Consider the following 57,671-nt stretch of genomic DNA (forward strand, 5'->3'; position numbering starts at 1 on the left):
CCGCAGGCGGTCGGGCGAGGCCGGTTTGTTCATCTTGTCTCCAGTTGGTCTGATGTGTTGTACGGATGTTCGCGGTGGCGACGCTTCGGCACGGAACGACTTGCATTGAATTGTATTTGAATATATAAAAAACACAAAGTAATTCGTTTACCAAAAACACCGCCGCCGGCATCCGTCGCCGGCATGTCGATCGTCGGGAGTGCCATGGCGACAGGGATCTGTCACGGATGGAGGTCATGCTTGCCACCCGTATCAGCCAGGTAAGCCCTTCATCGCCTGACAATTGGACTGACCAGTTCGTGATCAGAGATGGTCGCGCTACCACAGCGTAAGGCCCGCCAACGACGTATCAAACAGCCGACACCATAAAAACTGTTTGCGTAAACATGATTTATAAGCCACTCTAAAAAAGAAAATTGGTCAGGCCAAACAATCATCGGCCTGACCAATGTGATCAGCGTTCTATTGTCGCGCGCTTGAGGGAAATCGTTTACCACAAACACGCACCACGGGTGCCCGCATGCCGGCGCCCGGCCAGGATGAAAGTGCGGCTTCGACCAGCACTCGCCACCACAACCATCACCAATCTGTGAGAGGAGACACCTCATGAACCATTTCCTTGCCCCTTCGCCACGCCGCAAACGGGTCAGTGCCGCCGTGTCGGTGGCGATGGCGTCATTGCTGGCGGCGCACCAGGCCAGCGCCCAGCAAGCTACCCCGGCACCATCGGCCGGCGACATCAGCCGGGTCGTCATCTCCGGCGCGCGTGCTTCGCAGCAGTCGAGTATCGACCGCAAGAAAAACGCCGCCACGGCCATCGACTCGATCGTGGCCGAGGATGTCGGTTCTCTCCCGGACCGCAACATCGGCGAGGCGATTTCGCGGATGGCCGGCATCGCGCTGGACCGGGGCGAGTATGGCGAGGGGGTCAGCGTGGCGGTGCGCGGCAACTCGGCCGACCTGACGCGGGTGGAGCTCGATGGCCAGGGCGTGCAATCAGCCGGCGGGGCGGACATGGGCGCCAGCAGCGGCGCCAGCGGCAGGGCGGTGGAATTCCGGCAGCTGTCGGCGGACCTGATCAAGAGCGTCGACGTGGTCAAGGGTTCCACCGCCGACCAGACCGAGGGCTCGCTGGGCGGCGGCATCATCATCAAGACCCGCTCCGGCCTGGACTTCAAGAAGCCGTATGCGTCCGTGCGCATCGGCGCTTCGCAGGGATCGCTGAACAAGAAGTGGAAGCCGGACACCAACGTGGTGCTGGCCAACAAATTCCTCGATGGCCGCCTGGGGCTGGTGCTGAACGCGTCGAGCACCACGCTGGCCAACGAATCCCATTCGGTGCAGACGGCATTCTCGGCGCTGCAGGGTTATTACCGGACGGCCGATTTCGACGGGTCGCCGGACAAGACCTTCGCCTTCCTGCCCGGCACCCTGAACATGGCCGATTCCAGCGTGCGGACACCGCTGCTTCAATCCCCGCTGATCGGCGGCGGCATGTTCGACGCCGCCACGCCGCTGGAAATGCTGACGCGCGCGGCGGCGGCGCAGACCAAGGCCGACTGCCACAATGCGTTTCCCGCGCTAAGCGCGGCGCAACTGAATGCGCTGGAATCGTCGGCGCGCGGCGCCGCGCAGTCGCAGCGCGGCAATGAACTGATCACCTGCCTGAACCAGTGGAACGACTACACGCCATCGGGCCCGCGCTACTTCGTGCGCCGCGAACTGGACCGGCGCGACAACCTCGACCTGCGGGCCGACTTCAAGGTAAACAACCAGCTTACCGTGTTCGCCAAGGGCAGCTACAACCGCCGCAAGGTCGATACCGAGCAGCTGACTTACGCGCTGGGCAATATCTCGACCAATCCCGGCGCGACGATCAGCCCGAACTTCGTGGGCCGCCCGTATGTCGACGACAACACCGCCGGGGTGCGCAATGCGGTGCCCGGCTCCGGCTACTGGCTGTACGACATGCCGACGCCGCGCGGCAATGCGTATCCGTATCCCGGCATGGTCATCAACATCGATCCGGCCTCGGTCGTCACCGATGCCAACCACCACCTGACGAAATACACGATCAGCGATGGCGCGGCGACCACCGACCAGTTGCGCGACCATGGCACCGTCAACGCCAGGTACCTGCAGCTGGGCGGCACCTACAAGAACGGCGGGCTGAACGCCGACTTCTTCCTGGCCAATGCCGGCTCGGACTTCCGCCGCGCCCAGCAGCGCATCAGCTTCACCACCTTCTACGGTCCGGCCACCATGCAGGTGCTGCCGAATGGGTTGTGGGGCTACTCCTTCCCCGAATCGAGCCGCTTCAACCAGTCCGACCCGTCGCAGTACGCCAGCCTGTATCCGGCAACCGGCAACAGCGGTGCGGTGGCGCTCGGCCCGCTGAACAATGTCGCAACGCCGGCCTACACGATTGCCCAGCAACCCCTGCTGACACCGGGTTCGCCGCGCACCGAGGCATTCTGGAATCCGCAGATCCGCGAAACCTTCGAACACACCGCGAAGCTCGACCTGAGCTACGCGATGCCCGAGTCGGTGCCGTTCCTGAGCCGCCTGAAGGCCGGCTTCAACCTGCGCAAGAACGGGCTGGATAACTGGAACCCCGGCGACGGCAACAGCGGCGGCATCATCCGCCAGGCCGCGGTCGGCACCTATGGCCAGCCGGGCTACCAGGCGCCGATCGTGATCCCCACGCCGATCGCCCGCACCATCATCCAGGGTTGCCAGGACACGCCCGGTTCGCTGGGACCGGGCGGCAAGCCCTGCGCGTACGGCTATACCATCAGCCCCGATCCGCGCCTGGCCAACAACGGCACCCTGCTGCTCGATCCGCGGCAGTGGCAGGACCTGGTGGCGCTGGGCCTGTCCGGCCAGGCCACGTCGACGCGCTTCTTCGACGGCGCCAAGGGCCGCCCGGCGGGCATGCTGGACAACTGGACCCAGCTCGATGTGGAAAGACTGTTCGGCGCGATCGGCGCGCGCAACAACAACTACGATTGCGTGAAGACGTGCACCGCCAGCGATGGCCAGGTGTACGACCAGCCGAAGCAGGAACTGCGCGAACGCACCGACGCGTTCTACCTGATGGGCGACTTCAGCATCGACCGGCTGCCGTTCACCGGCATGGCGCTGCCGTTCGGCCTGACCGTCGACGGCAACCTGGGCGTGCGCTACGTGCGCACCCGCGTCAGCGGCAGCGGCATGATGACGCTGATCTCGATCGCCAAGACGGCGGCGTTCGACCCGCTGAATCCTAACGCGGAAGGCGGCACGGTCACCAACACCTTCGTGCGCAACACCGCGGTCGACGCCAAGGCCGACGACGTGCTGCCCAGCCTGAACGTGGCGGCCTGGCTGGTGCCGGACCAGCTGGTGCTGCGCTACAGCGCGGCGCGCACGGTGGCCCGGCCGCCGGCCGCCAACCTGCTGCCATCGGGCACCTGCACCTATGACGAACGCACCCAGGACGGCGACCAGCCGGGCACGCAGCGCTGCTCGGGCACGCTCGGCAATCCGGAACTGCAGGCGCAGCAGAACTTCAACCAGAACCTCAGCGTGGAGTACTACCCGAACCGCGACACGATGGTGACGGCGGCCGTCTTCAACCAGAAGGGCAAGGTCGGTCCCGGCATCAGCCAGGGCGCCAGCAGCATTCCGCTGTTCGCCGGTTCCAGCCTGGTCGATCCGGCCACCGGCGTGGACCTGGGCAGCCTGCCGTTCGATTACTCGATGTGGGTGAACGGCGCCGCCACCACGCGCAAAGGCATGGAATTCGGTACCAAGACGGCGTTCACGTTCCTGCCCGGCGTACTGCGCAACCTCGGCATGGATGCCAATGCCACGCGGCTGCGCTCGGTGGTGACGACGCAGAACGCGGTGGACCTGCTGACCGGTGCCGCGCTGCCGCCGCAACGCGAGTCGAAGTACTCGTACAACTGGGCGCTGTGGTATGACGACGGGCGCCTGTCGGCGCGGGTGGCGGTGCAGGCCGTGGCGATGAATTTCAGCTGCATCGCCGGCTGCCAGCAGCAGGGCGCCATCCAGAACTACCCGGCGGTGGGCGTGCAGCTGACCAAGTTCCCCTACAACCCGGGTTCGCCGAATTTCAAGGACACCACCCGCTTCGTCGATGCCAAGATCTCGTACAAGGTCTTGCCGAACCTGGAGGTGTTTGTGGAAGGGCGCAACCTGGGCAACGCCACCACGTCGAACAGCCAGGGCAGCTACGCGCCGTTCGCCGATGGCACGCCGAACATCCTGGATTATTCGTATGCGGGGCGGCGCCTGATGGTGGGCCTGAACTTCCGTACCTTGTAAGAGGGCTTTCGCCGGGCCGCGCCGCGCGACTCTAGCGGCCCGGTAGCACGCGGGCTGCTCAACTTGTTGAGCATTTGCATGTTGATGCAATTTCACAACGATGATGCATGTTACCCGTGACTTCGGCCGGGCTGTGAGCGCATACTCGTGACAACTGGTCCGGCCAATCCTGGGACTGGTCTACCAGTACGAGCAAGTGATCTAGCCAATTTAAAATAAGACCGGCGGAGGAGACACATGAAGTACGCACCACACCTGGCCAAGCGCCAACCCGCGCTGCGGCGCGCAACGATGGCGCTGGCCGTCGCTGTCGCCGTCTGCGAGATGAGCGGACTGGCCCATGCCCAGAGCAGTACCCAGGACGCGCCGCAAGCGGAAGCGGTGCAATCGGTCGTGGTGACCGGTTCGCTGATCCGGCGCGTGGCCACCGAGGGGGCCACGCCGGTGACCACCATCAAGGCCACCGAACTGGAATCGCGCGGCCACACCGAACTGAAGGACCTGGTGCTGGAACAGCCGCAATCGCTGTCGCTGGGCACCAACTCGGGCGCCGCCGGCCCGATGACGAACCTGCGCGGCCTCGGCCCGATGCGCACGCTGACGCTGCTGAACGGCCGCCGCCTGGCCAACGAACCGCTGCAGGACCAGTACGTGTCCGTCAACGTGATCCCGCGCATGGCGCTGGACCGTGTCGAGACGCTCTCCGGCGGCGCCGCCTCCACCTATGGCGCGGATGCGATCGGCGGCGTGCAGAACTACTGGACCAAGCGCGGCTACGAAGGCGTGACGCTGAAGGGCGAATACGCGCGGCCGGAAGAAAGCGGCGGCGGCAAGACCACCAGCTTCGGCGCCATCGCCGGTATCGGCAACCTGGCCCGCGATGGCTGGAATGCCTACATCGCCGTCGACCACCAGAAGAAAACCCCGCTGTTCCAGGGCGAACGCGCCGAACAGCACGATCCCGACGTGCTGCGCTCGCTGGGCCTGGGCCTGCTGCCGGACGCCCGCAATCCCAGCCCCACGGCCAACTTCGGCTTTGCCCGCAACGCCAACTCGAACTACAACCCCACGTACGCGAACGGCTGCGTGGACCCGTATTCCCGCCCGACGCTGGGCAACCAGAGCGCCAACACGCCGGCCGTGTACGCGCCGGGCTGCTACCGCAACCCGCTGTTCTACAACGCCGTCACCGACGGAAGCGAGATCCAGACCATCGCGGCGCGCTCCAGCTTCAATATCCCGGGCGGCCACAAGATCGACATCGACGTGCTGCATTCGAAGTTCACCGTGCAGAAATTCCGCGGCATGCAGGTCCCCGGCGGCACCAATCCGTTCACGACCTACTCGCTGCCATCGTCGAGCCGCTTCTACCCGGGCAATGGCATCACCCCGGCGGTGCAGGTGGTCGGCAACAACGACGGCACCAATGCGCCGGCGATGTACATCGACCCCACGCGCACGCCCGGCGCGGTCAGCAACCTGAACATGAATGGCCGCACGCTGTACTTCCAGTGGGGCCCGGCCGAACTGGGCTCGGCTTACCGCAACGACGAGCAGACCAACGACCGCGTGGTGCTGACAGCCGAAGGCGAAGTGCTGGGCTGGGACTACCGCGCCGGCGTGAACTGGGGCATGAGCAAGCGCGACACGAAGGTGGGCGGCGGCTACATCCTGTATTCGAAGGCGCAGGAAGGCTTCAACAACGGCACGTTGAACCCGTTCGGCCTGCAGGACGAGGCGGGCGCGGAATACCTGCGCAGCATCGAGGCGAACAACTACACGTACCGCCTGAACAAGGCCTACAACAAGAGCGTCGACGTGACGCTGTCGAAAGCCCTGATGTCCCTGAAGGGCGGCGACCTGACGCTGGCGCTGGCCGCCGAGCTGCGCCGCGACGCCGCGCGCACCTACGATGCGCCGCTCGATTTCGTCTACAAGAAGGCCGATGGCAGCTATAACCTGGATACCGCCGGCAACGTGCTGCAGCACGACCTGGTCGGCGAAACGCCGCAGGGCGTGGGCAAACGCCTGTCGCGCGACATCTCCTCGCTGCTGGCCGAGGTGGAAGCGCCGATCACCGAGACCATCTCGATCAACGGCGCCGTGCGGGCCGACCATTACGACGACCTGAAACAGACCACCGTCAATCCGCGCCTGGCGGGCAGCTGGCGCCCGACGGAAAGCCTGCTGCTGCGCAGTTCCCTGTCGACCGGCTTCCGCGCGCCGTCGATCATGGACATCCAGAACCCCACGGCCGAAGTGCGCACGATCGACATGGATGACCCGGTGCTGTGCCCGAGCGCGCAGCCGACGGTGGCCGGCAGCGGCACGCCGGTGGCGGGTTACACGGCCGACCAGGTCTGCAACGTGAGCACCGAGTACTGGACCAAGTCGCCCAACAACAGCTTCCTGAAACCGGAAAAGTCGCGCGGCTTCTCGTTCGGCTTCGCCTACGAGCCGATCAGGAACCTGTCCGTCACGGTCGACTACTGGGGCCTGAAGATCAAGGACGTGCTGGGCGCGGTGACGATCGCCGAAGTGCAGCAGGACCCGGCCAAGTACGAGGAATTCATCCTGCGCCGCGCCGATGGCACGATCGACCATATCGTGGCCAGCCAGGCCAACCGGGGCATGAGCCGCATCCGCGGCGCCGACGTCTCGGCCAGCTACCGGTTCCCTGTCACCAGCTACGGCACCTTCGACGCGAAACTGGACGGCACCTGGTACCACAAGTACGAGTTCCAGTCCGAGAAGGATGGCCCGTGGCACACCAACATCGGCATCATCACCAACGATGGCCGCTTCGGCGGCGCGGGCCCGAACGCCGGCCTGGCCGGCATGCCGCAGATCAATCCGCGCTGGAAGCACACGGCGTCGTTCAGCTGGGGGCAGGGCCCGTGGCGCGCCACGCTGTCGCAGCGCTACCAGCGCGGCGTGACGGACCTGACGCCGCGCGTGGGATCGACGCTGACCAAGGTGGACGACTACAGCCAGTTCAACGTGAACCTGCGCTATACGGGCATCAAGAACACCACCGTCAGCCTGGGCGTGAACAACATCACGGAAGAATGGCCACCGCTCACCGCCAACAGCGTCTACAGCGGCGGCTACGTGACGAGCATGGCCGACATGCTGGGCCGCGTGTTCCGCCTCTCGGTGGAGTACAAGTTCTGATGCACCGGGTGTGAGGTAGTTTCATCCGCGACGAAGCCGGCCATGGGCCGGCTTCGTCGCGTTGTTCGACATGCGGAGCGATCTGCGACAACCATGGAATCGCCATGACAGACAAGACCTTCCTGCAGCGCCGCCAGTGGATCAAGGGGACCGCCGCGCTGGGTACCGTGTCCTTCCTGGGCCTGCCCGCGCCGGGCCGCGCCCAGGCCGCGGATCCGTGGGCGCGCGCCCGGCAGATCGCCGGCGTGTTCGCCAGGCCGCTGCCGTTCCCGAAACGCGACTTCGTGGTCACGGCCTACGGCGGCAAGCCGTGCAAGGTGCACAAGGTGACCGGCTATCCGACCATTCGCGCCCGGGGGCAGGTGACGACGCCCGTGCCGGGTTCGCACGACAGCCATCCCGCGCTGCGCGCCGCGATCGCCGCCGCGCACAAGGCGGGCGGCGGCCGCGTGCTGGTGCCGGCCGGCTACTGGTACCTGAAGGGACCGATCGTGCTGCTGTCCAACGTGCACGTGAACCTGGCGAAAGGGGCGCACGTGTACTTCAGCGCCAACCCGGCCGACTACGCGCGCGATTATCCGGAAGCGCGGACGGTCGACTGCGGCGCCAACGGCAGGCTGGTGCTGTCGCGCTGGCAGGGCAACGACTGCTTCAACTTCGCGCCGCTGGTGTATGCGCGCGGCCAGAAGAACATCGCCATCACGGGCGAGGACTGGACCAGCATCCTGGATGGCCAGGCCGGCGTGCCGTACGAGGATGGCAGCGGGCCGGGCTGGTGGAGAATGAACCAGAAGGGCGCCGAGAAGGGCGCGCTGCACCAGGGCGTGGACAACCCCGCCAATCCGCCGCTGGCAACGGTGGCGCCGCACCTGGACGCGGCCACGCTGGCGCGCATCGCCGGCGACCGGCCGCACGGGCGCTCCGATGAAAAATACCTGCCGGCGCTGTCCGAGGCCGGTGTGCCCGTCGACAGGCGCATCTTCGGCCTGGGCCACTACCTGCGGCCCTGCCTCGTCGAGTTCATGGATTGCGAGGACGTACTGATGCAGGGCTACCAGGCGGTCAACGCGCCGTTCTGGATCCACCATCCGGTCAAGTGCCGCAACGTGCACTTTTCAAAGGTGAAGATGGAATCGATCGGGCCGAATTCGGACGGCTTCGATCCGGAATCGTGCGACACCGTGCTGGTCGACGGCTGCTGGTTCAACACGGGCGACGACTGCATCGCCATCAAGGCGGGCAAGAATGCCGACGTGGGCTACGGCCCCACGCGCAACGTAGTGATCCAGAACTCGGTGATGAACAGCGGCCATGGCGGCATCACGCTGGGCAGCGAGATGTCGGCCGGGATCGAGCACGTGTATGCGCAAAACATCGACGTGCGCAACATTCACTACGCCACCGATCCGATCAACACCGTGGTGCGGCTGAAAACCAATATGAACCGGGGCGGCTACCTGCGCCATTTCTACGTGCGCGACCTGACGCTGCCGAACGGCGTGCGGCTCAAGCCCGGCTTCTACACGCCGATCCCGGGCGGGCCGGTGCCGGCGAAAACCGTGCCCACCGGCGGCGGCGCGGTGATCACCTTCGATTGCGACTACACGCCATCGTTCGACCTGGTGCGCAGCCGGCCGCCGGAGGTGTCGGACGTGCATATTTCCGGCATCAGGGTGAGCAACGTGGACACGCCGGAAGGGCGCTTCGGCTGCTACCAGGCGTTCGTCGTGCTCGGCCCGGTGGCGCACAGCTACAACGGCGCGCCGGACAGGCCGGTGCTCCCGGTGCTGCCGGTACAAAGGGTGACGATCAGCGACTGCGACTTCGGCAACGCGGTGCGCGCCGCCGCCCCGTGGTTCCTGCACAATGCGCGCGATGTCACCCTGCGCAACGTGACGATCGGCGGCAAGCGGTACGACGAAAAACTGGCGGGATAAGCCGCCACGCAATACCCATGGAGGAGACATGCAGATGAAGAAAACCGCGCTCGCGCTGGCGCTGGCACTGGCGGCGGGCTGGGGCCTGCCGGCGGCGCAGGCAACGGTGATCGGCACGATGACGCGTGCGCAGCCGGTCACGGAAGCGCGCATCGCCACGCTGGGCGAGACGGAGCGGGCGGCATGGCGCGCCTACCTGGAACGCTCGCGCGCGCTGATGGAACGCGACAAGGCCACGCTGGCGGCGGAACGGGCCAGCGGGACGGCGCCGCCGGAAGCACAGGCGCGGCTGCACGGCGATTCCGGCATGCCGCTGAAGCAGCCGGCCGCATGGTACGCCTCGGCCGAGGCGCGGCACGTGGCCGATAACATCGTCAGCTTCCAGACCCCGGCGGGCGGCTGGGGCAAGAACGTCAACCGCACCGGCCACCTGCGGCAGAAGGGCGAGCACTATGCGCCGATCGACGACGACCCGTCCGGCGGCGTGATCGTCGCGACCAAGGGCTGGAACTACGTGGGCACGATCGACAACGATGCCACCACCACCGAGCTGGCGTTCCTGGCCCGCGTGCAGGCGGCGCTGCCCGGTGCGCCCGGCGCCGTGTATCGGCAGGCCTTCGAGCGGGGCGTGAATTACCTGCTCGACGCCCAGTACCCGAACGGCGGTTTCCCGCAGGTGTATCCGCTGCAGGGCGGCTATCACGACGCGATCACCTTCAACGACAATGCGTTCGCCCAGGTGGCCGACCTGCTGGCCATGGTGGCCGCGCGGGGCGGCGACTATGCCTTCGTGCCGCCCGAGCTGGCGGCCCGGGCCGGGGCCGCGCATGGCCGGGCGATCAAGGTGCTGGTGGCCAGCCAGATCCGTGTCGATGGCCAGCTGACGGGCTGGTGCCAGCAGCACGATGCGCTGACCCTGGCGCCGGTGGGGGCGCGCAATTTCGAGCCGGTGGCACTGTCCAGCTCGGAAACGTCGCGGCTGCTCAGGCTGCTGATGGAGCAGCCGCGGCCGTCGCCGGAAGCCGTCGCGGCCATCGATGCGGCCGCCGCGTGGCTGAAGCGGGTCGCCGTGCGCGACGTGGGCTGGACCACGAAGGGCGAGAACGGCCGCTTCCTCGAAGCCCGGCCCGGCGCCGGCCCGATGTGGGCGCGCATGTACGACATCGCCACGATGAAGCCGATCTTCGGCGACCGCGACGGCACCATCCACACCGACGTCAACGAGCTCAGCAAGGAGCGCCGCGACGGCTATGGCTGGTATGGCAACGGTCCCGCCTCGGCGCTCGCCGCCTACGACAAGTGGTCGAAGAAGCGCTGACCAGCCCAGCCCGGCACTAAGCAGTTGCCGCAAAAACGGTGACAGGCTCCAATTCTTCTGCAACGGGTGTTGCCTGGAAAATGGTGCCTGTCACCGGTTTCGTCGTGCCGCCAGCTTAAGCAAACCCAGAGGCAGAATCCGGGGTCAGACCCGTCGGGTGTTTTGTCGGGACACATGGGTAACATCTGTCGGGAGACATAGGTAACACCTTTTATGATCATTGCACATCCATTAACGGGAGCGTGCAATGCCTTGGAAGGAGTCCACCTCTATGTCATCCCGACTGGAATTCGTGCTGCTCGTACTGAGCGCTTCGGCAAACATCGCTGAGCTTTGCCGCCGATTTGGCATCAGCCGCAAGACTGCTTACAAGTGGTTGGAGCGTTATCATGCTGAAGGCGAAGGGGGCCTGCAGGATCGCTCACGGCAGCCGCATTGTTCGCCCTGCACCGCTGACGGTGAGCTTGAGATGCAAGTTCTGGCGTTGCATTTTGAGTACCCGTACTGGGGAGCTCGCAAGCTTTGCGCGCTACTGCCGGATACGGTCAAGCGGCCCCATCACAGCACCGTTCATGCGATCTTGCAGCGCCATGAGTGCCAGGTTCTTGGCGTGCCGATTAGTCAGAGCGTCGTGTTCAAGCGCTTTGAGCATGAGTTGCCCAATGACCTTTGGCAGATGGACTTCAAAGGACACTTTGCACTGACAGACACAGCTGCGGGTCGGTGTCATCCGCTGACAATTTTAGATGACCACTCGCGATTTAGCCTATGTATCGCTGCTTGCGGTAACGAACGCTACGCCACTGTGCGCACGGCATTGCAGTCGACATTTGAGCGTTACGGAATGCCTGCTCGCTTCACCGCCGACAACGGCCCGCCATGGGGCAGCACAGGTCTCATCGGACTGACAAAGGATTGTGTCCCGCAGCGTGGTGTATGAAGACTTCGCCAGAGTTGGCGTTTAGGAAGGCAGCTTGAGGGCGGCCATTGTGATTCTTGAGGTAATGTTGGGTTTGCGAAGACCTTAACAAAACCACAGTAGGAGCCACAATGACCGACGCCACTATCGCATTATCCGAGCTCGCCGAAAAGGGGGCAGAAGCAGATTTCATCCGTCAAACGCTGCAGCACGCCCTGCAGCGGCTTATGGAGATGGATGTCGAAGCGCTCTGCCAAGCTGCATACGGCCAACGCAGCGATGAGCGCATTAACAGCCGCAACGGCTACCGTGACCGGGCTTACGAAACCCGGGCCGGCAAGGTTGATCTGAAAATCCCGAAGCTGCGCAGTGGCAGCTACTTCCCCGGCTTTCTCGAGCCAAGGCGCACTGCCGAAAAGGCGCTCACTGCAGTCATCCAAGAAGCCTACATCCAGGGGATCTCGACGCGCTCAGTCGATGAGCTGGTCAAGGCAATGGGCATGAGCGGGGTATCGAAAAGTCAGGTTTCCCGGCTGTGCGAAGAGATCGACGAGCGCGTACAAACGTTCTTGAATCGGCCGATCGAAGGCGATTGGCCTTACCTGTGGATCGACGCGACATACGTGAAGTCGCGCCAGGCCGGGCGGGTCGTTTCCGTGGCCGTGATAATCGCCGTGGCCGTCAATACCGATGGTGTGCGTGAGATTCTTGGCGTAGCAACTGGGCCTTCGGAGGCAGAGCCTTTCTGGACCGACTTCCTGCGCGGTCTGACGCGTCGCGGCCTACGTGGCGTGAAGCTGGTCATTTCCGACGCCCACGAAGGCCTCAAAGCCGCTGCCAGCAAAGTACTCAAAACGAGCTGGCAGCGCTGCCGCGTCCACTTCATCCGCAATGCCCTGGCCCATGCTGGAAAGGGCCAGCGACAAGCCGTACTCGCCATGATCAACACGATCTTCGTGCAGGAAACTGCGGAAGCGGCCAGTGCACAGTGGCGCATCGTTGCCGATCAGCTGCGGGCCAAATTTCCGAAACTGGCTGCGATGATGGACGATGCTGAGCACGAGGTACTGACGTTTATGACCTTCCCGAAAGCGCATCGGACCCAAATTCACAGCACCAATCCGCTTGAAAGATTGAACGCCGAGGTGAAGCGTAGAACCAACGTCATCGGTATATTCCCTAACGATGCCGCCATCATCCGCTTGGTCGGGGCCATGATGCTCGAACAGAATGACGAGTGGTCCTTGCAGCGCCGATACATGCAGCTTGAAGGATTATTGTCCTTGAGCGACAATCAGCCCGCACGGCTCTCCGCCGTGATTAACTGATCGGGGACCCAGCCCCTTGAGAATCACTTCTCATACACCACTCCTGGGGACACTATCCTGACAAAGCTTGAGGTATGGCTGGCACGGCTGGGTATTGCTGTGGGCCACAGCAGGCCAAACCATCCGCAGACTCAAGGTAAGGATGAGCGTTTCCATCGAACCTTGAAACTTGAGGTAATAGGGCGAAGAGGCTACGGCTCGCTTGCTCAGTGTCAGAGCGCGTTCGATGCTTGGCGCGAGATCTATAACGCTGTACGACCTCACCAATCGCTCAATCAGCAGCCACCGATTAGCAGGTACCGGTGTAGCGGCAGGTCCTTTCCATCGGTCCTGCCACCTGTCGAATACCTCCCCGATGACCAGATCAGGAAGGTCGACAAGAACGGCTACCTCTCCTACGGCCATCACCGCTACTTCGTCGGCGAAGGCCTGCATGCTGAATCTGTGGCGATCCGTCCAACTTGCACCGACGGTCTACTGGAGGTCTTCTTCTGCAAACATAAAGTTCGGGAGATAGACCTCCAGAATCCGTCGTAACATAGGTCCATGATGTGTAACCCATGTCTCCCGACATGTGTTACCTATGTCCCCCGACCATACACCCGTCGGGTCTGACCCCAGCCCTTCGCCCTTGGGGTGCATGCATGCGCGCTTAAAAACGGTGACAGGCTCCGATTCTGTTGCAACGGGTGTTGCCTGAAAATGGAGCCTGTCACCGGTTTTCGGGAAATGGAGCCTGTCACCGGTTTTTTGCCGAAGGTGTTCAGCTGGTGACGGGTGGGAGGTGCTTGCGGGCCTCGCGCACGGTCAGCGGCGAGAAGCGGGCGCCGTGGGTGGCGAGGAAGGCGGTCACCGCGGGCGGATTCCAGCGCCCGTAGTCGCGCAGCGCCCAGCCGATGGCCTTGCGGATGAAGAAGTCGGGCTCGCCGGCCAGCGCCAGCGCATAGCGGAACAGCCGCGCCTCGTCCGTGTCCAGCCGCCAGCCGCGCTGGTGGATCATGGCGATACGCCGCACCCACGGTGATGGATGCGCCGATGCCGCATCCATCGCTTCGCACACGCCGGGTTCCACGCCGCGCCGGCGGCGCACCACCGTGCCGATGACGGTGGCGAGCGGGTCGACCGTGTCCCACCAGGGTTCGCGCTGCGCCAGGTCGAGCAGCGGGTCCAGCGCTGTGCCATCGAGGCGGCCGGCCGCCTGGAGCAGCACATCGGCCGCCGTGTATTTGTACTCGCGCCCGGGCAAGTCCCACAAGCGGGCCGCCACCTGCAGGGCTTCCTCACCGCTCAGGCCACTCCCGGGCTTGCCCACCGCCGCGCGCCGCGGCACTGCGGGAATGCCGAGGAAGGCGAATTGCCCGCGCTGGTAGGCACTCATCTCGCTAGCTAAGCCTTCGTCGGCCAGCGGCGCCAGCCCGTCGATGACATCCCTGACCGTTGCCCAAACCTTTGCCGTCATGACCGCATTCCTGTGTGGTTGGCCATGCGCGCGGCGCAGGCGGGACGCTGATTTTGCCACCTGCCGGCCTGTCTGGACATGCACCGTCGCGCTGCTTGGCGTCGTTATATGTTTCGTATATAGTTCGTTTACGTTGCGTATATCAAGGAGTGAGCATGGAAATGGCGAGACTGTCGAAAAAGGATGGGCGACCCCACCTGCGCGGAAGCCAGGGACCCGCCGGGAGCGCCGCATGACGAAGACATCTCACGAAGTGGCGCTGCTCGCCGAATCGGGCCGCCTGCTGGTGTCCGTGTTCAGCCTGCTGGACCGCACGCCGCTGGCCGGCAAGTCGACCCTGGAGATCGATGCCATGGTCGAGCGCTTCATCGTCGACGACCTGGCGGCGCGTCCCGCCAGCAAGGGGCAGTACGGCTTTGCCTTCGTGCTGAATTCATCCGTCAACCACGTCGTGTGCCATGGCGTGCCGTCGGCGGCGGACGCGCTGAAGGACGGCGATATCGTCAACTTCGACATCACGCTGGAAAAGAACGGCTACATCGCCGATTCCAGCAAGACCTACCTGGTCGGGGAAGTCGCTCCCGCTGCCAGGCGCCTGGTGCAGGCCACGTACGAAGCGATGTGGAAGGGTATCCGCGCGGTGCGGCCCGGCGCCCGGCTCGGCGATATCGGCTGGGCCATCGAACGCCACGCGAAGCGCAACGGCTGTTCGGTGGTGCGCGAATATTGCGGGCACGGCATCGGCCGGCAGATGCACGAGGCGCCGCAGGTGCGGCACTTCGGCGAGCGCGGCACCGGCATGGAACTGCGCGAAGGCATGGTGTTCACCATCGAACCGATGCTGAACCGGGGCGGGCGCAGCGTGAAGACGCTCGGCGATGGCTGGACGGTGGTGACGCGCGACGGCTCGCTGTCCGCGCAGTTCGAGCACACGGTGGCCGTGACGGCCACCGGCGTGGCGGTGCTGACCCTGCGGCCGGAAGAACGTGGCATGGTCGCCAACCCGGCAGCGGGGGCGGCTGCCGGGCCGGCCATCACGGCAGCTTCTGGAACCCCTCGGCCTTGACGACCCACTTGCCATTGTCCGGGAACCCCGGCGCGGGCCGCTCCGGGCCGCCATCCCAGCCGCCCGCCATCATGCCCACGGCGGCCAGCAGGGCGCCGTTGCCGGGCAGGTAGACGGGCAGGCCGGTGTTGGGGTTATGGCCGGCCGCCGTGTAGGCATTGTTCGGGCCATCCGTTTTCAGCAGCACGTCCACCGCCAGCTCCGGCGCTTCCAGGCGGGCCGCGGTCATCGCCACCATCGGGTAATCCCAGCCCCAGATCTTGGTGGCCCAGTCCCAGCTGGCCAGGGTGGCGTCCAGCGTGCGGCGCATCACGGCGCGGTCGACGCCATCGCCCGGCAACTGGCCCAGCGCCATCAGGAACGAGGGATGGTCATGGCGGCTGGCGATGTTGTCCCAGGTGTCCGGCGTGCTTTCGATGGCGACGTACTTGCCATCCTTCTGCGGCAGCGCCGACAGGTGGGTGCGGCGGTGTTCCCAGTCCGCGTCGCGCGGCAGGCCGAGGCGCTCGCGCCATTGCTGGGCGATCTCCAGGCCGCGTGCCCAGTAGCTCAGTTCATAGGTGGGATTCATGCTGGTGGCCTGGTCGTAGATCTCCTGCGCGATCCACATCGGCGGCCCCAGTACATAGCGCTCTCGCGCCGCCTCCCAGTGCAGCATCGAGGCCATGCCGGCCGCGGTTTCCATCACCAGTTCGCGATAGCGTTCCAGCGTGGCCTTCGACGGATCGGCGCGGTACATCAGTTCCGCCAGGTGGATCGGGTGCGGCTGGTTCCATACGATCAGCGGATTGCCGCCCGGGCTTTCGCGGCCCTCGGGACCGGTCATCTTCATCCAGCGGGCGCCTTTCAGGCCCCGTTCGGCCGCCACGGCGCGTGCCGCGGGAAGGGTGCGCTGGAACCAGGTCAGGGTACGGGCCGTGTATTCCGGCCGTCCCCACAGCGCGAAGTGCGCCGTGTGCCACCACACCATTTCCGTGTGGTGCTTGCCGTACCAGGTGGAGGTCGTGAGGCCGCTTTCCTGCGCGGGCAAGGTGTCGCCCAGCTGGATGCCGGCCAGGTACTGCGACAGCACTACGCGGCGTTCCAGTTCGGCGGCGCGCGGGTCGGTGCTGCCGGCGAAATCGATCGCCGCGCCGCTTTCCCAGTAGCGCTTCCAGTGCGCCGCGCTGGCCGCGAACACGTCGGCACTGCGCGGCGCGGGGGCGCGGCCCTGCTGCGCGAACGACACCGTGATGTCCAGCATATCGCCGCGCGCAGGGGCGATCAAGAAGGCGTGCGCGTCGGCCCGGGTGATCGTCAGCGGCGCCGCGCTGGCCACCGTCATCGCATAGCGCGATGAATTGTCCAATCCTTCGCGCACGTGTTCCACGGCCAGCAGCGTGGACTTCTGTTCGAGCACGCTGGTGCGATGCGCCGCCGGCTGCGTCCAGTCCAGCGGCGGGTTGTGCTTGACCTTCAGGTCATAGCCCAGCGGCAGCGCGATGCGTACCGCCAGCGTGCCGCGCGCCAGCAGCGGGGAGCGGATGCGCAGTGCCACCGTATCGGTCTTCGGATCGGCCGCGCTGGTGACCGACACGGGCTGGCCTACCAGTTTCAGGCGGCTGGCCAGCTCGCCTTTCCACAGGTCGAGCCGCTGGTCGACGTCCGTCGCATCGGCGGGGACCAGCGGCCGCGCGCCGGCACCGGCCAGCACGAAGGCGATGCGCGGCAGCGGCTGCGTATGGGGATTTTCACGCAGCCACTGGCCGGCCGGCGAGCCCTGGTTGGTCGGGTAGCCCAGCGTGCGGCCATGCGCCGTGAACGGACGGTTGGCGTCGGCCAGCTTGTAGTTGTGCGGGTTGGCATTGGTGTGCCAGCTCCAGCGCGCCTGCGTCTCGGTGGCCGTGCCGTGCCGCCAGTAATGGTCGGCGAAGGTCTGCAGGCCCGTCACGTCGGCCGTGAAGGCGAAGCGGCCATTGCCGACCGACAGGGGCGACCAGGCGTCGACCTGTGTCAGGTGCGGGTTGTGGCGCGCGACGACGGCCTGGCGGTCGATCGGCGCGGCATGCGCCGGATTGACCAGTACCACTGTGGCCAGTACGAGATGAGCCAGAACGAAATCGGCCAGCACGGCGGCGCGGAGAGGAAGGGCGGTGCGGTTTGACGGCATGGGTGTCCCCGGTATTGGTATCGGGCCATGGTAAGTCGCAAAACGGAACGCTGCCAACGCCGCCCGCCATTCGCTCAACAGGATGAGCGGTGCTGGCCAGCGGCGCGGCGTTCGGCGTACACTGGCAGCCCGCCGTCATCGTCATCGTTATCGCCATGAAAAAATACCTGCTGCTCGCCTGTGCCCTGCCATTGCCCGCGCTGGCCGCTTCCTGCCTGCCCGCCGAGGCGCTGGTCGAGCGCGACCGCCAGTACGAGGCGGCCCTCGCCACCGGCAACGCGGCGTTCCTGCGCGAGGCGCTGGCCGACGATTACGTGTGGGTGCACACGCTGGGCTCGGAGATCGAGACCAAGCCGGTGCTGCTGGCGCGCATGGACAAGCCGGCGCGGTTCAAGTCGCGCACCACCACCGGCGTGCAGGCCCGGGCGCTGGGCGATACAGCGGTGCTGCACGGCGTGTCGATCGTCGAGCAGTGGAACGCCGATGGCCAGGGCTTCAAGACCAACCGCTACCAGTTCATGCGTACTTATGTGAACGTGGATGGCCAGTGCAAGCTGCTGGCGGTACAGACCATGAACCTGTCGTCGAAGTAGGGAGGGAATCGCGATGCTGAGAGGAAGCTGCCTGTGTGGCGGCGTGGCGTACCGGGCCGACGGGCCGGTCCACCATGCCAGCCATTGTTACTGCACGATGTGCCAGAAGCAGCATGGCGCGGCGGCGGGATCGTATGCGAACGTGCGCGCGGACGGCTTCGTGGTCGAGCGCGGGCAGGAACTGGTGGTGGAATATGCATCGTCCGAGCACGGCCGGCGCGGCTTCTGCCGCGTCTGCGGTTCGACGCTGACCTGGCGCAGCACGCAATCGCCGGACACGATCGCGGTCACGCTGGGCACGCTGGAGCCGCCGTACGACGGCCCTGTCGAGCGTGAGTTGTATAGTGAAACAAAACCGGCGTGGCTGCCGGTGAGGGAAACGTAAGAAGCACGGCTGCCGGTGAATTGCCGGCAGCGGCAAGCCATCAGCAGCAAGCCATCAGCAGCAAGCCATCAGCGATAGAACGCTTCGACCTTGCCCTTCAGCTTGATCAGCATCGGCTGGCCCTTGCGGTCCAGCGACTTGCCGGCCGGGACCTTGATCCAGCCTTCGCTGATGCAGTATTCGGAGACGTCGAAACGTTCCTTGTCGTTGAAACGGATGCCGATGTCGTGTTCGAACACGGCAGGCACGTGGAAGGAGCTGCGCGGGTCCGTGGACAGGTGGTCCGGCAGTTCTGGGCGTTGAGTGGTATCGTTCATGGGCGCCAATTATCCTTCAGATGGCGGCGCACGACAACACCATACCGCTGGAGAACCACCCCTTGGCTCATCAGGCTATCCTGGAATTTACCCTGTCCGGCCGCGGCACGCGCGACATCACGGACGCCGTCGGCAAGGTCGTGCGCGAGTCCGGCATCGCATGCGGCGTGGCGCACGTGTTCGTCCAGCACACCAGCTGCTCGCTGACCATTACCGAGAACGCCGACCCGGACGTGCGGCGCGACCTGGAAACCATCGTGGCGCGGCTGGCGCCGGACGGCGACCCCGCATATCGCCACGACACCGAAGGGCCGGACGACATGGCGGCGCATGCCCGCGCGATGCTGACCGATACGGCGGTGACGGTGCCGGTGGGCGGCGGGCGGCTGCTGCTCGGCACGTGGCAGGGCATCTACCTGTGGGAGCACCGCACGGCGCCGCACCGGCGCAGCGTGGTCGTCACGGTGCTGGGCTGACGCTCGCGCCTCTCCCGAATGGGCCGCTGACCCGGCGCGGGCGCGGGGGTATGCTGGCGCTTCGTTGAACGGAGAATGCGATGAGCGACCAGTGCGAACATTTCAGCCAGATCCATACCCACGCGCCGCGCACGGACGGTTGCGAGGAATGCCTGAAGACGGGCGACACGTGGGTGCACCTTCGCACCTGCCTGGTGTGCGGCCATGTCGGCTGCTGCGACCAGTCGAAGAACCGGCACGCGACGAAGCATTTCCACGCGACCCGGCACGCCATGATGCGCTCGCAGCAGCCGGGCGAAACGTGGGGATGGTGCTACGTGGACCAGCGCATGTTCGACCCGATCTGACGGCCGCGCTCAGGCTGTCCAGCGGCTGAACTGTTCGGCGTCGACGCCGTTCGGCACATACCACTTCTTGCGCGTGGGATCCCACCGCGCGCCCAGGCGTTTGGCTTCGTCCTTTTCCGCGAACGGCACGTTCAGGAAGACCTGCGCCTTGGCCGACGCGCCGCCGCCACCGCCATTGCCGCCGCGTGGTGCGTTGTCCACGCGCGTGCCGGGCGGCGGCAACGTGGTGGCCGGCGGCGTGGTGTCGACCTGGCTGCCGTCGGCCAGCACTTCGACCCAGCGTTTGCCTTGCGGCGTGTCGAGGGCGAGCTTGTACGGTGGATCGAAGGGCAGGTCGGTGGTCATGGCGGCAGGTGCGTTGTCGAGGGCACGCATTATAGCAACGGCGGCATGCCCATCGATCGGATTCGCGTTGTCAAAAAAACATTTCATACTTAGAATGCGCGTACCTTCAATTCGTTCCGGGATCATCATGCGCCTCAACCGACTCTCCGCTCTCTTCCTGTGCGCCGTCGTCGCACCCGCCGTCCACGCCCAGTTGAAGGGCGGCGATGCTGTCAAGAACGGCGCGGACCATCCGCTGCTGTCCAGGTTCGAGGGTTCGAAGATGGTGGCCTACGATGTGCGGCAGTACGAGGAGGCGCTGCTCCCTACCGGCAAGGTGTACTACAAGAACAGCGAGATGGTCATGGACGCTTCGCTGAAGCTGGAAGGAAAGTACACGCGCATCGGCTATGTCTACGAAAAGGACCGGTCGTCGCTGGAAGTTTTCCGGAATTACCAGTCCGCACTGGAAAAGGCCGGCCTGAAAACCCTCTACAGTTGCGCGCTGCAGACCTGCGGCGAGTACCTGGACAGCTTCATGATGCGGAACCATATCGACAAGAGCGGCTTCGTGCAGGGGGGCTACCGCAACTCGCTGTATTACGGTGGCAAAGATGCGCGTTACCTGGTGGCCAAGGGCACTCAGGCGGATGGCACTACCGTCCATGTGGCGATCTACGTCGTGCCACCGGCAGGCAGCTATTTCGGTGGCGTGCTGCTGCACATCGTGGAGGGCAAGCCGATGGAAACCGGCAAGGTGACCACGGCGCTGAGCGCCGGCGACATGGCGAAGAGCCTGGCCGCGGAAGGCAAGGTGGCCGTGTATGGCGTGTACTTCGATACCGACAAGACCGCCGTCAAGCCCGAATCGAAGGAAGCGCTGGCCGAGATGGCCAAGCTGCTGCAGGCGGACCGCGACCTGAAGGTGCACATCGTCGGCCACACCGACAACCAGGGTTCGCCCGCGCACAACATGGACCTGTCGCAGAAGCGCGCCGAATCCGTGGTGAAGACGCTGGCCACGGACTACCGGATCGACGCGAAACGGCTGAGCGCCAAGGGCGTCGGTGCGTATGCGCCGGTGGCGTCGAACGATGCCGAGCCGGGCCGCGAAAAGAACCGGCGCGTGGAGCTGGTGAAGCAATAGGTGAGGGACGGTTCAAACGCCGCGCCTGCAGGGAATCGCCGATAATCGGCCATCGGCGACCCAGGCATTCCATGGAACTGCAATTTCTCGGCACCTCATCGGGCACTCCCACCAGGACGCGCAACGTGGCGGGCGTGGCGCTGCGCACGGCGGGCGGCTGGGTGCTGGTCGATTGCGGGGAGGGCACGCAGCACCGCATCCTGCGCACGCCGCTGTCGCCGCACGACTTGCGAGCGATCTTCATCACGCACCTGCATGGCGACCATTGCTATGGCTTGCCAGGGTTGCTGGCCAGCGCAGGCCTGCTGAACCGCACGGCGCCGCTGGCGATCGTGGGCCCGGCGCCGCTGGAGCGCTACGTGCGCGGCGTGATGGAGACCACCGCCCTGCAGCTGCCGTATCCGGTCGAGTTTATCGACGTGGCCGGCGCGGCCCGCGGCCTGCTGGATGCCGGCCTGCTGTCCGACCTGGCGGTCGATACCGCCGCGCTGTCGCACCGCATCCCGTCGTATGCCTATGGTTTCACCGAAAAAACCGTCGAACGCCGGCTCGATGCGGCAAGGCTGGCGGCGGCCGGCGTGCCGCGCGGGCCGCTGTGGGGCGTGCTGCAGGCCGGGGACGACGTGACGCTCCCGGATGGCCGGCCGGTGCGCTCGGCCGATGTGCTGCAGCCGCCGCGCCGCCCGCGCCGCATCGTGATCGCCGGCGACAACGACACGCCCGGCCTGCTGGCCGATGCCGTGCGCGATGCCGATGTGCTGGTGCATGAAGCCACGTACACCCAGGCCATCCTGGAAAAGGTGGGGCCCGGCCCGCAGCACAGTTCGGCGCGGATGGTGGCGCGGTTTGCCCGCGAGGCGGCCGTTCCGAACCTGGTGCTGACCCATTTCAGCCCCCGCTACCAGGACCCGGAAAGCGTGCGCCCCGGTGCGCTGGCGCTGGCCGACGTGGAGGCCGAAGCCCGCGCCGAGTATGCGGGACACCTGTTCATGGCGCGCGACCTGGCACGCCTTGCGCTGGACAAGCAAGGAATGTTGTCGGATGTGCGTGGCCCTGGTGCATAATGCCGGCTCAACCGCCCACGCCACCATGCCGCCCAACCTCCAGACCCGCTACAGCGTCATCGCTTCCTACCTGCTCATCGCCCTGTTGCTGCTGCTCGTGCTGAAGAACGGCTTGCTGGGCGCACTATTCGCCGGCTTGCTGATGTTTTCGCTGATCCATGCGATCGCGCCCGCGCTGGGCCGGCGCATCAGCGATGTCCGGGCGCGGATGGTGGCCGCGGCCGTCATCGGCGCGCTGATCGTCGGCCTGCTCGGGCTGGCCACCTGGGGGCTGGTGGTGCTGCTGCGCCTCGATTCGCACAGCATCACGCACCTGTTCGTGCGCCTGGCCGACATCATCGATGCATCGCGCGACCAGATCCCGCCGTGGATCAGCGAACACCTGCCGGTCGATGCCTATTCCTGGCGCGAGGCGGTCACCGCGTGGCTGCGCGAGCATGCCGGCGCGGCACAGGCGGCCGGCGCGGAAGTGGGCAAGACGCTGACGCGCATCCTGCTCGGCATGGTGATCGGCCTGATGGCATCGCTGCACGATGCGAACGAGGATGGCGCGCCGCACCGGCCGTTCGCGGAAGCGCTGCTGCAGCGCGCCCGTTTCCTGTCGCACGCCTTCCGCAACATCGTCTTCGCACAGGTGTGGATCTCGGGGATCAACACCATCATCACGGCGATCTTCGTGTTCATCGTGCTGCCGATGGCCGGCGTGCACCTGCCGCTGTCGAAGACGGTGGTGGCGATCACGTTCCTGGCTGGCCTGCTGCCCGTGATCGGCAACCTGATCTCGAACACGGTGCTGGTCGTGGTCAGCCTGTCGCATTCGCTGCACGTGGCCATTGCCGGGCTGGCGTTCATGGTGGTGGTGCACAAGCTCGAATATTTCCTGAACGCGCGCATCATCGGTTCGCACATCAACGCGCGCGCCTGGGAATTGCTGGCCGCGATGCTGTTCGCCGAAGCCGTGTTCGGCGTGCCGGGCGTGATCGCCGCGCCCGTGTTTTACGCGTACGTCAAGGATGAGCTGCGGGCACGCGAGCTGATCTGAACGCTACAATAGCGGGATGACCAAGTTCATCCCCATCGTTCCCCAGGTAAGCAGGCCGGGCGACAGCCAGCCCGGCAATATCGAACCAGGCCAGGACAAGCCATACAGGATCGCGCAAAGGATCACGCAACAGCGCATCGAGCCATACAACAAGCCGGCGGGCGGCTTCGGCTCGCTGCACGGTACGGCCAAGGCGCTGATCGGCAATCCCGGCGCCCAGGCGCTGGCCACGCTGCCCCGGCTGAACCAGCCGCGCGGCGTCGACTGCCCCGGCTGCGCCTATCCCGACTCGCCGGACAGCAAGTCGGTCGACTTCTGCGAACAGGGTGCCTGGGCGATTGCCCATGAATCCGGCAAGGCGCGGGCCACCCCCGCCTTCTTTGCTGCCAATACTGTTACCGCGCTGCGCGCGCTGGAGCACGTCGAGCTGGAAGCGGCGGGACGCCTGACCGCGCCGCTGCTGTACGACGCCGCCAGCGACACCTACCGCGAGATCGGCTGGGATGCCGCGTTCGCGCTGGCCGGCGCGGAACTGCGCGCGCTGGGCGATCCGGACCGGGCAGCGTTCTACACGTCCGGCCGCAGCAGCAACGAGGCGGCCTTCGCATACCAGCTGTTCGCGCGCGCCTTCGGCACCAACAACCTGCCGGATTCGTCGAACCTGTGCCACGAATCGTCCGGCCAGGCGCTGACGGATTCGATCGGCGTGGGCAAGTCCACCGTCACGCGCGCCGATTTCGCGCACACGCAGCTGATCATGAGCTTCGGCCACAACCCGGGATCGAATCACCCGCGCATGCTGGCCGACCTGCGCGAGGCGAAGAAACGCGGTTGCCGCATCATCGTCTTCAACCCGCTGCGCGAGCGCGGGCTGGAAGCGTTCGCCGACCCGCAATCGCCCGGCGAACTGCTGGGCGGCACGGGCACGCAACTGGCCGACGCCTATTACCGCGTGCGTATCGGCGGCGACCTGGCCGCCATCACGGGCATCGCCAAGGCGGTGATGGAAGGCGGCGCCGTCGACGCAGACTTCATCGACACGCATACCGACGGCTTCGCGGCGTTCCGCGACCTGGTCACCGGCCAGGCCTGGCCGGACATCGAGGATGCCAGCGGGCTGACCCGTGCGCAGATGGAGGAGGCGGCCGGGTTCTATATTGCCTCGCCGGCCACCATCGCCGCCTGGTGCATGGGGCTGACGCAGAACGAATTCGCCATCGAAACGATCCAGACCCTGGTCAATCTGATGCTGTTGCGCGGCAATGTCGGCAAACCGGGCGCCGGCCTGATGCCGGTGCGGGGCCATTCCAACGTGCAGGGCGACCGCACGGTAGGCATTACTAGCCGGCCCAAGCCGGCCTGGCTGGCCGGCCTGCAGCGGGTGTTCGGCTTCACGCCGCCGGCGGCGCCCGGGCGCGATGCGGTCGGCACGATCGACGGGCTGCTGGACGGCAGCGTGCTAGCCTTCCTGGCGCTGGGCGGCAACTTCGCCGTCGCCGCGCCGGACACGCCGCGCGTGCTGGACGCGCTGTCGCAAACCCGGCTCACGGTGCACATCGCCACCAAGCTGAACCGCACGCACCTGTATCCGGGCCGCACCGGGCTGCTGTTGCCTTGCCTGGGCCGTACCGAGCTCGACGTTCAACCGTCCGGCCCGCAGTGCGTCAGCGTCGAGGATACCGCGTCGATGGTGCACGCTTCGATGGGCACCAACCGCCCGGCCGGCGAACTGCTGCGCTCCGAGCCCTACATCGTCAGCCAGCTGGCGCGGCATACGCTGGCGGCCTCGCCGATCGACTGGGACACCATCGGCACCGACTACGATGCCACGCGCACGCTGATCGAGCGCGTGGCCGACGGCGCCGTCGACGGCTTCGCGGGCTATAACGAGCGTATCCGCCACGACAAGGGCTTCCACCTGCCCAACAGCGCGGGGCGGCGCGAATGGCACACGGCCGTGCACAAGGCCCGCTTCGTCGCGCATGCGCTGCCACGCGACACGGCCATGGCGCGCGCCCGGGCGCAATACGGCGACCGGGTGCTGTGCCTGGCCACGATCCGCGCGCACCGGCAGTACAACACGACCGTCTACCGCGACCCGAAAGGGGAGGTGGACCGCTATCGAGGCGTGCACGGTACGCGGCACCTGCTGTTCGTCGGGAGCGGCACGCTGGCCAGGCTGGGCTTCGCCGACGGCGACGTGGTGCGGGTCCGCGCCGCGTCGCCGGACGGTATCGAGCGCCACGTGGATGGCATCCGGCTGGTGGCCACCGGCCAGGCGGGCGACGATGTGTTCGGCTATTTCCCGGAACTGACGCCGCTGCTGTCGCCGGCGCTGGTGGCGCGCGGCGCCAACACGCCCGCGTTCAAGCAGATTCCCGTGCTGCTGGAGCGGGCCGGCGTGGCCGTCCAGGCAAGCCAGGGTTAGCCACGAAAGACAGGTAAAGACAGGGCAGGACAGGGCAGGACAGGGCAAGACAGGGCAGGAAAAGACGAGGCAGGGCAGGCCAGGGCGGGCCTGGCCAGGCGGCAGAAGGCCAGGTCAGCTCAGGCGGCGCAGCCGCCGCGCCTCGAAGGCCTTGTCGAAGAACGTGGCCAGCATCTGCTCCAGGCGCTCGGCGGTCAGCTGGGCGCAGGGAATCGTGCCGCCTTCCTTGCCGGAGCCATCGCGGGCGTGCCGGTCGAAGGCGCTTTCCCATTCCAGCAGGCAGGTGCTCTCCAGCGCGGTGAAGGTCAGCGTGCAGGCATCGCGCCCCGCGTGCGCGGCCAGGCGGTTCTTGTCGGGCACGAAGGTGAGGCGCACGAAATCGTTCCAGCCGTCGTTGCCTTCCTCGATCTTGCCATCGTAGTCGTGCTCGTACATCTGCTTGCGCATCGCGGCAAGCTGCGGGCGGATCACGTTCTCGAGCGTGTTGCGGTATTGTTCGCGAAAGTCGAGCCGGGCCTGGCGCGCAGCCTGTTCCTGCTCGGCCTGCTGGGCGGCGGCCACGTCGGCCTCGTGCTTGATCGCGGCTTTGGAAAAGATGGACATCGGTGACATGGTCTGAAAAACATCAGTGTACACGGGCCGCCACGCATGCGATGCACGACCGCGCCCGTACTGGGAAATCAACCGCCCGTGTGCTATAATGTTGACATGGAGCATTAGTTTTGGCAACTGCTTCATGCTTCATGCTTCATGCTTCATGCTTCATGCTTCATGCTTCATGCTTCATGCTTCATGCTTCATGCTTCATGCTTCATGCTTCATGCTTCATGCTTCATGCTTCATGCTTCATGCTTCATGCTTCGTCAAGAATCGTCAAACGTCCGTCAACAGTTCGTCGAAACTTCGTCAACCCCGCCCGTTCTTGAGAATTCTCTTGAGACTGCCTCTTGCGACTTCCCCGGTCGCTCATTCTTCCCTGGCTCCCACACCATGAAATTCGCTGACCTGAAAATAGGCGTTCGCCTGGCCCTGCTTGCCGCCTTCTTCCTGCTGACCTTGCTTGCGGTCGGGCTCACCGGCTGGCGTGCCCTGGGCGACATGAACGCGCGAAATGCCGCCGGTTTCGCCGAGGCCGGCGGCCTGATGCGTGCGGTCGATGGCGCCCGCTCGGCGCAGGTCGACTTCAAGATCCAGGTGCAGGAATGGAAGAACATCCTGTTGCGCGGCCACGATCCGGCACAGCGGGACAAGTACACCCGCGCCTTCACCGACAGTGCCGCAGCCACCGCGGCCAAGTTGACGGAACTGAAAGGCACGCTCGGCACGCTGGGGATGGCGACCACGGCGGTCGATGAAGCCCTGCGCCTGCATGGCGAACTGGGCAAGCGATACCTCGATGCGCTGGGCCGCTTCGACGGTGCCGATCCCACCGGCGCGCAGCAGGTCGATGCGCTGGTGCGCGGCATGGACCGCGGCGCCACCGAACATATCGATGCCATCGTCGACTCGATCCGCAAGGATGCGGCGAGCCGCGTGGCGGCCGTGGCGGCGCGCAACGACGAGGTGTACCGCAATTCCGTGACGACGCTGCTGGTGCTGCTGGTGGCCGCCGTGGCGATCGGCGCGCTGATCGTGCTGATGCTGGTGCGCGGCATTATCAGGCCCTTGTCGCATGCCCTCGGCATCGCCAGGGAAGTGGCGGCCGGAGACCTGCGCAGCGACGTGCAGACTACCCGCGGCGATGAAATCGGCGACCTGCTGCGTGCGCTGGGCACGATGAGCGGCAACCTGTCGCGCATCGTGGCCCAGGTGCGCAGCGGCACCCAGTCCATCGCCGTGGCATCGGCCGAGATCGCCGCCGGCAATGCCGACCTGTCCGCCCGCACCGAGGCGCAGGCCGGCGCGCTGGAGGAAACCGCCGCGTCGATGAGCGAACTGACCGGCACGGTGCGGCAAAACCGCGACAATGCCGATGCGGCCGCCGGCCTGGCCGGCAAGGCCACCGACGTGTCCGCCCGCAGCAGCGCCACGGTGGCCGAAGTGGTGCGCACGATGGGCAGGATCGATGGCACGTCGGCGCAGATCGCCGACATCATCGGCGTCATCGACAGCATTGCCTTCCAGACCAATATCCTGGCGCTCAATGCCGCGGTGGAGGCGGCACGTGCGGGCGAGCAGGGCCGCGGCTTCGCGGTCGTCGCCAGCGAAGTGCGCAGCCTGGCACAGCGCTCGTCGGTGGCCGCCAAGGAGATCCGCGAGCTCATCACCGCCTCCGTGTCGGAAGTGGCGGCGGGCCGGGCGCTGGTCGACCGCGCCGGTTCCACCATGCGCGAAGTGCTGGACAGCGTGCAGCAGGTGGCGGCCGTGGTGCAGCAGATATCGCTGGCAAGCGGCGAGCAGCAGCAGGGCATCGAGCAGGTGGACGAGGCGATCGCCCACATCGACAGCACCACCCAGCAAAACGCGGCACTGGTCGAACAGGCGGCCGCCGCTGCCGCGTCGCTGCGCCAGCAGGCGCGCCAGCTCGACGAATCGGTGGCCGTGTTCAAGTTGCGCGCCGCGTAGCGCCTCCCTGTTCCCTGGCCGGGGTGGCCGTGCGACCCCGGCCTCCCCATCTACGCCTCCCACCCTTTCCGGGTTCCCGACTGGCTCCTCCGGTCTTACAGCATCCGTCATGCTCCCACGCGGCGGCATCCGACGTTCACGGGAACTTTTATGTTGCGCTGCAGCGCGCCGCTGCTGCGACATTTTCCGCATTTGCTTTCATTATTCCGATTAGCTAAAGTATCGGAGTTGACCCATCGATAATAAATAAAAGCCTGCCAGCGTCACCGCGGCGGCACTGCGCTGCGGCGTACTGGAAAACTACACATGAAAGTATCGGGACAAGACGCCGCGGTGACCGGCGCCGCCGGCGCACCTGGCCTGGCCTCGGGCAAGGTGCCGCGCTGATGCCCTCGCTCGCGATGATCGTGGCCGCCGCCGGCCTTGCCGTGCCCGCCCTGGCCGGCGGGCTGGCGCTGTTCACGCGGCAGGTCGAGCGCAAGGTCGAGGCGGCGCTTCCGCCGGAAGGCATCTTCATCGACGTGGCCGGCGCCCGGCTGCACGTGCGCGAGCAGGGGGAGGGGCCGGCACTGCTGATGATCCACGGGCTGGGCGGGCACATGGCGCACTTCACCTACGAAGTAGCCCGGCAACTGTCGCACCATCACCGCGTGATCACGGTCGACCGGCCCGGTTCCGGCTATTCGAACAGCAGGCTGGGCACCGCGGGCGGCCTGCGCGAACAGGCCGCCGCGCTTGCCGAGCTGATCGACCGGATGGAACTGGAGTATCCGCTCGTCGTCGGGCACTCGTTCGGCGGTGCCGTGGCGCTGGCGCTGGCGCTGGATTACCCGGAACGGGTGGCCGGCCTGTCGCTGCTGGCGCCGCTCACGCACCTGCCCGACGACACGCCGCCGGCGTTTCGCGTGCTGGCCATGCGGTCGCCGCTGCTGCGCCGGCTGGCCGCGTGGACGGTGGCCACGCCGGGCGCCATCGCGCGGGGCGGCGCGGTGCTGGAGCAGGTGTTCGGTCCGGATCCGGTGCCGCATGATTTCTCGACACGGGGCGGCGGCCTGCTGGGCCTGCGGCCGGGCCAGTTCCTGGCGGCGGCGGAGGACATGCAGGCGCTGGCCGGGCAATTGCCCGCCTACAGCAGCCGCTACGGCGAATTGCGCATGCCGGTGGCGGTGCTGTTCGGGCGCGATGACCGCATCCTGCCGTGGCGTGAACATGGCGAGGCGCTGGCCTGCAAGGTGCCGCATGCGGTGCTGGAAGTGGTCGAGGGCGGACACATGCTGCCCATTGCCCAGCCGGACTTGACGGTGCAGTTCATCCGGGCGGCCGCGGCGCGATAGGAAAGCAACCCGGCCGGAAGCGCCGGCGTAAAAGGCGCTGTTCGCGTTGAATAGCCTTGCCGGTGGTCACGGAACTTTTTTGCATGCCGAGCGCGACAATGAGCCGACGCCCCTAGGCTGGCGCCACGGCATTGCGCAACCATTGGCTCGGTGCCGTCAGCTCGGCGGCGTCGAGCACACGTAGCCAGCCGGTGTAATTGGCCAGGTAGCGGCTGGCGACACCGTTGAATCGCCGCAGCCAGGTCTTGAAGCGGCCATGCCATCCGTTGACACCCTGGATATGCAGTGCGCCGCGCGCTCGGATTCCGGCACGCACATTGATTGCTTCGTGCGTGATGCCGGCCTGCTTCGCGAAAGCCTGGTACGCCTTGGCGGCATCGGTGACGAGCAGGACATCGGGCGCCAGCACGGGCTTCAGGTGTTTCATCAACTGGCCGGCGCTGACCGGGCCGCGGCCCGTGACGAGGTCACACGTTTGCCGGTTGCGGTCACGGGCAACGACGATGCAGTCCAGCTCGCTGCTGATGCCGCGCCGGCTGGCCTTGCCGCCGCGTTTGCGGGGCGGGCGGTTCAGGTGGCGCGAGCCTTTTTGTGATTCCAAATGGTACGTCTCATCGGCTTCGACGATGCCGGACAACTGCGGACGGGGCGCCCGGAGCAAGGCGGCGATGAACCGGTGACGCCATCGAAAGCTGGTCGACTTGGCTACCGCCACGCGGCTGGCTGCCGAGCGCACGGGTGTCGACTCGATCAGGCATTGCAGGTATTGCAGCCACTTGTCGCGCATGCGCAGACGGGCCAGCGGTGTACCGGTCACGGCGTTGAAGCTGCGCCGGCACAGCACGCAGCGATAGCGCTGCAAGCCACTGGCCTGCCCGCAACGGTGGGAACGCTGGCACCCGCAATGCGGACATGGCGGTCTTCCGCCGGCTTCCTCGATCAGGCGATGGCACTGGCCTGGTTGCTCGACGCTGGCCAGAAAGCGCTGCAACAACGTTACCTGATCTTCTGAAAGCGGTTGCCGCATCAACGCTTCGATCAGTACTCCAACCTCCGCCGTGCCCATGCCGCCTCCTGATATACATGAAGTAACTCAACAGAAAGTCAGACAGTGATTCCGGCAGGAAGTTCCCCTGATTACCGCGCACAGCGCCGCGTAAAAAAAGCCGGGCAAAGCCCGGCTCAGTGTAAAGATTTCCGACAGCGCGGCCGGAACAGCCGCCGGCAGGTGCCGGCGGCCGGTCCATCAACGCTGCTTGCGGCGGCGCAGTGCCGCCAGCGTCAGCATGCCGGCGCCCATCATCAGGTACGTGCTTGGTTCCGGAACCGGCGAGGTCAGGCCATAGAAGTTGCCGGTGCCGACGACGTGGTTCATGTCGCCAGGATACGGCTGCGTGAAGCTGGTCGAGAACGACATGTCGGCGCCGTCGATCTGCGCGTTGGTGTCGAAGTATTGCGCAGCGACGCCGCCCACCACGTCCAGCTGGCCCAGGCCGCTCAGGTTCGGCGGCATTTGCGAGTTCAGCGTGCCTTGCAGCGTGGCGCCGTTGTACTCGTGGCCTTCCAGGGACAGCCACAGGGTGCCCAGGCCGACGTTGCCGTCGTTCATGGTCAGCGGATCGTACGGGTTGATCGTCGACGGGCCGTCGTTCATGAAGATGTTGACGAAGCCACCGGTGTACTTGGTGATCGCGCCATCCATCGACACGGGCGTGTAGCCGCCGAAGACGATCGTCAGTTCGCAGTTGGGGCAGAACTGGGCCTGGCCGGTGCCGTTCATCGTCGAGATGATGCCGTAGCCGCGGGCCGTGCCATCTTCCTCGAAGATCTGGTGCATCTGCACCGACGACGACGAGAAGTCGATGCCGTAGTCGGGATCCCAGGTTACGCCACCGACGGTTTGCGGCGCGGCGGATGCGGCACCGATCGACGAAATTGCTACTGCCAATCCCAGCAGTGTAGTTTTCATTTTGCTCACGTATGGCTCCAAGTTGATTAGTTTAACTACGAACATTTTTTTATTTTTTGTATAAGCTTATGCAAAGTTCATGCCTTCGCTCAGCCGCAGTAAGCTAAACCTTTGATTCTACGTAAGACGCTTTCTTATAAATTCATTAAGAAAATTGAAGGGTTGGCTGTGCTGTAAAGTTTGTCGACAGCTATCCAGCCCAGCCCTGCGACCGGTCGGACGGCCGGTAGCGCGATCCCTGCTCATCAATAAAATGGATGGGCTGAAATCGCTGTAAAATTTTTCGACACGGGTCAGCGCCGGCAGGCATTGGCGGCCAGGTCCGCCAGCGTCACCTGGCCGAAACGTTCCAGCAGCAGCGCTTCTGCGGCGCGCATCGCGTCGCCCAGGGTGGCGTTGACGGCACGCTCGATGAGGCAATCGGCATGTTCGTCCGTGGTGCCCAGGGCAAATACGGGCGGGTCGCCCAGCGCGTGGTGGATGTCGCGCAGCGTGATGGCGTGCAGCGGCCGGGCCAGCACCCAGCCCCCGCCATGCCCCTTGCCTGACTGCACATATCCCTGCTCGCGCAAGCCGGCCATCGTGCGGCGCACCACGACGGGATTGGTGTTCAGCATGGCGGCGATCGTGTCGGAGGTGGCGGGGGCGTCCAGGCTGTCCATATGGATCAGCACATGGAGCATGCGGGAAAGGCGGCTGTCGTGTCTCATGCCGCGATGATACCAGCGGTGCAGGGGAGCAAAGGCCTGGCGGGGTGGCGGCCCGCTCCTATACAGCCTTGCCGGCTTCCCGCTAGTTGGGCAGCGCCGGCCAGCAAGCCTGCGCACGGGGGCCGGCGTGGCGCCCCGCATTGAGCGACAGGTCGTGCGCCGCGCGTTGGCGCGGAGCCGGAATGGCGGCGCTTGCCGGCGGCGGTGGCAAATCCGGGGCCTTCGGCGGGGCCGCCGATGGTGTCGATGATGCCGATCGTGCCGGTGCCGTGACAAGCGCTGTCCCGGCCCGCGAGGCTGCCGCCATTCCATGCGCTGCCGTGTATCCCGCCGCCCCGGCTTGGCCATCCATCGCAACCCGCCCGGCTGCCGGGCCGCCGTCGTCGAGCATGCCGCTGGCTGTCCAGCGAGCCGCCTGGCCGGTGCGGAACAGGCGCCCGCCCGGTACCAGCGGGTGCGTGGCGAAGCGTGCGGCCGTCAGGTCGGGGCGGTGCAGGTAGCCTCGTGCCAGCCCGGCGCCGCCCACGTGCAACTGGCCCATGACGCCGAGCGGTGCGGGCTGGCCGTGGGCATCGAGCACGTAGGCGGCCATGTCCGGCAGCGGCTGCCCGATCGTGCCCGCAGCCTGCGCCGCGCCAGCCGGACAGGATGCGCGGCATGCCAGGTACACGCCGCTTTCGGCGCTTCCGCGCATCGCCAGCAGCCGCGGCCCGCCGCCCGGCGCCGCGTGCGGGGCGCTGGAAGGCCCGGCCGCCGCTTCGCCACGCACGATCACGTAGCGCAGCCATGGCGAATCGATGCCGTCGAACGCATGGCCTTCCCGGGTCAGGATGGTCACCCGTTCGTCGCGCACGAGGCGGGCGATTGCGGCCGGCATGCGTTCCCGCGCGGGCACGATGACGGCGCGGGCCCCCGACACCAGCGCACCCCACAGCTCCCACAGGAACAGGTCGGCGGCCGGCGACGCGCACACCGCCCAGGCATCGGCCGGGCCGGCATCGATCCAGCGCGCCGCGGCATCGAACAGCCGGGTGAGGTTACGGTGCTCCAACGCCACGCTGGCGCCGCCGTCGCCACGGACGATCCAGGCCAGGTGCGCCGGCCCCACCGCCGACGCCGGATTGGCGCGCGGCATCGATTGCCACGGACCCGGCCCGTCCAGCCGCAGCACGGTGGCGATGCTGGCCGGGGCGGGCACCTCCCGCACCGTCAGCAGGATGGCCGCGCGGGTATCGGCCAGCACCGCGCCGATGTGCGCGGCACCGGCCGCGGCATCGATCGGCACGCAGGCGCCGCCGGCTTTCAGCACGCCCAGCGCAGCCACCACCAGGGCGGTGCCCGCCGGCATGCACAGCGCCACGGGCACGTCCGGCCCCACGCCCAGCGCCTGCAGGTGGTGGGCCAGCCGGTTGGCTTCGTCGTTCAGCGCGGCATATGTGATGGCGGCACCATCGCCGGACAGCGCCACGGCGCCAGGCGCCCGCGCGGCTGCAGCCTCGACCAGGCGATGCAGGCAGCCGCGGTCCGGGAAGTCGACCGTACCGGCCCAGCGCAGCAGTTGCGCGCGTTCCGCCGGCGGCAGCACGTCGAGTGCCGTCACCGGGGTGGCGGGTGCGTGCTCCAGCGCGTCGGCCAGGGCCGCCAGCGCGCACAGCATGAAGTCGCAGATGCGTGCCGGGCCGGCGCTGGCGGCGCACCGCGCGGTCAGCCGGAAGCCGTCGCCCAGGTCGTCCACCGCCAGCGCCAGCGGGTAGCCGGGTTGCGGCGGCGCCTCGGCACCGGCATGCCGGTAATGGAGCAGGGCCGCCGCGCCGGTCGCCGCGGCGTGGGGCGCGTGGCGGTGGTCGACCAGCGTGGCGACAAACTGGTGCATCCGGTGCAGCGCATCGGCCGCGCCGGTGCCATCCAGCATGACCCGCAGCGGCAGCATGCACTCGCCGATGCCGGTGGCGGTATGGCAGGCCGGCAGCGCGGTCGTGAACACGACATCGCGCTGGCCGGTGCCGCGCGCCAGCACGCATGCCCATGCCAGGTGGAACAGGCTGGCCGGCATCAGGCCGCGCTGCCGCGCCGCGGCGCGCAGGCGCAGCGCCAGCGCCGGATCGACGTGGCGCCGCGACAGTTCCGGCGCGCCGGCGCCATCGAGGCCGAACGGCGCGGGCGGCGCGGTCCAGCCGTCGAGCAAGGCATGGAAGAAGTCGTGGCCGGTGGCGGCGGCATGTGGGCCGGGGGATGGCGAGGTAGCGGCGGGCAGCGCGGCCAGCGCTGAGGAAGAGGCGGGCAGCGCGGCCACCGCTGCCAGCGTCGGCCGGTGGCAGAAGGTGCGCATGTCGATGGCGTGGCCGCGGTCGCGCAGCAGTTCCACCAGCCCCAGCGCGGTGGGCGCGTCGCCGCCCAGCGCGAAGAAATCCTCGTGCCGGCCCACGCGGGGCAGTTTCAGCAGCGCGCACCACAGCGCCGCCAGTTCGCGCTCGGCCTCGCCCTGCGGCGCGTCGTAGTCCTGTGCCGGAAAGGCCGCGGCATCGGGCGCCGGCAGCGCATTCCGGTCGAGCTTGCCGTTTGCCGTGAGCGGCAGGGTTTCCAGCCGCACGTACGCCGCCGGCACCATGTACGGCGGCAGCGCGGCGCGCGCCAGCGACCGCAGCTCGGCGGGATCCGGCGCGGTCGCGCCATCGGCCGGCGTGACGTAGGCCAGCAGCTGGCCCAGCGCTTCATCCGCCACCACCAGTGCGGCGCCCACGCCGGGGTGGCGCACCAGGCAGGCTTCCACGTCGCCTGGTTCGACCCGCTGCCCATGCACCTTCAGCTGGCCGTCGATGCGGCCGAGGAAGTCCAGGCTGCCATCGGGCAGTTGCGCGGCCAGGTCGCCGGTGCGGTACAGCCGCTCGCCATCCACGTGCACGAAGCGTTCGGCGGTCAGGTCCGGCCGGTTCAGGTAGCCGCGTGCCAGGCGCGCGCCGCCGATATGCAGTTCGCCCGGTTCGCCCGGCGCCACCGGCTTGCCGGCGGCATCGAGCAGGCGCACGGTGGTGCCGGCCAGCGGCCGGCCGATCGGCACGCGCGCGGCGCCGGGCGGCAGCATCGGCAACTGTTCGGCCGTGGCGGTGACGGTCGCTTCGACGGGCCCGTAGGCATTCGCGATGGCTACCCGCATGCCGAAGCGGGCCTGCCATGCCCGCACGCTGCCCGGCTGCACGACTTCGCTGCCGACCACCAGCTGGCGCAGTGCCGGCAGCCGCACGTCGCCGCCGGCCGCCAGCACGTGGTCGCACCACGGGTGCCAGAACGAGGCGGGCAGGTTCAGCACCGTGATGCGGCGTGCCTCGACCTGCCGCGTGAAGGCGGCCAGCGCGTCGGCCGGGCCGGGGTCGCGCAGCACCAGCGTGGCGCCATGCAGGAGCGTGGGCCAGACTTCCTCGGCCAGCACGTCGAACGCGGGCGGCGCGAACTGCAGCACCCGGTCGCGCGGCGACAGGCCGGCCAGCGCGGCGAAGGCGTCGACGTGGCTGGCCAGCTGGCGGTGTTCGACCAGCACGCCCTTCGGTTGCCCGGTGGAGCCGGACGTGTAGATCACATAGGCCAGGCTGCCGGCATCGACGTCGCGCGGCAGGTTCGCGTCGTCTTCCGCTGCCCACGGCGCGCTGTCGAGCCACAGCGCGGCAACCCGCGGGCACAGCATGCCGGCGCAATCCTGGCGTGTCACAGTGACTGCCGGATCGGCGTCGGCCAGCATGAAGGCGATACGCGCTGCCGGGTAGGCCGGGTCGACGGGCAGGTAAGCGGCGCCCGTCTTCAGCACCGCCAGCATCGCCGTCACCAGGGCCGCGCCGCGCTCCAGACACAGTGCCACCAGCGCGCCGGGACGCGCGCCGCGCCGCTGCAGGTGCCGCGCCAGCCGGTTCGCTGCCGCGTTCAGGTCCGCATACGTCACGCTGCCGTCGGGTCCCTGCAGCGCGATGGCATGCGGCGCCAGCGCGGCCTGGCGCTCGAAACGGCGATGGATGCACGGCGAAAGGGATGAGGTCATCGGCCTGGCTTGTCGAGTACTTATATGCAAGGGGCGTATATTGCCTTCCATTTAAGTCGCATATGTGAAGAAATTGTAAGAAAGTGTCATTAGGAAACTGAACGCTGGCAACTGACCGGAGGTATGGGTGGGCTCTTCCGGGTCGAGCAGTCGCCACGCCTTGGCGGCGATCCACTAGAATGGCCAATCGTTCACTCATGAATCAATTCAGATGAAACCGGAAATCCTCGTGATGGCGGCCAGTCCGTCGGCGTCCGTCATGGCGCAGCTGGAACAGCATTTCGTTTGCCACCACGTGTGGCAGGTGGCACCTGAAGCGCGCGCCGCCTTCATCGCCGGCGTGGGGCCGAACGTGCGGGGCGTGGCCACCACCGGCATGGCGGGCATTGGCGCGGCGCTGGCGGCGCAGCTGCCGCGCCTCGAGATCGTGGCGGTCAACGGCATCGGCGTCGATGCGGTGGATTTCGCCGCGCTGCGGCCGCGCGGCATCCGGGTGACGAACACGCCCGGCGTGCTGACGGACGACGTGGCGGACCTGGCGGTGGCGCTGTTGCTGGCGGCTGCGCGCCGCATCCCTTCGCTGGACCGCTATGTTCGCGCCGGCCAGTGGCAGGCCGGCATGCCGGTCAAGCCGGCGCGCGCGCTGCGCGGCAAGGTCGCCGGCATCTATGGTTTCGGGCGCATTGGCCAGGCGGTCGCCGCGCGGCTGGCGGCATTCGGCCTGCAACTGCGCTACTGGCAGCCGAACGTGAAGAAGGGCGTGACGGTGCCGCGCGCCGCGTCGCTGCTCGACCTGGCGCGCGACAGCGATTACCTGGTGGTCTGTGCCCCGGGCGGCGCGGCCACGCGGGCCACCGTGGATGCGGCGGTGCTGGAGGCGCTGGGGCCGGAGGGCACCCTGGTCAACATCGCGCGCGGCTCGCTGGTCGACGAACCGGCGCTGGCCGACGCGCTGGCCGACGGCCGGCTGGGCGCGGCCGCGCTGGACGTGTTTGCCGACGAGCCGTCGGTCCCCGCCGCGCTGATTGCGCTGCCGAACGTGGTGCTGACGCCGCACGTGGGCAGCCTGACCGTGGAAACGCGGCATGCGATGGGACAGCTCGTCGTCGACAACCTGCTCGCGCATTTCGGCGGGGAGCCGCTGCTGACGCCTGTTGCCTGAGCTGCTGCAAAGCTGGGGTATGGCCGTAATACTCGTTTTCGCATGACGTTGCCGATGTCCTGAGCAAAGAACCGGTCGGTCCGCCGCAGCGGTCCGACACATTTTCCGGATGAAGCACCCGGAAAAAATGTCCGACACCAAGCCCCTGACGCCAACTCAAATAGTCAAGTCGCCTTGACTTACCGGCATCGAGCTATCTCCCGAGTGTTTTCGGGTGGACTTACTGCTTGCCCGGGTCCTTCATATTCGGGAACTTGTCGAACTCGATGTTGTAAACCTCGTTCCCCACCTTCTTCACTTCGCGCACGTACACGGTCTGCACGATGTCGCGCGTGGCGGGATCGATGGCGATCGGGCCGCGCGGGCTGTTCAGCTTCATGGTCTTCAGCACGGCCATCGCCTTGTCGCCGTCGATCGTGCCATTCAGCTTGCGCGACACTTCATAGACCGCCGCCATGCCGTCGTACGCGGCGACGGCCATGAAGTTCGGCCGGCCGCCCTGCGGGTTGGCGGCGGCGAAGCTCTTCAGGAATGCCTTGTTCTCGGGGGAGTCGTGCGCGGCCGAGTAGTGGAAGGTGGTGATGACGCCCAGCGTGGCATCGCCCATCGCCGGCAGCACGTGGTCGTCGGTCAGGTCGCCGGTGGCGATCACCTTGATGCCGGCGGCGGCCAGCCCCCGTTCGCGGTAGCCCTTCATGAAAGCGATGCTCTGTTCGCCGGCCGGCACGAACACGAAGATCGCATCCGGCCTGGCATCCTTGATGCGCTGGATGAACGGCGCGAACTCCGGATTGCGCAGCGGCACCCGGATCGATTCGGTCACCTTGCCGCCGGCACCTTCCAGCGTCTTCTTGAATGCCGCCTCGGCATCGAGGCCGGGGCCGTAGTCCGCCACCAGCGTCACCACCTTGTTCAACTTGTTCTTCGCCGCCCAGGTGCCCATCGGCGCCGAGATCTGCGGCAGGGTCATCGAGAAGCGCGCGATGTAGTTCGACTTGGTCGTGATGGCCGAGGTGGCCGCGTTCATGATGATCATCGGCTTTTTCGCCTGCTGCGCGATGGGAGCCACGGCCAGCGCCTCCGGTGTCAGGCCGAAGCCCGCCAGGAAGTCCACCTTGTCGCGCACCACCAGTTCCTGGGCGAGCCGCTTGGCGATCTCCGGCGACGGGCCGGTGGTGTCCTTGAGGATCAGCTGGATCTTCTTGCCGGCCACCGTGTCGCCGTGCTGCGCCATGTAGGCCTTGATGCCGCCTTCCATCTGCTTGCCGTAGTCGGCGAACGGGCCGGAAAACGCGGCGATCACGCCGACCTTGATGGTGTCCTGCGCGTGGGCCGCTGGCAGGGCGAACAGGTGTGCGCCGGCCAGCACGGCGGCGATCGTGAATTTCATGCTTGTCTCCTTTTTGTCGTGGGTACCGCGCCAATCATCAGGTTCCTTGAGATTCTTGACAAGGCCCGGTATCGGTCATAGTATCGGCTCAGCGTTCGATAGGCAATCGATTGTTCGCTGATCGAACAGGCGCGATGAACAAGCGCGATGAGCGAGCACTACGGACGACCATAACACTACACAGGAGACAGCATGAACCGAAACACTGGCGAACGGGCGCGTGCCCCCGGCATGGGCAAGGGCGGGCGCGGCGCAATGGCAACGGCGATGGCGCTGCTGGCCGCGGGCGCGGCGCACGCGCAAAGCAACGTCACCATCTACGGCATCATCGATACGGCGGTGGCGCATGTCGACAACACGAACGCCGCCGGCGATTCGGTCACGAAGGTGGCATCGCTGACGGGCTCCTTCCCGTCGCGCATCGGTTTCCGCGGTACCGAAGACCTGGGCGGCGGCCTGTCCGCCATCTTCACGCTGGAAAGCGGCTTCGGTCCCGATACCGGCACGATGGGGCAGGGTAACCGCCTGTTCGGCCGCGCCGCCAACGTGGGCCTGAAGGGCAAGTGGGGCACGCTGACCCTGGGCCGCCAGGTCAACATGACCTATATCGCCGGCCTGAAGGCGGACGTGCTGGGCCCGAACCTGTTCGCCATCGGCAGCATCGACCCCTACCTGCCGAACGCGCGCAGCGACAACGCCATCGGCTACCTGGGCAACTTCGACGGCATCGTGGCCGGCGCCACGTACAGCTTCGGGCGCGACACATCGTCGTCCGGCGGCCCCGCCGCCACCGGCTGCGCGGGCGAATCGCCGGCCGACTCGAAAGCCTGCCGCCAGGTCACCGCGCTGCTGGGCTACGAAGTCAAGGCGTATGGCATCAATGCCTCGTTCGACAAGCTGTACGGGAATACCGGCGCGGCCGGCGGGCTGACCAGCAGCAGCAACTTCGACCGGCGCGTGACCGTCAACGGCTACTGGATGTTCGGCGGCACCAAGCTGGGCGCCGGCCTCATCGACCGCAAGACCAACGCCGTCACCGGCGTCACCGAATCTACGCTGGCCTACCTGGGCGTGAGCCACCCCGTCACGCCGTTGCTGACGTTCGATGCGCAGGTGGCGCGCAAGAACGTCAAGCACAGCGGCGACGATACCGACATGGCGGTGGCGCGGCTGACGTATTTCCTGTCGACGCGCACCGCCGTCTATGGCGCGCTGGGGCTGATGAACAACGACGGCGCCGCCGCCATCGCGCTCGATGCGGGTGGCAGCGTCGGCGTCGGCAAGCCGCAACGGGGTCTCATGGCGGGCTTGCGGCACCACTTCTGAACAAGCCAGCAATGGCCGAGCCCGTGTCAGCGTGCCTGGAGGGAGTGATGCCTTGCAAGGCATCACCGCATCGCAGGCAAGGAGCAGTGCTCCTTGAAGGCGCCGCCCTGCATGGCGGCGCCGCTCGGCAGGCGCGAAGCTGTGCTTCACGAATTCCCTGCGTCGCCCCCTGCAATGCCACCATGACACGGGCTCGGCTGGATGGCGTCAGGGCAGCAGCACCGCCAGGTCCCGCGCGCCCTGCTGCAGCACGGGCAGGAATTGCTCTTCCATCTGCCGTGCGCTGACGCGGCCGGCCTGGGCGCCGACGTTCAGGGCCGCATGCACGATGCCGGATGCGCCGCGCACCGGGACCGCGATGGAGCGCAGGCCCACTTCGAGCTCCTCGTTGTTGATGGCGAAGCCCTGCTCGCGCACCTGGGCCAGCACGGCGCGCAACTGCTTCTGGGTGGTGACCGTGTGCTCGGTGAGGGGCTTCAGGCGCACCTTGTCGAGGTAGGCCTGCAGGTCCGGCTCCGGCAGGTGGGCCAGCATCACGCGGCCCAGCGACGTGCAGTACGCGGGCAGCCGGCTGCCGGTGTTGAGCGCCACGGACATCACGCGGGACGTTGCCGAACGGGCCACGTACAGCACCTCGTTATCGTCCAGCACCGCCAGCGAGCACGATTCGTTCAGCGTGCGGCTGATCTGGTTGAGGTAGGGCTGGGCGGACACGGTCAGCGGCGTCGACGACAGGTAGGAATAGCCGAGCGTCAGCACCTTCGGCCGCAGCGAGTAATTGTTGACGTCGGAATCGGCATAGCCGAGCTGCTTCAGCGTGTACAGGCAGCGGCTGACGGCGGCGCGGGGGATGCCGGTCTTCTGGCTGATCTGCGCGATCGTCAGGCTGCGGCGCGAATCGGAAAACGCCTGCAGCACGGCGAGCCCGCGCGCCAGCGACGTCATGAAGCTGGGATCGGCCAGCGCATCGATCTGTTCGGCGATCGTCGGTTCGCGCTCGGCCGGGGCGTTGTTGGTGGTGGTTGTCGTCATCGGTCTCTTTCGAAGTGGACGGATTTTACTGGAACAGCCCGCGCCGCCGACGGTTTTTCTTGACCTTCGCCGGCGCCGGTGCGACACTGGGGCTGTTCGATTAACAGATTATAGTTCGATTATCGAACATTCGGAATCTAATTGAAGGCAGGAGGAAACACCCGTGATCGACAAGACTATCGAGACGATGGCGCAGGCCGTCGCCGGCATCCATGACGGCGCGACCGTCATGATCGGCGGCTTCGGCAATGCCGGCATGCCGGCCGCGCTGATCGACGCGCTCATCGAGCAAGGCGCGCGCGATCTCACCATCGTCAACAACAATGCCGGCAACGGCGAGACCGGCCTGGCCGCGCTGCTCAAGGCGAAACGGGTCAGGAAGATCATCTGCTCGTTCCCGCGCCAGGCGGACTCGCAGGTGTTCGACGCGCTGTACCGCGCCGGCGAGATCGAGCTGGAACTGACCCCGCAGGGCAACCTGGCCGAGCGTATCCGCGCCGCCGGCGCCGGCATCGGCGGCTTTTTCTCGCCCACCGGCTACGGCACGCTGCTGGCCGAAGGCAAGGAAACGCGCACCATCAACGGCAAGCACTACGTGCTGGAATCGCCGATCCACGCCGACTTCGCGCTGATCAAGGCGCTGCACGGCGACCGCTGGGGCAACCTGGTGTACCGGAAGACAGCGCGCAACTTCGGCCCGATCATGGCCACCGCCGCCAAGGTCACCATCGCACAGGTCACGCGCATCGTCGAACTGGGCGAGCTGGACCCCGAACACATCGTCACCCCGGGCATCTTCGTGCAACGCGTGGTGCAGGAAGAAGCACAGGGAGGCAAGCAATGACCATCCAGAAAATGAGCCGGGACGCTATGGCGAAACGCGTCGCGCAGGACATCCATGAAGGCGCCTACGTCAACCTGGGCATCGGCCTGCCGACGATGGTGGCGAACTACCTGCCGGCCGACCGCGAGATCTTCCTGCACAGCGAGAACGGCCTGCTGGGCATGGGCCCGGCGCCCGCGCCCGGCGAGGAAGACGAAGACCTGATCAACGCCGGCAAGCAGCCGGTCACGCTGCTGACGGGCGGCGCCTACTTTCACCATGGCGACTCGTTCGCGATGATGCGCGGCGGCCACCTCGATATCTGCGTGCTGGGCGCGTTCCAGGTCTCCGCCACCGGCGATCTGGCCAACTGGCATACCGGCGCGCCGGATGCGATCCCTGCCGTGGGCGGCGCGATGGATCTCGCCATCGGCGCGCGCCAGGTGTTCGTGATGACGGACCACCAGACCAAGTCCGGCGAAAGCAAGATCGTCGCGCAGTGCACCTATCCGCTGACCGGCATCGGCTGCGTCAACCGAGATCTACACGGACCTGGCCGTGATCGACGTGACGTCCGACGGCCTCGTCGTGCGTGAAATGGTCGACGGCCTGACCTTCGAGGAACTGCAACAGCGCACCGCCGCGCCGCTCATCGCCGGCCTCGCCGGCACAGCAACGGAGAACACGAAATGACCGAAGCCTTCATCTGCGACGCGATCCGCACCCCGATCGGCCGCTACGGCGGTGCCCTGAAGGACCTGCGCGCCGACGACCTGGGCGCGCTGCCGCTGGCCGAGCTGGTGCGCCGCAATCCCACCGTCGACTGGGAAGCCATCGACGACGTGATCTACGGCTGCGCCAACCAGGCCGGCGAAGACAACCGCAACGTGGCGCGCATGTCGGCGCTGCTGGCGGGCCTGCCGCAGGGCGTGCCCGGCACCACCGTCAACCGCCTGTGCGGCTCCGGCATGGATGCCGTGGGCCTCGCCGCGCGCTCGATCCGTTCCGGCGACACGGCGCTGATGCTGGCCGGCGGCGTGGAATCGATGACGCGCGCGCCGTTCGTGATGGGCAAGGCCGACAGCGCCTTCTCGCGCAACGCTGCCATCTACGACACCACGATCGGCTGGCGCTTCCCGAACCCGCTGATGAAGAAGCTGTACGGCACCGACTCGATGCCGGAAACAGCGGAAAACGTCGCCACGGACTTCGCCATCAGCCGCGAAGACCAGGACCGCTTCGCGCTCGCCAGCCAGCAGCGCGTGGTGGCGGCGCAGGAAGCGGGCTGTTTCGATGCCGAGATCATGGCGGTGACGATCCCCGTCAAGAGGGGCGAGCCGGTCGTGTTCTCCCGCAACGAGCATCCGCGTGCCACCACGCTGGAAGCGCTGGCCAGGCTGAAAGGCGTGGTCCAGCCGGATGGCACGGTCACGGCGGGTAACGCATCCGGCGTCAACGATGGCGCCTGCGCGCTGCTGCTGGCCAACGAGAAATCCGCCGCCGCGCACGGCCTGGTGCCGAAGGCGCGCATCGTCGGCATGGCCACGGCCGGCGTGGCGCCCCGCGTGATGGGCATCGGCCCGGCGCCTGCCACGAAGAAGCTGCTGGCCAACCTGGGCATGACGCTGGACCAGTTCGACATCATCGAACTGAACGAAGCCTTCGCGTCGCAGGGCATCGCCGTGCTGCGCGAACTGGGCCTGTCGCAGGACGATCCGCGCGTCAACCCGTGGGGCGGCGCGATCGCGCTGGGCCACCCGCTGGGCATGAGCGGCGCGCGCCTGGTGACCACGGCGATGAACCAGCTGCACCGTGGCGGCGGGCGCTTTGCATTGTGTACCATGTGCATCGGCGTGGGGCAGGGCATCGCCATCGTCATCGAGCGGGTTTGAGGGGGCACGAGTCAATACGGATGTAATGCGCAGGTGAGCAAGCAGCGGTATCAGTAGCGTGGCCAGCCGACAGAGAGCGGCGGCCATGCGAGCGATCTTGGAGAATCGAGGAGACAACTATGCATATCCTTTACGGAGGCCGGCGATGATCGGCGTCCTGTTCGACGGCGTGGCGTACGGCAGCCTGCTGTTCATGATCAGTGTCGGCCTGTCGGTCACGATGGGCATGATGAATTTCATTAACCTGGCCCACGGCGCGTTCGCGATGCTGGGCGGCTATGTCTGCGTGATGCTGCTCGATCGCGCCGGCGTGCCATTCCTGGCCACCTTGCCGCTGGCGTTCCTGTCCGCGGCATTTGTCGGCTTCCTTCTCGAGCGCACGCTGTACCGCCGGCTGTACAAGGCCAGCCACCTGGACCAGGTGCTGTTCTCGATCGGCCTGACCTTCATGGCGGTGGCCGGGGCCACCTACTTCTTCGGCCCCACGCAGCAACCCGTCACGCTGCCGGAGTGGCTGCGCGGGCAGGTCTCGCTGTTCGGCCTGGACGTGGGCAGCTACCGGCTGTTCCTGATCGGCGTCGTCATCGTCGTCACCGCCCTGCTCGGGCTCCTGATCGAGCGCACCCGCTTCGGCGCGCAGATCCGCGCATCGGTCGACAACCACACCGCTTCCGAGGGCCTGGGCATCAATGTCAGCCGCGTGTTCAGCCTGACGTTCGCGCTGGGTTCCGGCCTGGCCGGCCTGGGCGGCGGCCTGGGCATCGACGTGCTGGGACTGGACCCCAGCTTCCCCGTCAAGTACATGGTGTACTTCCTGCTGGTCGTCGCCGTGGGCGGCGCGGGCACCATCACCGGCCCGCTGCTGGCCGCCATCGTGCTGGGCGTGTTCGACGTGGCCGGCAAGTACTACGTGCCGGAAATCGGCGCGTTCGTCATCTATGCGCTGATGGTGGTGCTGCTGCTGGCCTTCCCGGCTGGCCTGATCAGGAGGAAAGCATGAACGCTCTCTCAAAGGTGGAAGTCGCCGGGGATGCGGCGCCACGCGCCGCGGCGGTGGTTCGTCCCCCGCGGTTGCCCGATGGCCGCTGGCATCCGCTGGAAATCGTCTTCTGGCTGCTGCCGGTGGCAAGCTGGTTCCTGTTCCCGCAATACCTGGTGCTGACCAGCCAGATCATGATCGTCGGCCTGTTCGCGCTGTCGCTGGACCTGATCCTCGGCTACGCGGGCATCGTGTCGCTGGGCCACGCGGCGTTCTTCGGCCTGGGCGCCTACACGGCCGGGCTGCTGGCGGTGCATGGCTGGGGCGAGCCGGTCACCGGCTTGCTGGCCGGCGCCGTTGTCGCCGGACTGTTCGGCTGGATCGTCAGCTTCCTCGTCGTGCGCGGCCAGGACCTGACGCGGCTGATGGTCACGCTGGGCATCGGCCTGATGCTGTTCGAAGCGGCCAACAAGGCGTCGTGGCTGACCGGCGGCGTCGATGGCCTGTCCGGCATGATGGTGAGTAACCTCCTGGGCACGTTCGAATTCGACCTGGAAGGGAAGACCGGCTTCGTGTACAGCTACGTGGTGCTGTTCCTCGTGTTCCTGGTGCTGCGCCGGCTGGTGAATTCGCCGTTCGGCCTGGGCCTGCGGGGCATCCGCGAAGGCGGGCGCCGCATGCCGGCCATCGGCGCGGACGTCAACTCGCGGCTGCGTGCGATCTTCACGGTGGTCGCCGTGGTTGCCGGCATCGCCGGTGCGCTGCTGGCGCAGACCACGCAGTTCGTCGGCCTCGACATGCTGGGCTTCCCCCGCTCGGCGGAGCTGCTGATCATGCTCGTGCTGGGCTGCACGGGCCGGCTGTACGGCGCGCTGATCGGCGCGGCCGTGTTCATGATCGCGCAGGACAAGATCGCCGGCATCAATCCCACCTACTGGCAATTCTGGATCGGCCTGCTGCTGGTGTGCATCGTGATGTTCGCCAAGGGCGGCATCGTCGGCGGCTTCGCCAACCTGCTGGAACGCATGCGCGAACGGAAGGAGAACAAATGAACGGCATGGATACCACCTTGCGCACCGAAGGCCTGTCGAAGAGCTGGGGTGCCTTCAAGGCCAACAGCGACGTGTCGCTGACCTTCACGCCCGGCGCCCGCCATGCGCTGATCGGCCCGAACGGCGCCGGCAAGACCACCTTCATCAACCTGCTGACGGGCGGCTTCGCGCCGACCGCCGGCAAGGTGTTCCTGGGCGGCGAGGACATCACCGGGCTGGCCCAGCACCAGCGCGTGAAACGCGGCATGACCCGCACCTTCCAGATCAACACGCTGTTCGCCGGATTGACCGTGCTGGAATCGGTGGTGCTGGCCATCGGCGAGCGGCGCGGCTTGCAGAACGTATGGTGGAAAACCGTGGCGCGGCACCACGACATGGTCGATGAAGCGATGGTGCTGCTGCACTCGCTGCGCCTGGCCGACCAGGCCAACAGCATCACGCGCAGCATGGCCTACGGCAAGCAGCGGCTGGTGGAAATCGCGCTGGCGCTGGCCACGCAGCCGAAGATTCTGCTCCTCGACGAACCGGCGGCCGGCATCCCGCAGGCGGAAAGCCGCGAGCTGTTCGAGGTGATCGCCGGCCTGCCGCGCGACGTGACGATCCTGTTCATCGAGCACGACATGGGGCTGGTCTTCAAGTTCGCCGAGCGCATCACGGTGCTGGTGGGCGGCAAGGTGTTGACGGAAGGGACGCCGGCCGAAATCGCCGCCGACCCGCGCGTGAAGGAAGTGTACCTGGGGGAGGGTGGCCATGACTGAACTGCTGGCGGTGGACCGCGTGACGGCCGGCTACGGCGAATCCATCGTGCTGGAAGACGTGTCGTTCGCGCTGAACGAGGGCGACAGCCTGGCCCTGCTGGGCCGCAACGGCGTCGGCAAGACCAGCCTGCTCACCACGCTGATGGGCCTGACCCGCCTGCACAAGGGCGCGATCCGGTGGGCCGGCAAGGACATCGCCCGCGTGGCGCCCTACAAGCGGGCGCGCGCCGGTCTCGGGTGGGTGCCTCAGGAACGGCACATGTACCCGTCGCTGACGGTCGAGGAGCACCTGACGGTGGTGGCGCGGCCGGGGCGGTGGGACGTGAAGAAGATCTACGAGGTCTTCCCGCGCCTGCAGGAGCGGCGCACCAACATGGGCAACCAGCTGTCCGGCGGCGAACAGCAGATGGTCGCCATCGCCCGCGCCCTGATGACCAACCCGCGCATGCTGCTGCTCGACGAGCCCATGGAGGGCCTGGCGCCGATCATCGTGCAGGAACTGCTGGCCGTCATCCGCAAGCTGGTGCGCGACGAAGGCCTGTCGGTGATCGTCGTCGAACAGCACGCCCGGCTGGCCCTGTCGCTGACGCAGCGTGCCATCGTGCTGGACCGGGGGTGCATCGTGCACGACTCGGACAGCCGCGAACTGCTCGACGATGGCGCGAAGCTGGACCGGCTGGTGGCGGTGGCCTAGCACTTTTTAGCGGGCCATTGCGGCCGAGAACAACCCCACGGCAAACCCTGGGGTCGGACCCGGCGGGGTGGAGCAGGGGTTTCGCGAAGCATGCGTCGCGCCTGCGGAACGGTACTGGCATGCAGGCCGGCACTCCTTTCTGACCCCGGCTCTGCTGTCGGGGTTGGACCTGCAGGGCAGCATGCCAGCCTTCGATTCAAACCGCCTCAGGCGGCGTCGGGCCGGGCCAGCGGGGCGCGGCTTTGCGCGTTGTTCTCGATGACGAGCTTGTCCAGCAGGCGCATGAACTGCACCTGTTCGCGCTCGGTGAGCGGGGCGAGCAGGCGTTCGCGCAAGCGGTGGACGGCGGGATCGAGGCGCTTCAGCAGGGCGGTGCCGCTGGCGGTGATCGTCAGCGCCCGCTGGCGGCGGTTGTGCGGCAGGACCTTGCGCTGCAGGAGTCCCTTTTCTTCCAGCCGCGCGCACACGCTGGCGCCGGTCGAGGTGTCGATCGCCACCAGCCCGGCCAGCGTCACCTGGTCGATACCCGGGCTGGCCGCGAGGGTGCGCAGCAGTGCATACTGCACGGGCGTCAGCTCGCCCTGGATTTCATCGTGGAAGATCGATACCGAGATCTGCTGCGCGCGGCGCAGCAGGTGGCCCGGATGTTCGTGCAGGTCGAGCAGGTCGTGGTTGTCGTTGTCCATGGAGATCGATAAATATTTGTCGTGCCTAGTTTACTTCGGACGCCGTGTGCGCGAATATTCAGTGTACTGAATATCGAAGTTCAGCACCACAAAAAGGAGACAGCATGAACGCCCCCGTACCTTCCACCATCTACCCGAAGAACGCCTGGTATGTCGCCGCGACGCCGGAAGAGATCGCCGACAAGCCCTTGGGCCGCCAGATCTGCGGCGAAAAGATCGTGTTCTACCGCGCCGCGCAGGGCGTCGCCGCCGTCGAGGATTTCTGCCCGCACCGCGGCGCGCCCCTGTCGCTGGGTTTCGTGCGCGACGGCACGCTGGTATGCGGCTACCACGGCCTGCAGATGGGTTGCGACGGCAAGCCGGTCGCCATGCCGGGCCAGCGCGTGCGTGGCTTCCCGTGCATCCGCAGCTATCCGGTCGCCGAACGCTATGGCTTCATCTGGGTCTGGCCCGGCGATCCTGCGCTGGCCGACCCGGCCACCATTCCGCACCTGCACTGGGCGGTGGACGAGGGCTGGGCCTACGGCGGCGGCCTGTATCACATCGGCTGCGAATACCGGCTGATGATCGACAACCTGATGGACCTGACCCACGAGACCTACGTGCACGCGTCGTCGATCGGCCAGAAGGAGATCGACGAGGCGCCCGTCACCACGAAGACCGTGGGCGACGAAGTGATCACCAGCCGCTTCATGGAAAACGTGATGCCGCCGCCGTTCTGGCAGGCGGCGCTGCGCGGCAACGGCCTGCCCGACGACGTGCCGGTCGACCGCTGGCAGATCTGCCACTTCACGCCGCCCAGCCACGTGCTGATCGAGGTCGGCGTGGCGCTGGCGGGCAAGGGCGGCTACGATGCCCCGGCCGAGTTCAAGGCGTCGTCGATCGTGGTCGACTTCATCACGCCGGAAACCGATACCACGCACTGGTATTTCTGGGGCATGGCGCGCAACTTCAGGGCCGGCGACCAGGCCCTCACCGACACGATCCGCACCGGCCAGGGCAAGATCTTCAGCGAGGACCGCGCGATGCTGGAGCAGCAGCAGGCCAACATCCTGCGCCATCCGGAGCGGCGCCTGCTGATGCTCAACATCGATGCCGGCGGCGTGCAGTCGCGCAAGGTGATCGACCGCTGGCTGGCCCGCGAAGCGCCGGCTGGCCCGGCAGAACAGGCGGCACCGGCTTCGGCGCAGGTGGCGGCATGAGCACCCTGCGCTTGAAGGTTGCGCGCCGGGCCTGCGAGGCCGACGGTATCTGCAGCTACGAGCTGGTGTCCGCCGATGGCGCGGCGCTGCCGCCCTTCACGGCGGGCGCGCACGTCGACGTGCATGTGGGCGAAGGCATCGTGCGCCAGTACTCGCTGTGCAACGCGCCGCATGAAACGCACCGCTACCTGATCGGCGTGCTGCGCGAACCGGCGTCGCGCGGCGGCTCCAGCGCGATGCACGAGCGGATCGCCGAGGGCGCGGAACTGGACGTCAGCGTGCCGCGCAACCATTTCAGCCTGGCCGACGGGCCGCATCATAGCGTGCTGTTCGCCGGCGGCATCGGCATCACGCCGCTGCTGGCGATGGCCGAACACCTGCACGCGAAAGGGCTGCCGTTCACGCTGCACTACAGCGTGCGCAGCGCGGCACGCGCCGCTTTCCGCGGCCGGCTGGAGCAGGCGCCGTTCGCATCCCGCGTGCGCCTGCACATCGACGAGGAAGGCACGGGGCTCGACGTGGCGGCCGCGCTGTCGGACTGTCCAGCGGGCACGCATGTGTACGTATGCGGGCCGGGCGGCTACATCGATCACGTGCTGGCCACGGCGCGCTCGCTGGGCTGGAGCGACGACCGCCTGCACCGCGAATACTTCGGCGCGGCACCCGCCGTGGCGGAAGAGGGCGGGGCGTTCGATGTGCGCATCGCCAGCAGCGGCACGACGTACACGATACCGGCTGGGCGCACGGTGGTGCAGGTGCTGGCCGATCACGGTATCGACGTGCCGGTGTCGTGCGAGCAGGGCGTGTGCGGCACATGCCTGACGCGGGTGCTCGAAGGCATTCCCGAGCACCGCGACCTGTACCAGACGGAGGAGGAGCAGGCTGCCAACGACCACTTCACGCCATGCTGCTCGCGCGCGAAAAGCGCGCTGCTGGTGCTTGATCTATAACCCGGCCTGCAAGCCGACCTGTAGTCCGTAGTTCCGTAGCTCACAACAACAAGGAGGAGACATGACTTGTCAACCGAAACGCCGTACCCTGCTGGCCGGCATGGCCGCCGCCGCGGCGACTGGTTCGCTGCCATCGTTCGCATTCGCCGCCGAGCCGCTGAAGTTGGGGTTGATCGTGCCGATGTCCGGACCGTTCGCTTCGACCGGCCGGCAGATCGAGGCCGCCGTCAAGCTGTACCAGCAGAAGCATGGCGACAGCGCGGCCGGGCGCAAGATCGAGATCGTGCTGAAGGATGACGGTGGCGTGTCGCCGGACGTGACGAAGCGCATCGCGCAGGAGCTGGTGGCGCGCGACAAGGTGCGCGTGCTGGCCGGTTTCGGGCTGACGCCGCTGGCGCTGGCCGCCGCGCCGATCGCCACGCAGGCCAAGGTGCCGATGATCGTGATGGCGGCCGCCACGTCGATCATCCCGCAGCGCTCGCCGTTCATCGTGCGCACCGGCTTCACGCTGGCGCAGGTGACGGCGCCGCTGGCCGACTGGGCGGCGAAAAACAGGATCGGCCGCGTGATGACCTTCGTGGCCGACTACGGGCCAGGGCTCGATGCCGAGAAGGTGTTCGTGAAACGCTTCGGCGCCGGTGGCGGCAAGGTGATCGATTCGCTGCGCGTGCCGCTGCGTAATCCCGACTATGCGCCGTTCCTGGCCCGGGTCAAGGATGCCAGGCCCGATGCGCTGTTCGTGTTCGTGCCATCCGGCGAGGGCGCGGCCGTGCTGAAGCAGTTCAACGACCGCGGCCTGGCCGCCGCCGGCATCCGCCTGATCTGCACCGGCGACGTGCTGGACGACGACCTGATGACCGGCATCGGCAGCGCCGCCAACGGCGTCGTCAGCAGCCACCATTACTCGGCCGCGCATCCGTCGGCGGACAACCAGGCCTATGTGCGCGCCTTCATGGCCGCCAACAAGGGCATGCGCCCGAACTTCCATTCGGTCGGCGCTTACGATGGCATGCACCTGCTGTACCAGGCGCTGGCGAAGACCGGCGGCGACGCCGACGGTGCGAAGCTGCTCGCGGCGATGAAGGGACTGGCATGGAACAGCGTGCGCGGGCCGGTCAGGATCGATGCCGCCAGCCGTGACATCGTGCAGACCGTGTACATCCGCAAGGCGCAGCAGGCCGACGGCGGCATGTTCAACGTGGAGTTCGACCAGGTCGCCAACTTCGCCGACCCGGGGGTGTAATCAAGGGGCCGTCGGCTCCATTTACCCCAACAGCAGATGCCGGGGTCAGAGAGGAGTACTGGCTTCCAGGCCAGTACCGCTACGCCGGCAAGGAGCGATGCTCCTTGAAACCCCGGCTACGCCCCGGCGGGTCTGACCCCAGAATTTGCCCTTGGGTGGCCTTAACTTAAAAGCACCGGAGCCTGTCACCGGTTTTCGAGGAACTCCTGCACCGCCCGGGCAAACGCGGCGGGTTGCTCGATGGCGGCGATGTGCGAGGCGTCCGCCAGCACGACCAGCCGTGCGCCGGGGATGGCGCCAGCGATGGTTTGCGACATCGCCACCGGGGCGCCCTGGTCGAGCTCACCGGCGATCACCAGCGTGGGTACCGCGATCGACGACAAGCGCGCGGTCGTGTCGACGTTGCCGACCGCATGGCAGCAGCCCGCATAGCCTACCGGGTCGGTGCTGGTCAGCCGCCGCCGCCAGCGGGCGACGGTGCCGCCGTGCGTGGCGCGGAACGCGTCGTGGAAGAAGCGGCCCATCACGGTATCGGCGATCGCCTCGATGCCCTGTTCGCGCACGGTGGCGATGCGCTGCTTCCAGGCGTCGCGCGCCGCTTCCGGGTAGCCGGACGACGAGTTGGCGATGACCAGCGCCTGCACCAGTGCCGGGTGGCGCAGCGCCAGTTCCTGGCCCACCATGCCGCCCATCGACAGGCCGATCCACGTGACCGGGCCGGTGCCCAGTTCCAGCAGCAGCCGTGCCGCGTCGTCGGCCAGGGCGGCCATGTCGTACGCGCCTTCCGGCGCCTCGGAGCCGCCGTGGCCGCGGTGGTCGTAGGCGATCACGCGGCTGTCCTCGGCCAGCAGCGTGGCCAGCCCGTCCCACATCGACAGGTCCATGCCCAGCGCGTGGCTGAGCACCACGGTGCGGCGCGGCGGCTCACCGTTTCGCGGCTCGCGGATCGTGTAGTGCAGCGCAGGGCGGCTGGCGGTGCGGTGTTCGTGGCCCACGCCTGGATGCGGCACCGCGGCCGGCTGGGTCAGCGGCAGTGGATGATTCATCTCGCGCAGGATCGCCTGCGTGTGCGCGAACGCCGTGTTCGCGGCCGGCACGCCGGCGTAGATCGCCGACTGCATCAGCACTTCCTTGAGTTCGTCCGGGCTCATACCGCCGTCGGCGCCGGGGCGCAGCGCGGCGCGCACGTGCAGCTCGAATTCTTCCCAGCGGCCCAAGGCGATGGTGATCGACAGCACGATGGCGCGGCGCGTCTTGTACTCGAGGCCCGGGCGGCCCCAGATCTCGTTCCACGCGAAGCGCGTGATCAGGTTCTGGAAGTCGGCGTTGAAGGCGTTGGCGTTGTTCAGCGAACGGTCCACCCATTCGTCGCCGAGGATGGTGCGGCGGTTTTGCAGGCCGCGTTCGAAAGCGTGGTCGAAAGGATCGTAGGTCATGCGTTGGTGTCCATGTTCAGTGGTCCTTGGTCAATGAGGCGGCCTGCTCGCGGAGCTGGGGCAGCCGGCGCGTGGCCAGCCGCCTGGCGGCGCCGGCGGCGGCAACGCAATCGAACAGCGCCTGCAGGGATGCCAGGGCGGACGCGTCGCAGTGTTCGCGCAGCGTGTCGTGCGCGCGCACCGCCTCGGGCAGCAAGTCGGCCAGGTGCCGGCCTTCCGCCACCGCGCGGCGCGTCAGGCCTTCGACGAACTCGTGGGCGGCCGGGCGGCCGATGAATCCGGCCAGCCGGATCGACAGCGCCTCGGCAAAGATCAGCCCCTGCAGCGCATCGATGTTGCGGCCCATGCGCCCGGTATCGACGGCCAGTCCACCGAACGCGTCGTTCAGCGCCTGCAGCGCGCCGTGCGCGCTGATGAACAGCTGCGGCCACTCGGCCAGTTCGGCCTGCCAGTTGCCCAAACCCCGTTCATGCTGCTGGCCCATCGTGTTCAGCAGCGACGCGGCATGCTGCGGCGTGCGCGCGGCGGCGGCCAGCGCGATCATCGCCGAGACGGGATTGCGCTTGTGCGGCATGGCCGACGAACCGCCGCGGCCATTGCCGGACGGTTCGGCCAGTTCGCCGATCTCGCCCTGCGCCATCAGGGACAGGTCGGTGGCGATCTTGCCCAGGCTGCCCGTGAGCACGGCGACCTCGAGGCCCAGGCGCACCCACTCGTCGCGCTGGGTATGCCACGGCGCATCGGCCACCTTCAGGCCCAGGTCGTCGGCGAGCCGGCGCGCCACGGCGTCGGCGTCGTCGCCCATCACGGCCAGCGTGCCGACCGCGCCGCCCAACTGCAGCTGCAATGCGCGGCCGGCGGCCTCGCGCAGCCGCTCGCGGGCACGCAGCAGCGGCGCGGTCCAGCCCAGTACCTTCCAGCCGAAACTCGTCACCTGGGCCGGCTGCATCAGCGTGCGCGCCAGCACGGGCGTATCGACGTGCGTTTCGGCCAGCGCCAGCAGCGTGTCCGCCAGCCGTGCCAGCCCGGCGTCGATCAGGTGCAGCGCCTCGCGCGTGGCCAGCACCAGCGCGGTGTCGACCACGTCCTGGCTGGTACTGCCCCAGTGGACGAAGGCGGCGCTGTCCTTGTCGTACAGCGCGACGGTTCTGGTGAGTTCCTTGACCAGCGGGATGGCCAGGCTGCCGGCGCGGCGGCTGGCCGCGATCAGCGCCGGGATGTCATACAGCTGCGCGTTGCAGACGCCGGCGATGGCGCGCGCAGCCGCAGCCGGGATCAGGCCTTCCTCCGCCTGCGCGGCAGCCAGCGCCTGCTCGAAGCGGAACATGCCCTGGACGATCGCGGCATCGTCGAAGACCGCGATCATGTCGGTCGTCGTGAGGAAGCTGTCGAAGATCGATACGCTCATCCGTTTCTTCTCCCGTTTTTCCCGTTTATCACGTGTAGTCGAAGAACACGGTTTCGCTCTCGCCCTGCATGCGGATATCCCAGCGGTAGGTGCCGTCCGGCTGGCGGCGTGCCAGCAGCGTGCCGCGGCGCTCTTCCGGCACCTGTGCCAGCAGCGGCGACGGTCGCGCATCGTCCAGGAACACGGCGGTGAACTGGTGCTTCACCAGGCCGCGCGCAAAGATGGTGACGAAAGCGGCGGGCGCATCGGCCGGCGCATCGGCGGGGCGGGAAAGCCGGAACTGGAATTCGCCCGCCTCGCCGCTGGGAATGCGGCGGAAGCCGGGAATGGCCTGCTGCGCCTCGGCCTGGGCCGCGTGCGGGGTCCACGCTTCCAGCTGGGCGTCGTTGATCGGTGTGCCGTCGCCATCGTAGATCACGCCGCGCACGGTCACGGTGGGCGCCGTCGTCTCGACGTTGGCGGTGGCGTCGACGCTCCATTGCCACGCTTCGTGGGAGAACGGGCCGATGGTCTGCGAGGTCGTGATGTAGCTTGATTCGTTGCTTGATTCGTTGCTCGAATTGGTCGTCATGGTGCTCTCCTTACAGGCCCATCGGGGTGGCGTCGCGTCCGCGCAGGACGATGTCGAATTCATAGCCCAGCAGGTGTTCGTGCATGGTTTCCTCGATGCTGAAACGGGACACCAGGCGCTGGCGCGCCGCCGCGTCGGGCACGCTGTTGAAGATCGGATCGTAGTCGAACAGCGGGTCGTTCGGGAAATACATCTGCGTGACGAGGCGCTGCGCATACACGTTGCCGAACAGCGAGAAGTGGATGTGCGCGGGGCGGAACGCCTTGTGGTGGTTGCCCCACGGGTAAGGCCCCGGGCGGACCGTCACGAAGCGGTAGCGGCCTTCGTCGTCCGTCAGCATCTTGCCCCAGCCGTTGAAGTTCGGGTCGAGCGGCGCGTTGTGCTGGTCCTTCTTGTGGCGGTAGCGGCCCGCCGCGTTGCATTGCCAGACTTCGATGAGCGAGTTGCGCACGGGCTTGCCGTCTTCGTCCGTCACGCGGCCGGTGACGACGATGCGTTCGCCGATGGCTTCGCCGGCGCAGCCTTCCGGCCTGGTCAGGTCGATCTCGCCCGGCAATACCAGGCCCGACGGGGTGGCGATGTTGTCGCTGACGGGCAGCGCCGCGTCGAGGCGCAGCAGCGGCTGCAGCGGGCCGCGCTTGACGGTGGATTTGTATTCGGGATGGACGAGTTCCGGATACACGCCGGATGGGACGGAATCGAATTTCACTGGAGTCTCCTGGTGCGCCGGGCGCGGTGTTGTCGGATGCAGGCCATGGTAGGCGCACGGGCCGGCCCCCTCAACGGGGCAATGTCGAGCTGCATCCGCAATGCGCACGCTTTGTGCGATACTCGCACAAACGAGGAGATTTCGCATGGAACAGGGTGTACCGTCCAACGAGCCGCATCCGCGCGACCTGGTCGCCGGGCTGGAAAAAGGCTTGCAGGTGATCGAGGCATTCGACCAGGAACGTGCGCGCCTGACGATCGCGGAAGTGGCCGTGCGCACCGGCCTGAGCCGCGCGGCGGCGCGGCGCTACCTGATCACGCTGACGCACCTGGGCTACATGCGCCATGAAAACAAACTGTTCTCGCTGACGCCCGCCGTGCTGCGGCTGGGCCAGTCCTACCTGCACTCGGCGCGCCTGCCGCGCATCGCCCAGCCGCTGCTGTACCGGCTGGCCTATTCGCTGGGCGAGGCGGCATCGTGCGGCGTGCTGGACGACCGGGAACTGGTCTGCGTGGCCGCCGTCAGCGCCGGGCGGCTGGTCTCGACCACGCTGCAGCCGGGCACGCGGGTGCCGGCCTACTGCACCGCGAACGGCCGCGTGCTGCTGGCGCACCTGCCCACGGACGAAGTGGAAAAATACCTGGCCAGCGTTGAGCCGGAACGCATCACGGCGCACACGATCGTGCACCGCGAAAGGCTGGCGCTGGAAATCGCCCGCACGCGCGAGCAGGGGTACGCGCTGGTCGACCAGGAGCTGGAGCTGGGCTTGCGGGCCATCGCCGTGCCGCTGCGTAATTTCCGCGGCGAGATCGTGGCCGCGCTGAACGTCAGCGTGCACGAGGGACGCATGCCGCTCGAGGCGATGGTGGAGCGCTGCCTGCCGGCGATGGTGAAGATCCAGGCGGAATTGTCGGCATTGCTGTGACCGGATCATGCCCTGGCAATGGACGCGGCATATTAAAAAAATCGCGGATAATTATTTATATCGCGGCGTCATCGCCGATAGGCTTCTCGATTTCAAATAGCGGCAGATAATCGTCACGCGCTGGCATCTTATTACCCGCCTAGTGTCCGAATATTGTAGAACCTTGACCCGGCAATGGACAGCTGGCCGCATATTCCAGGACAAAGTCGCGACATTTTTCGACATCTTTCCCCCCTTGCCGCCGCGCCGGCGTGGCCGGCCGCGCTGCGCAGGAAAACCGCCCGGCAGACCGGTCAATACCGCCGATGCAAAAGCCGCTTGTATTCGCGCAGGCCTTGTCTATGGTGAATTGCCATGACAGCGCCGACCGTCCTTATTCTCCATCGATAAAGCCAGATCGATATTCAGCCGGTTTCGGCAGTCATGTCGCCAGTCCCGGCCGGATAACCGGCCGGGTAATCAGGGTATGTCCAAGGAGATAATCGATGACCACCAATCTCATTCACCGCCCCGGCATGGCCGGGGCCGGCCAGGAGGGCGACACGATGCCCGCTTCCCCGGCCAGGTCCGGCCCGTATGCCGAGGCGATCCAGGAAGCGGACGGGCGCTCGGTCCGGCAGCTGTTCGGTGCCGCCGTGGAAGGCGGCGGGCCGCGCGCGGATGCCGGTTCCGGCAGCGGCCGCGGCGCCGCGTTTTCCATCAGCGAGCAGGATGTCGACAGGGAAGCGGTGCGCCAGGTGATGGCATCCGGGGCGCCGGAGCCGGAACTGAGCGGCACCGGCTTCACGTACCGCCACAACTGGGGACCGCGGCGCGGCCAGTGGACGCTGCGCCTGAACTGGGGCGCCGTCAACCCGCGCTCGCGCATCCTCGTCTCGATCGGCGAAGGCACCGCGGCCGGGCCGGACGCCGGCAAGTTCCTGGGATCGGCCCGCTACACGCTGCATAACGTGGCCCCGCGCGCGGGTGGCGTCGACATCTGGGTCAACGTCGAGTGGGGTGCGGACATCCTGCTGTTCGTCGACT

Annotated in this window: 48 protein-coding genes and 1 pseudogene (2 of these 49 running past the window's edge); 32 read left to right on the plus strand and 17 right to left on the minus strand. The window is 67.0% G+C overall.

From position 1 onward, the window contains the following. Positions 1 to 33 carry the 5' end (the start) of a glycoside hydrolase family 95 protein gene (locus OU994_RS14130; protein ID WP_281611275.1) on the minus strand. 2,439 nt of this gene lie to the left of the window's left edge, so the window shows 33 of its 2,472 coding nt (coding positions 1–33); it begins with the start codon at positions 31 to 33; its stop codon lies beyond the left edge, outside the window. A 573-nt stretch (positions 34 to 606) separates the two neighbouring features. Here OU994_RS14130 and OU994_RS14135 point away from each other — a divergent pair. The 7 genes from OU994_RS14135 to OU994_RS31740 all read left to right on the plus strand — a co-directional run bounded on the left by OU994_RS14135 (position 607) and on the right by OU994_RS31740 (position 13,542). Next, positions 607 to 4,329, plus strand: coding sequence for a TonB-dependent receptor plug domain-containing protein (locus tag OU994_RS14135; RefSeq protein ID WP_281611276.1), 3,723 nt, complete (start codon positions 607 to 609; stop codon positions 4,327 to 4,329). Positions 4,330 to 4,566: 237 nt separating this feature from the next. Further along, positions 4,567 to 7,503, plus strand: coding sequence for a TonB-dependent receptor domain-containing protein (locus OU994_RS14140; protein WP_281611277.1), 2,937 nt, complete (start codon positions 4,567 to 4,569; stop codon positions 7,501 to 7,503). 104 nt (positions 7,504 to 7,607) lie between these two features. Then, a complete protein-coding gene (locus OU994_RS14145) occupies positions 7,608 to 9,440 on the plus strand; it encodes a glycoside hydrolase family 28 protein (RefSeq protein ID WP_281611278.1) in 1,833 nt (610 codons plus the stop codon). Between the two features lie 28 nt (positions 9,441 to 9,468). Continuing rightward, on the plus strand, positions 9,469 to 10,758 hold the full coding sequence (pelA, locus tag OU994_RS14150) for a pectate lyase (protein WP_281611279.1): 1,290 nt from the start codon (positions 9,469 to 9,471) through the stop codon (positions 10,756 to 10,758). Between the two features lie 271 nt (positions 10,759 to 11,029). Continuing rightward, positions 11,030 to 11,698 (plus strand): helix-turn-helix domain-containing protein, encoded by a 669-nt coding sequence (locus OU994_RS14155; RefSeq protein ID WP_281611280.1) that lies wholly within the window; start codon positions 11,030 to 11,032, stop codon positions 11,696 to 11,698. Positions 11,699 to 11,808: 110 nt separating this feature from the next. Further along, on the plus strand, positions 11,809 to 13,005 hold the full coding sequence (locus OU994_RS14160) for an IS256 family transposase (protein ID WP_281608671.1): 1,197 nt from the start codon (positions 11,809 to 11,811) through the stop codon (positions 13,003 to 13,005). A 99-nt stretch (positions 13,006 to 13,104) separates the two neighbouring features. Next, a complete protein-coding gene (locus OU994_RS31740; protein ID WP_373922593.1) occupies positions 13,105 to 13,542 on the plus strand; it encodes an integrase core domain-containing protein in 438 nt (145 codons plus the stop codon). Between the two features lie 226 nt (positions 13,543 to 13,768). On the opposite strand, the gene OU994_RS14165 is transcribed toward OU994_RS31740, so the two are convergent. Continuing rightward, positions 13,769 to 14,464 (minus strand): DNA alkylation repair protein, encoded by a 696-nt coding sequence (locus OU994_RS14165; RefSeq protein WP_281611281.1) that lies wholly within the window; start codon positions 14,462 to 14,464, stop codon positions 13,769 to 13,771. A 232-nt stretch (positions 14,465 to 14,696) separates the two neighbouring features. Here OU994_RS14165 and map point away from each other — a divergent pair, with 232 nt between their 5' ends. Further along, positions 14,697 to 15,530, plus strand: coding sequence for a type I methionyl aminopeptidase (gene map / locus OU994_RS14170; protein WP_281611282.1), 834 nt, complete (start codon positions 14,697 to 14,699; stop codon positions 15,528 to 15,530). On the opposite strand, the gene OU994_RS14175 is transcribed toward map, so the two are convergent. Continuing rightward, positions 15,499 to 17,679 carry a hypothetical protein gene (locus OU994_RS14175; RefSeq protein ID WP_281611283.1) on the minus strand — a complete coding sequence of 727 codons (2,181 nt, stop codon included), beginning with the start codon at positions 17,677 to 17,679 and terminating at the stop codon, positions 15,499 to 15,501. The genes map and OU994_RS14175 overlap by 32 nt on opposite strands. Before the next feature lie 89 nt (positions 17,680 to 17,768). Here OU994_RS14175 and OU994_RS14180 point away from each other — a divergent pair, with 89 nt between their 5' ends. Continuing rightward, a complete protein-coding gene (locus tag OU994_RS14180) occupies positions 17,769 to 18,272 on the plus strand; it encodes a nuclear transport factor 2 family protein (protein WP_131146332.1) in 504 nt (167 codons plus the stop codon). Between the two features lie 13 nt (positions 18,273 to 18,285). Further along, positions 18,286 to 18,657 (plus strand): GFA family protein, encoded by a 372-nt coding sequence (locus OU994_RS14185; protein ID WP_281611284.1) that lies wholly within the window; start codon positions 18,286 to 18,288, stop codon positions 18,655 to 18,657. A 68-nt stretch (positions 18,658 to 18,725) separates the two neighbouring features. Here the strand turns inward: OU994_RS14185 and OU994_RS14190 are convergent, their stop codons facing one another. Next, positions 18,726 to 18,974 (minus strand): DUF3297 family protein, encoded by a 249-nt coding sequence (locus tag OU994_RS14190; RefSeq protein WP_131146330.1) that lies wholly within the window; start codon positions 18,972 to 18,974, stop codon positions 18,726 to 18,728. A 62-nt stretch (positions 18,975 to 19,036) separates the two neighbouring features. On the opposite strand from OU994_RS14190, the gene OU994_RS14195 reads away from it, so the two are divergent. Together OU994_RS14195 and OU994_RS14200 are read left to right on the plus strand one after the other, a co-directional pair. Beyond that, positions 19,037 to 19,450 carry a secondary thiamine-phosphate synthase enzyme YjbQ gene (locus tag OU994_RS14195; RefSeq protein ID WP_281611285.1) on the plus strand — a complete coding sequence of 138 codons (414 nt, stop codon included), beginning with the start codon at positions 19,037 to 19,039 and terminating at the stop codon, positions 19,448 to 19,450. A gap of 80 nt (positions 19,451 to 19,530) precedes the next feature. Continuing rightward, positions 19,531 to 19,797, plus strand: coding sequence for a UBP-type zinc finger domain-containing protein (locus OU994_RS14200; protein ID WP_281611286.1), 267 nt, complete (start codon positions 19,531 to 19,533; stop codon positions 19,795 to 19,797). A 9-nt stretch (positions 19,798 to 19,806) separates the two neighbouring features. Here OU994_RS14200 and OU994_RS14205 read toward each other — a convergent pair whose 3' ends face one another. Then, on the minus strand, positions 19,807 to 20,172 hold the full coding sequence (locus OU994_RS14205; RefSeq protein ID WP_281611287.1) for a DUF5710 domain-containing protein: 366 nt from the start codon (positions 20,170 to 20,172) through the stop codon (positions 19,807 to 19,809). Between the two features lie 97 nt (positions 20,173 to 20,269). On the opposite strand from OU994_RS14205, the gene OU994_RS14210 reads away from it, so the two are divergent. From OU994_RS14210 to OU994_RS14225, 4 genes are all read left to right on the plus strand, one after another. Beyond that, entirely contained in the window at positions 20,270 to 21,268 is a 999-nt protein-coding gene (locus OU994_RS14210) for an OmpA family protein (protein WP_281611288.1), read from the plus strand. A 71-nt stretch (positions 21,269 to 21,339) separates the two neighbouring features. Beyond that, on the plus strand, positions 21,340 to 22,332 hold the full coding sequence (locus tag OU994_RS14215) for a ribonuclease Z (RefSeq protein WP_281611289.1): 993 nt from the start codon (positions 21,340 to 21,342) through the stop codon (positions 22,330 to 22,332). A gap of 25 nt (positions 22,333 to 22,357) precedes the next feature. Continuing rightward, on the plus strand, positions 22,358 to 23,374 hold the full coding sequence (locus tag OU994_RS14220; RefSeq protein ID WP_131146325.1) for an AI-2E family transporter: 1,017 nt from the start codon (positions 22,358 to 22,360) through the stop codon (positions 23,372 to 23,374). Positions 23,375 to 23,495: 121 nt separating this feature from the next. After that, complete coding sequence (locus OU994_RS14225) at positions 23,496 to 25,802, plus strand: FdhF/YdeP family oxidoreductase (protein WP_281611640.1); 2,307 nt, start codon at positions 23,496 to 23,498, stop codon at positions 25,800 to 25,802. A 114-nt stretch (positions 25,803 to 25,916) separates the two neighbouring features. On the opposite strand, the gene OU994_RS14230 is transcribed toward OU994_RS14225, so the two are convergent. After that, complete coding sequence (locus tag OU994_RS14230; RefSeq protein ID WP_131146324.1) at positions 25,917 to 26,405, minus strand: hypothetical protein; 489 nt, start codon at positions 26,403 to 26,405, stop codon at positions 25,917 to 25,919. A gap of 387 nt (positions 26,406 to 26,792) precedes the next feature. Here OU994_RS14230 and OU994_RS14235 point away from each other — a divergent pair, with 387 nt between their 5' ends. Beyond that, positions 26,793 to 28,367, plus strand: coding sequence for a methyl-accepting chemotaxis protein (locus OU994_RS14235; protein ID WP_281611290.1), 1,575 nt, complete (start codon positions 26,793 to 26,795; stop codon positions 28,365 to 28,367). 386 nt (positions 28,368 to 28,753) lie between these two features. Further along, on the plus strand, positions 28,754 to 29,701 hold the full coding sequence (locus OU994_RS14240; RefSeq protein WP_281611291.1) for an alpha/beta fold hydrolase: 948 nt from the start codon (positions 28,754 to 28,756) through the stop codon (positions 29,699 to 29,701). Between the two features lie 112 nt (positions 29,702 to 29,813). On the opposite strand, the gene OU994_RS14245 is transcribed toward OU994_RS14240, so the two are convergent. From OU994_RS14245 to OU994_RS14260, 4 genes are all read right to left on the minus strand, one after another. After that, a complete protein-coding gene (locus OU994_RS14245) occupies positions 29,814 to 30,563 on the minus strand; it encodes an IS1595 family transposase (protein WP_281611292.1) in 750 nt (249 codons plus the stop codon). A 384-nt stretch (positions 30,564 to 30,947) separates the two neighbouring features. Continuing rightward, positions 30,948 to 31,670, minus strand: a complete 723-nt coding sequence (locus tag OU994_RS14250; protein ID WP_165497689.1) for a PEP-CTERM sorting domain-containing protein — start codon at positions 31,668 to 31,670, stop codon at positions 30,948 to 30,950. Between the two features lie 293 nt (positions 31,671 to 31,963). Further along, positions 31,964 to 32,380, minus strand: a complete 417-nt coding sequence (locus tag OU994_RS14255) for an Rrf2 family transcriptional regulator (RefSeq protein WP_281611293.1) — start codon at positions 32,378 to 32,380, stop codon at positions 31,964 to 31,966. A gap of 82 nt (positions 32,381 to 32,462) precedes the next feature. Next, a complete protein-coding gene (locus tag OU994_RS14260; protein WP_281611294.1) occupies positions 32,463 to 36,407 on the minus strand; it encodes a non-ribosomal peptide synthetase in 3,945 nt (1,314 codons plus the stop codon). A 211-nt stretch (positions 36,408 to 36,618) separates the two neighbouring features. Between OU994_RS14260 and OU994_RS14265 the strand changes: the two genes are divergently transcribed. Further along, positions 36,619 to 37,569: a 2-hydroxyacid dehydrogenase gene (locus OU994_RS14265; protein ID WP_281611295.1), complete on the plus strand. Its 951-nt coding sequence runs from the start codon at positions 36,619 to 36,621 to the stop codon at positions 37,567 to 37,569. A 220-nt stretch (positions 37,570 to 37,789) separates the two neighbouring features. On the opposite strand, the gene OU994_RS14270 is transcribed toward OU994_RS14265, so the two are convergent. Further along, positions 37,790 to 38,959 (minus strand): ABC transporter substrate-binding protein, encoded by a 1,170-nt coding sequence (locus OU994_RS14270; RefSeq protein ID WP_281611296.1) that lies wholly within the window; start codon positions 38,957 to 38,959, stop codon positions 37,790 to 37,792. Between the two features lie 192 nt (positions 38,960 to 39,151). On the opposite strand from OU994_RS14270, the gene OU994_RS14275 reads away from it, so the two are divergent. Continuing rightward, a complete protein-coding gene (locus OU994_RS14275; RefSeq protein WP_373922594.1) occupies positions 39,152 to 40,285 on the plus strand; it encodes a porin in 1,134 nt (377 codons plus the stop codon). A gap of 207 nt (positions 40,286 to 40,492) precedes the next feature. Here OU994_RS14275 and OU994_RS14280 read toward each other — a convergent pair whose 3' ends face one another. Continuing rightward, a complete protein-coding gene (locus OU994_RS14280; protein ID WP_281611297.1) occupies positions 40,493 to 41,317 on the minus strand; it encodes an IclR family transcriptional regulator C-terminal domain-containing protein in 825 nt (274 codons plus the stop codon). Positions 41,318 to 41,480: 163 nt separating this feature from the next. Between OU994_RS14280 and OU994_RS14285 the strand changes: the two genes are divergently transcribed. From OU994_RS14285 to OU994_RS14315, 7 genes and pseudogenes are all read left to right on the plus strand, one after another. Then, positions 41,481 to 42,161: a 3-oxoacid CoA-transferase subunit A gene (locus OU994_RS14285; RefSeq protein ID WP_281611298.1), complete on the plus strand. Its 681-nt coding sequence runs from the start codon at positions 41,481 to 41,483 to the stop codon at positions 42,159 to 42,161. A gap of 2 nt (positions 42,162 to 42,163) precedes the next feature. Beyond that, positions 42,164 to 42,833, plus strand: a pseudogene (locus OU994_RS14290) (CoA transferase subunit B). Continuing rightward, complete coding sequence (pcaF, locus tag OU994_RS14295; protein WP_281611299.1) at positions 42,830 to 44,032, plus strand: 3-oxoadipyl-CoA thiolase; 1,203 nt, start codon at positions 42,830 to 42,832, stop codon at positions 44,030 to 44,032. Before OU994_RS14290 ends, pcaF begins: the two are co-directional and overlap by 4 nt. 145 nt (positions 44,033 to 44,177) lie before the next feature. Then, positions 44,178 to 45,032: a branched-chain amino acid ABC transporter permease gene (locus OU994_RS14300; RefSeq protein WP_131146313.1), complete on the plus strand. Its 855-nt coding sequence runs from the start codon at positions 44,178 to 44,180 to the stop codon at positions 45,030 to 45,032. Continuing rightward, positions 45,029 to 46,063 carry a branched-chain amino acid ABC transporter permease gene (locus OU994_RS14305; protein WP_281611300.1) on the plus strand — a complete coding sequence of 345 codons (1,035 nt, stop codon included), beginning with the start codon at positions 45,029 to 45,031 and terminating at the stop codon, positions 46,061 to 46,063. The genes OU994_RS14300 and OU994_RS14305 overlap by 4 nt, the downstream gene beginning before the upstream one ends. Then, entirely contained in the window at positions 46,060 to 46,821 is a 762-nt protein-coding gene (locus tag OU994_RS14310) for an ABC transporter ATP-binding protein (RefSeq protein ID WP_373922595.1), read from the plus strand. Before OU994_RS14305 ends, OU994_RS14310 begins: the two co-directional genes overlap by 4 nt. Then, complete coding sequence (locus OU994_RS14315; RefSeq protein ID WP_131146310.1) at positions 46,814 to 47,515, plus strand: ABC transporter ATP-binding protein; 702 nt, start codon at positions 46,814 to 46,816, stop codon at positions 47,513 to 47,515. Before OU994_RS14310 ends, OU994_RS14315 begins: the two co-directional genes overlap by 8 nt. 206 nt (positions 47,516 to 47,721) lie before the next feature. Here OU994_RS14315 and OU994_RS14320 read toward each other — a convergent pair whose 3' ends face one another. After that, a complete protein-coding gene (locus OU994_RS14320) occupies positions 47,722 to 48,201 on the minus strand; it encodes a MarR family winged helix-turn-helix transcriptional regulator (protein ID WP_281611301.1) in 480 nt (159 codons plus the stop codon). Positions 48,202 to 48,329: 128 nt separating this feature from the next. On the opposite strand from OU994_RS14320, the gene OU994_RS14325 reads away from it, so the two are divergent. The 3 genes from OU994_RS14325 to OU994_RS14335 all read left to right on the plus strand — a co-directional run bounded on the left by OU994_RS14325 (position 48,330) and on the right by OU994_RS14335 (position 51,596). Beyond that, positions 48,330 to 49,403, plus strand: a complete 1,074-nt coding sequence (locus OU994_RS14325) for an aromatic ring-hydroxylating dioxygenase subunit alpha (protein ID WP_281611643.1) — start codon at positions 48,330 to 48,332, stop codon at positions 49,401 to 49,403. After that, a complete protein-coding gene (locus OU994_RS14330) occupies positions 49,400 to 50,353 on the plus strand; it encodes a PDR/VanB family oxidoreductase (RefSeq protein ID WP_281611302.1) in 954 nt (317 codons plus the stop codon). The genes OU994_RS14325 and OU994_RS14330 overlap by 4 nt, the downstream gene beginning before the upstream one ends. Before the next feature lie 61 nt (positions 50,354 to 50,414). Next, entirely contained in the window at positions 50,415 to 51,596 is a 1,182-nt protein-coding gene (locus OU994_RS14335; RefSeq protein WP_281611303.1) for an ABC transporter substrate-binding protein, read from the plus strand. 185 nt (positions 51,597 to 51,781) lie between these two features. Here the strand turns inward: OU994_RS14335 and OU994_RS14340 are convergent, their stop codons facing one another. From OU994_RS14340 to pcaH, 4 genes are read right to left on the minus strand one after another with little or no spacing between them, the layout of a single operon-like run. Further along, positions 51,782 to 53,032: an alpha/beta fold hydrolase gene (locus OU994_RS14340; protein ID WP_281611304.1), complete on the minus strand. Its 1,251-nt coding sequence runs from the start codon at positions 53,030 to 53,032 to the stop codon at positions 51,782 to 51,784. 16 nt (positions 53,033 to 53,048) lie between these two features. Continuing rightward, on the minus strand, positions 53,049 to 54,440 hold the full coding sequence (gene pcaB, locus OU994_RS14345; protein ID WP_281611305.1) for a 3-carboxy-cis,cis-muconate cycloisomerase: 1,392 nt from the start codon (positions 54,438 to 54,440) through the stop codon (positions 53,049 to 53,051). 28 nt (positions 54,441 to 54,468) lie between these two features. After that, a complete protein-coding gene (locus tag OU994_RS14350) occupies positions 54,469 to 55,011 on the minus strand; it encodes a protocatechuate 3,4-dioxygenase (RefSeq protein WP_281611306.1) in 543 nt (180 codons plus the stop codon). Positions 55,012 to 55,021: 10 nt separating this feature from the next. Next, on the minus strand, positions 55,022 to 55,720 hold the full coding sequence (gene pcaH, locus OU994_RS14355) for a protocatechuate 3,4-dioxygenase subunit beta (RefSeq protein WP_281611307.1): 699 nt from the start codon (positions 55,718 to 55,720) through the stop codon (positions 55,022 to 55,024). Between the two features lie 145 nt (positions 55,721 to 55,865). Here pcaH and OU994_RS14360 point away from each other — a divergent pair, with 145 nt between their 5' ends. Together OU994_RS14360 and OU994_RS14365 are read left to right on the plus strand one after the other, a co-directional pair. Next, entirely contained in the window at positions 55,866 to 56,645 is a 780-nt protein-coding gene (locus OU994_RS14360; RefSeq protein WP_281611308.1) for an IclR family transcriptional regulator C-terminal domain-containing protein, read from the plus strand. A gap of 485 nt (positions 56,646 to 57,130) precedes the next feature. Continuing rightward, positions 57,131 to 57,671, plus strand: the 5' portion of a protein-coding gene (locus tag OU994_RS14365) for a hypothetical protein (protein ID WP_281611309.1). The gene runs 20 nt beyond the window's last position; the window shows 541 of its 561 coding nt (coding positions 1–541); it begins with the start codon at positions 57,131 to 57,133; its stop codon lies off the right edge, out of view.

The organism is Pseudoduganella sp. SL102, from assembly GCF_027856995.1.
Taxonomy (GTDB): domain Bacteria; phylum Pseudomonadota; class Gammaproteobacteria; order Burkholderiales; family Burkholderiaceae_D; genus Rugamonas; species Rugamonas albidiflava.

Bases quoted from the DNA above. Each gene is read 5' to 3' on its own strand.
- OU994_RS14310 (WP_373922595.1), top strand. From the start codon at position 46,060: ATGAACGGCATGGATACCACCTTGCGCACCGAAGGCCTGTCGAAGAGC.
- OU994_RS14320 (WP_281611301.1), bottom strand. From the start codon at position 48,201: ATGGACAACGACAACCACGACCTGCTCGACCTGCACGAACATCCGGGC.
- OU994_RS14185 (WP_281611284.1), top strand. From the start codon at position 18,286: ATGCTGAGAGGAAGCTGCCTGTGTGGCGGCGTGGCGTACCGGGCCGAC.
- OU994_RS14230 (WP_131146324.1), bottom strand. From the start codon at position 26,405: ATGTCCATCTTTTCCAAAGCCGCGATCAAGCACGAGGCCGACGTGGCC.
- OU994_RS14335 (WP_281611303.1), top strand. From the start codon at position 50,415: ATGACTTGTCAACCGAAACGCCGTACCCTGCTGGCCGGCATGGCCGCC.
- OU994_RS14360 (WP_281611308.1), top strand. From the start codon at position 55,866: ATGGAACAGGGTGTACCGTCCAACGAGCCGCATCCGCGCGACCTGGTC.
- OU994_RS14215 (WP_281611289.1), top strand. From the start codon at position 21,340: ATGGAACTGCAATTTCTCGGCACCTCATCGGGCACTCCCACCAGGACG.
- OU994_RS14250 (WP_165497689.1), bottom strand. From the start codon at position 31,670: ATGAAAACTACACTGCTGGGATTGGCAGTAGCAATTTCGTCGATCGGT.
- OU994_RS14155 (WP_281611280.1), top strand. From the start codon at position 11,030: ATGTCATCCCGACTGGAATTCGTGCTGCTCGTACTGAGCGCTTCGGCA.
- OU994_RS14275 (WP_373922594.1), top strand. From the start codon at position 39,152: ATGAACCGAAACACTGGCGAACGGGCGCGTGCCCCCGGCATGGGCAAG.
- OU994_RS14270 (WP_281611296.1), bottom strand. From the start codon at position 38,959: ATGAAATTCACGATCGCCGCCGTGCTGGCCGGCGCACACCTGTTCGCC.
- OU994_RS14190 (WP_131146330.1), bottom strand. From the start codon at position 18,974: ATGAACGATACCACTCAACGCCCAGAACTGCCGGACCACCTGTCCACG.
- OU994_RS14260 (WP_281611294.1), bottom strand. From the start codon at position 36,407: ATGACCTCATCCCTTTCGCCGTGCATCCATCGCCGTTTCGAGCGCCAG.
- OU994_RS14240 (WP_281611291.1), top strand. From the start codon at position 28,754: ATGCCCTCGCTCGCGATGATCGTGGCCGCCGCCGGCCTTGCCGTGCCC.
- OU994_RS14305 (WP_281611300.1), top strand. From the start codon at position 45,029: ATGAACGCTCTCTCAAAGGTGGAAGTCGCCGGGGATGCGGCGCCACGC.
- OU994_RS14140 (WP_281611277.1), top strand. From the start codon at position 4,567: ATGAAGTACGCACCACACCTGGCCAAGCGCCAACCCGCGCTGCGGCGC.
- OU994_RS14200 (WP_281611286.1), top strand. From the start codon at position 19,531: ATGAGCGACCAGTGCGAACATTTCAGCCAGATCCATACCCACGCGCCG.
- OU994_RS14220 (WP_131146325.1), top strand. From the start codon at position 22,358: ATGCCGCCCAACCTCCAGACCCGCTACAGCGTCATCGCTTCCTACCTG.
- OU994_RS14135 (WP_281611276.1), top strand. From the start codon at position 607: ATGAACCATTTCCTTGCCCCTTCGCCACGCCGCAAACGGGTCAGTGCC.
- OU994_RS14235 (WP_281611290.1), top strand. From the start codon at position 26,793: ATGAAATTCGCTGACCTGAAAATAGGCGTTCGCCTGGCCCTGCTTGCC.
- pcaF (WP_281611299.1), top strand. From the start codon at position 42,830: ATGACCGAAGCCTTCATCTGCGACGCGATCCGCACCCCGATCGGCCGC.
- OU994_RS14300 (WP_131146313.1), top strand. From the start codon at position 44,178: ATGATCGGCGTCCTGTTCGACGGCGTGGCGTACGGCAGCCTGCTGTTC.
- OU994_RS14160 (WP_281608671.1), top strand. From the start codon at position 11,809: ATGACCGACGCCACTATCGCATTATCCGAGCTCGCCGAAAAGGGGGCA.
- pcaB (WP_281611305.1), bottom strand. From the start codon at position 54,440: ATGAGCGTATCGATCTTCGACAGCTTCCTCACGACGACCGACATGATC.
- pelA (WP_281611279.1), top strand. From the start codon at position 9,469: ATGCAGATGAAGAAAACCGCGCTCGCGCTGGCGCTGGCACTGGCGGCG.
- OU994_RS14205 (WP_281611287.1), bottom strand. From the start codon at position 20,172: ATGCGTGCCCTCGACAACGCACCTGCCGCCATGACCACCGACCTGCCC.
- OU994_RS14315 (WP_131146310.1), top strand. From the start codon at position 46,814: ATGACTGAACTGCTGGCGGTGGACCGCGTGACGGCCGGCTACGGCGAA.
- OU994_RS14350 (WP_281611306.1), bottom strand. From the start codon at position 55,011: ATGACGACCAATTCGAGCAACGAATCAAGCAACGAATCAAGCTACATC.
- OU994_RS14210 (WP_281611288.1), top strand. From the start codon at position 20,270: ATGCGCCTCAACCGACTCTCCGCTCTCTTCCTGTGCGCCGTCGTCGCA.
- OU994_RS14340 (WP_281611304.1), bottom strand. From the start codon at position 53,032: ATGACCTACGATCCTTTCGACCACGCTTTCGAACGCGGCCTGCAAAAC.
- OU994_RS14175 (WP_281611283.1), bottom strand. From the start codon at position 17,679: ATGCCGTCAAACCGCACCGCCCTTCCTCTCCGCGCCGCCGTGCTGGCC.
- OU994_RS14255 (WP_281611293.1), bottom strand. From the start codon at position 32,380: ATGAGACACGACAGCCGCCTTTCCCGCATGCTCCATGTGCTGATCCAT.
- OU994_RS14165 (WP_281611281.1), bottom strand. From the start codon at position 14,464: ATGACGGCAAAGGTTTGGGCAACGGTCAGGGATGTCATCGACGGGCTG.
- OU994_RS14280 (WP_281611297.1), bottom strand. From the start codon at position 41,317: ATGACGACAACCACCACCAACAACGCCCCGGCCGAGCGCGAACCGACG.
- map (WP_281611282.1), top strand. From the start codon at position 14,697: ATGACGAAGACATCTCACGAAGTGGCGCTGCTCGCCGAATCGGGCCGC.
- OU994_RS14330 (WP_281611302.1), top strand. From the start codon at position 49,400: ATGAGCACCCTGCGCTTGAAGGTTGCGCGCCGGGCCTGCGAGGCCGAC.
- OU994_RS14145 (WP_281611278.1), top strand. From the start codon at position 7,608: ATGACAGACAAGACCTTCCTGCAGCGCCGCCAGTGGATCAAGGGGACC.
- OU994_RS14265 (WP_281611295.1), top strand. From the start codon at position 36,619: ATGAAACCGGAAATCCTCGTGATGGCGGCCAGTCCGTCGGCGTCCGTC.